The sequence below is a fragment of the Bradyrhizobium sp. S3.12.5 genome, assembly GCF_040548225.1.
In the GTDB taxonomy this organism is placed as follows: Bacteria; Pseudomonadota; Alphaproteobacteria; order Rhizobiales; family Xanthobacteraceae; genus Bradyrhizobium; species Bradyrhizobium cytisi.
The window spans coordinates 280208-336079 of record NZ_JBEPRF010000001.1; the positions used below are offsets into that span (position 1 = coordinate 280208).

Annotated in this window: 54 protein-coding genes and 3 pseudogenes (2 of these 57 only partly in view); 26 read left to right on the top strand and 31 right to left on the bottom strand. The window is 63.7% G+C overall.

Going from position 1 to position 55872, the window contains the following annotated elements:
• The 5 genes from ABIC09_RS01305 to ABIC09_RS01325 all read left to right on the top strand — a co-directional run.
• On the top strand, positions 1–362 hold the 3' portion of the coding sequence (locus tag ABIC09_RS01305; protein WP_354108167.1) for an SRPBCC family protein. 55 nt of this gene lie to the left of the window's left edge; only the last 362 of its 417 coding nucleotides appear in the window; the start codon falls outside the window, past its left edge; it ends in the stop codon at positions 360–362.
• 264 nt (positions 363–626) lie between these two features.
• Positions 627–932 carry a hypothetical protein gene (locus ABIC09_RS01310; protein ID WP_354108168.1) on the top strand — a complete coding sequence of 102 codons (306 nt, stop codon included), beginning with the start codon at positions 627–629 and terminating at the stop codon, positions 930–932.
• Positions 933–964: 32 nt separating this feature from the next.
• A complete protein-coding gene (locus tag ABIC09_RS01315) occupies positions 965–2062 on the top strand; it encodes a tetratricopeptide repeat protein (RefSeq protein ID WP_354036332.1) in 1098 nt (365 codons plus the stop codon).
• Between the two features lie 201 nt (positions 2063–2263).
• The gene (locus tag ABIC09_RS01320; protein ID WP_354108169.1) at positions 2264–2722 is read left to right on the top strand and encodes a hypothetical protein; all 459 of its coding nucleotides are present in this window, start codon (positions 2264–2266) and stop codon (positions 2720–2722) included.
• 217 nt (positions 2723–2939) lie between these two features.
• Complete coding sequence (locus ABIC09_RS01325; RefSeq protein ID WP_354108259.1) at positions 2940–3629, top strand: aspartate/glutamate racemase family protein; 690 nt, start codon at positions 2940–2942, stop codon at positions 3627–3629.
• A 136-nt stretch (positions 3630–3765) separates the two neighbouring features.
• On the opposite strand, the gene ABIC09_RS01330 is transcribed toward ABIC09_RS01325, so the two are convergent.
• Positions 3766–3996, bottom strand: a complete 231-nt coding sequence (locus ABIC09_RS01330; RefSeq protein WP_187434912.1) for a hypothetical protein — start codon at positions 3994–3996, stop codon at positions 3766–3768.
• A 380-nt stretch (positions 3997–4376) separates the two neighbouring features.
• Between ABIC09_RS01330 and ABIC09_RS01335 the strand changes: the two genes are divergently transcribed.
• Entirely contained in the window at positions 4377–4928 is a 552-nt protein-coding gene (locus ABIC09_RS01335) for a hypothetical protein (RefSeq protein WP_354108170.1), read from the top strand.
• On the opposite strand, the gene ABIC09_RS01340 is transcribed toward ABIC09_RS01335, so the two are convergent.
• Both ABIC09_RS01340 and lepA read right to left on the bottom strand, forming a co-directional pair.
• The gene (locus tag ABIC09_RS01340; protein ID WP_354108171.1) at positions 4838–5158 is read right to left on the bottom strand and encodes a hypothetical protein; all 321 of its coding nucleotides are present in this window, start codon (positions 5156–5158) and stop codon (positions 4838–4840) included. The genes ABIC09_RS01335 and ABIC09_RS01340 overlap by 91 nt on opposite strands.
• A gap of 188 nt (positions 5159–5346) precedes the next feature.
• A complete protein-coding gene (lepA, locus tag ABIC09_RS01345) occupies positions 5347–7158 on the bottom strand; it encodes a translation elongation factor 4 (protein WP_354108172.1) in 1812 nt (603 codons plus the stop codon).
• A 113-nt stretch (positions 7159–7271) separates the two neighbouring features.
• Between lepA and ABIC09_RS01350 the strand changes: the two genes are divergently transcribed.
• Entirely contained in the window at positions 7272–8897 is a 1626-nt protein-coding gene (locus ABIC09_RS01350) for a glycosyltransferase family 39 protein (RefSeq protein WP_354108173.1), read from the top strand.
• Between the two features lie 3 nt (positions 8898–8900).
• On the opposite strand, the gene ABIC09_RS01355 is transcribed toward ABIC09_RS01350, so the two are convergent.
• The 5 genes and pseudogenes from ABIC09_RS01355 to ABIC09_RS01375 form a co-directional block, all read right to left on the bottom strand.
• Positions 8901–9218 (bottom strand): HPr family phosphocarrier protein, encoded by a 318-nt coding sequence (locus tag ABIC09_RS01355; protein WP_354036321.1) that lies wholly within the window; start codon positions 9216–9218, stop codon positions 8901–8903.
• Positions 9215–9616 (bottom strand): PTS sugar transporter subunit IIA, encoded by a 402-nt coding sequence (locus ABIC09_RS01360; RefSeq protein ID WP_007597752.1) that lies wholly within the window; start codon positions 9614–9616, stop codon positions 9215–9217. Before ABIC09_RS01360 ends, ABIC09_RS01355 begins: the two co-directional genes overlap by 4 nt.
• Positions 9617–9805: 189 nt before the next feature.
• Positions 9806–10273 (bottom strand): annotated as a pseudogene (locus ABIC09_RS01365) (HPr kinase/phosphorylase).
• Positions 10270–12060: a sensor histidine kinase gene (locus ABIC09_RS01370; RefSeq protein WP_148751616.1), complete on the bottom strand. Its 1791-nt coding sequence runs from the start codon at positions 12058–12060 to the stop codon at positions 10270–10272. Before ABIC09_RS01370 ends, ABIC09_RS01365 begins: the two are co-directional and overlap by 4 nt.
• Before the next feature lie 200 nt (positions 12061–12260).
• A complete protein-coding gene (locus tag ABIC09_RS01375) occupies positions 12261–12962 on the bottom strand; it encodes a response regulator transcription factor (protein ID WP_027535781.1) in 702 nt (233 codons plus the stop codon).
• Between the two features lie 242 nt (positions 12963–13204).
• Here ABIC09_RS01375 and ABIC09_RS01380 point away from each other — a divergent pair, with 242 nt between their 5' ends.
• The 3 genes from ABIC09_RS01380 to ABIC09_RS01390 all read left to right on the top strand — a co-directional run bounded on the left by ABIC09_RS01380 (position 13205) and on the right by ABIC09_RS01390 (position 18508).
• Positions 13205–13939: a HugZ family pyridoxamine 5'-phosphate oxidase gene (locus ABIC09_RS01380; protein ID WP_354108174.1), complete on the top strand. Its 735-nt coding sequence runs from the start codon at positions 13205–13207 to the stop codon at positions 13937–13939.
• Between the two features lie 75 nt (positions 13940–14014).
• Positions 14015–16609, top strand: a complete 2595-nt coding sequence (locus ABIC09_RS01385) for a CHAT domain-containing tetratricopeptide repeat protein (protein WP_354108175.1) — start codon at positions 14015–14017, stop codon at positions 16607–16609.
• Positions 16610–16891: 282 nt separating this feature from the next.
• Positions 16892–18508 carry a phosphoenolpyruvate carboxykinase gene (locus ABIC09_RS01390; RefSeq protein WP_354108176.1) on the top strand — a complete coding sequence of 539 codons (1617 nt, stop codon included), beginning with the start codon at positions 16892–16894 and terminating at the stop codon, positions 18506–18508.
• 160 nt (positions 18509–18668) lie between these two features.
• Here ABIC09_RS01390 and ABIC09_RS01395 read toward each other — a convergent pair whose 3' ends face one another.
• Positions 18669–19484, bottom strand: a complete 816-nt coding sequence (locus tag ABIC09_RS01395; RefSeq protein WP_148751619.1) for an acyl-CoA thioesterase — start codon at positions 19482–19484, stop codon at positions 18669–18671.
• A gap of 95 nt (positions 19485–19579) precedes the next feature.
• Positions 19580–22105 (bottom strand): glycogen/starch/alpha-glucan phosphorylase, encoded by a 2526-nt coding sequence (locus ABIC09_RS01400; protein ID WP_187434887.1) that lies wholly within the window; start codon positions 22103–22105, stop codon positions 19580–19582.
• Positions 22106–22312: 207 nt separating this feature from the next.
• On the opposite strand from ABIC09_RS01400, the gene ABIC09_RS01405 reads away from it, so the two are divergent.
• Positions 22313–22540: a hypothetical protein gene (locus tag ABIC09_RS01405; protein WP_354108177.1), complete on the top strand. Its 228-nt coding sequence runs from the start codon at positions 22313–22315 to the stop codon at positions 22538–22540.
• A 45-nt stretch (positions 22541–22585) separates the two neighbouring features.
• On the opposite strand, the gene ABIC09_RS01410 is transcribed toward ABIC09_RS01405, so the two are convergent.
• Positions 22586–22741 carry an RNA polymerase sigma factor region1.1 domain-containing protein gene (locus ABIC09_RS01410; RefSeq protein ID WP_354108178.1) on the bottom strand — a complete coding sequence of 52 codons (156 nt, stop codon included), beginning with the start codon at positions 22739–22741 and terminating at the stop codon, positions 22586–22588.
• 191 nt (positions 22742–22932) lie between these two features.
• Here ABIC09_RS01410 and ABIC09_RS01415 point away from each other — a divergent pair, with 191 nt between their 5' ends.
• Entirely contained in the window at positions 22933–23364 is a 432-nt protein-coding gene (locus ABIC09_RS01415) for a hypothetical protein (RefSeq protein WP_354108179.1), read from the top strand.
• Positions 23365–23397: 33 nt separating this feature from the next.
• Here ABIC09_RS01415 and ABIC09_RS01420 read toward each other — a convergent pair whose 3' ends face one another.
• The gene (locus tag ABIC09_RS01420; protein ID WP_354108180.1) at positions 23398–24171 is read right to left on the bottom strand and encodes a DUF2865 domain-containing protein; all 774 of its coding nucleotides are present in this window, start codon (positions 24169–24171) and stop codon (positions 23398–23400) included.
• Positions 24172–24324: 153 nt separating this feature from the next.
• On the bottom strand, positions 24325–24888 hold the full coding sequence (pyrE, locus tag ABIC09_RS01425; protein ID WP_148751624.1) for an orotate phosphoribosyltransferase: 564 nt from the start codon (positions 24886–24888) through the stop codon (positions 24325–24327).
• A 185-nt stretch (positions 24889–25073) separates the two neighbouring features.
• Here pyrE and ABIC09_RS01430 point away from each other — a divergent pair, with 185 nt between their 5' ends.
• Positions 25074–25700: a glutathione S-transferase family protein gene (locus tag ABIC09_RS01430; RefSeq protein WP_148751813.1), complete on the top strand. Its 627-nt coding sequence runs from the start codon at positions 25074–25076 to the stop codon at positions 25698–25700.
• Between the two features lie 121 nt (positions 25701–25821).
• On the opposite strand, the pseudogene ABIC09_RS01435 reads toward ABIC09_RS01430, so the two are convergent.
• The 3 genes and pseudogenes from ABIC09_RS01435 to ABIC09_RS01445 form a co-directional block, all read right to left on the bottom strand.
• Positions 25822–26456, bottom strand: a pseudogene (locus tag ABIC09_RS01435) (LysE family translocator).
• A gap of 168 nt (positions 26457–26624) precedes the next feature.
• Positions 26625–29675 (bottom strand): DNA polymerase I, encoded by a 3051-nt coding sequence (gene polA, locus ABIC09_RS01440; protein WP_354108181.1) that lies wholly within the window; start codon positions 29673–29675, stop codon positions 26625–26627.
• Positions 29676–29879: 204 nt separating this feature from the next.
• Positions 29880–30947: an acyltransferase family protein gene (locus ABIC09_RS01445; RefSeq protein ID WP_354108182.1), complete on the bottom strand. Its 1068-nt coding sequence runs from the start codon at positions 30945–30947 to the stop codon at positions 29880–29882.
• A gap of 194 nt (positions 30948–31141) precedes the next feature.
• Here ABIC09_RS01445 and ABIC09_RS01450 point away from each other — a divergent pair, with 194 nt between their 5' ends.
• The 4 genes from ABIC09_RS01450 to ABIC09_RS01465 all read left to right on the top strand — a co-directional run bounded on the left by ABIC09_RS01450 (position 31142) and on the right by ABIC09_RS01465 (position 37396).
• Positions 31142–32458 (top strand): UDP-glucose dehydrogenase family protein, encoded by a 1317-nt coding sequence (locus tag ABIC09_RS01450; protein WP_354108183.1) that lies wholly within the window; start codon positions 31142–31144, stop codon positions 32456–32458.
• Between the two features lie 141 nt (positions 32459–32599).
• Positions 32600–35074 (top strand): ATP-dependent helicase HrpB, encoded by a 2475-nt coding sequence (gene hrpB, locus ABIC09_RS01455; protein ID WP_354108184.1) that lies wholly within the window; start codon positions 32600–32602, stop codon positions 35072–35074.
• A gap of 128 nt (positions 35075–35202) precedes the next feature.
• Complete coding sequence (locus tag ABIC09_RS01460) at positions 35203–35715, top strand: TIGR02281 family clan AA aspartic protease (protein WP_187434889.1); 513 nt, start codon at positions 35203–35205, stop codon at positions 35713–35715.
• Positions 35716–35896: 181 nt separating this feature from the next.
• Entirely contained in the window at positions 35897–37396 is a 1500-nt protein-coding gene (locus ABIC09_RS01465; protein WP_148751630.1) for a phosphomannomutase/phosphoglucomutase, read from the top strand.
• 160 nt (positions 37397–37556) lie between these two features.
• Here the strand turns inward: ABIC09_RS01465 and ABIC09_RS01470 are convergent, their stop codons facing one another.
• The 8 genes from ABIC09_RS01470 to ABIC09_RS01505 all read right to left on the bottom strand — a co-directional run bounded on the left by ABIC09_RS01470 (position 37557) and on the right by ABIC09_RS01505 (position 44165).
• Positions 37557–38066 (bottom strand): Lrp/AsnC family transcriptional regulator, encoded by a 510-nt coding sequence (locus ABIC09_RS01470; protein ID WP_148751631.1) that lies wholly within the window; start codon positions 38064–38066, stop codon positions 37557–37559.
• Positions 38067–38164: 98 nt separating this feature from the next.
• Positions 38165–39085: a sugar kinase gene (locus ABIC09_RS01475; protein ID WP_354108185.1), complete on the bottom strand. Its 921-nt coding sequence runs from the start codon at positions 39083–39085 to the stop codon at positions 38165–38167.
• Positions 39086–39091: 6 nt separating this feature from the next.
• The gene (nudC, locus tag ABIC09_RS01480; RefSeq protein ID WP_354086073.1) at positions 39092–40030 is read right to left on the bottom strand and encodes an NAD(+) diphosphatase; all 939 of its coding nucleotides are present in this window, start codon (positions 40028–40030) and stop codon (positions 39092–39094) included.
• Between the two features lie 11 nt (positions 40031–40041).
• On the bottom strand, positions 40042–40461 hold the full coding sequence (locus ABIC09_RS01485; protein WP_148751635.1) for an HIT domain-containing protein: 420 nt from the start codon (positions 40459–40461) through the stop codon (positions 40042–40044).
• A gap of 312 nt (positions 40462–40773) precedes the next feature.
• Entirely contained in the window at positions 40774–41235 is a 462-nt protein-coding gene (locus tag ABIC09_RS01490) for a DUF3237 domain-containing protein (RefSeq protein ID WP_354108186.1), read from the bottom strand.
• Positions 41236–41245: 10 nt separating this feature from the next.
• Positions 41246–42565 carry a TRAP transporter large permease gene (locus ABIC09_RS01495; RefSeq protein ID WP_354108187.1) on the bottom strand — a complete coding sequence of 440 codons (1320 nt, stop codon included), beginning with the start codon at positions 42563–42565 and terminating at the stop codon, positions 41246–41248.
• A 2-nt stretch (positions 42566–42567) separates the two neighbouring features.
• Positions 42568–43074, bottom strand: coding sequence for a TRAP transporter small permease (locus ABIC09_RS01500; RefSeq protein ID WP_148751638.1), 507 nt, complete (start codon positions 43072–43074; stop codon positions 42568–42570).
• Between the two features lie 74 nt (positions 43075–43148).
• Positions 43149–44165 (bottom strand): TRAP transporter substrate-binding protein, encoded by a 1017-nt coding sequence (locus tag ABIC09_RS01505; RefSeq protein WP_354108188.1) that lies wholly within the window; start codon positions 44163–44165, stop codon positions 43149–43151.
• 258 nt (positions 44166–44423) lie between these two features.
• On the opposite strand from ABIC09_RS01505, the gene pobA reads away from it, so the two are divergent.
• Positions 44424–45593, top strand: coding sequence for a 4-hydroxybenzoate 3-monooxygenase (gene pobA, locus ABIC09_RS01510; protein ID WP_354108189.1), 1170 nt, complete (start codon positions 44424–44426; stop codon positions 45591–45593).
• Positions 45594–45766: 173 nt separating this feature from the next.
• Complete coding sequence (locus ABIC09_RS01515; protein WP_148751642.1) at positions 45767–46186, top strand: PaaI family thioesterase; 420 nt, start codon at positions 45767–45769, stop codon at positions 46184–46186.
• A gap of 3 nt (positions 46187–46189) precedes the next feature.
• On the opposite strand, the gene ABIC09_RS01520 is transcribed toward ABIC09_RS01515, so the two are convergent.
• Entirely contained in the window at positions 46190–47074 is an 885-nt protein-coding gene (locus tag ABIC09_RS01520; protein ID WP_354108190.1) for a LysR family transcriptional regulator, read from the bottom strand.
• 124 nt (positions 47075–47198) lie between these two features.
• On the opposite strand from ABIC09_RS01520, the gene ABIC09_RS01525 reads away from it, so the two are divergent.
• Positions 47199–47828, top strand: coding sequence for a pyridoxamine 5'-phosphate oxidase family protein (locus ABIC09_RS01525; RefSeq protein ID WP_354108191.1), 630 nt, complete (start codon positions 47199–47201; stop codon positions 47826–47828).
• On the opposite strand, the gene ABIC09_RS01530 is transcribed toward ABIC09_RS01525, so the two are convergent.
• Together ABIC09_RS01530 and ABIC09_RS01535 are read right to left on the bottom strand one after the other, a co-directional pair.
• Positions 47825–48910, bottom strand: coding sequence for an AbrB family transcriptional regulator (locus ABIC09_RS01530; protein WP_148751645.1), 1086 nt, complete (start codon positions 48908–48910; stop codon positions 47825–47827). The genes ABIC09_RS01525 and ABIC09_RS01530 overlap by 4 nt on opposite strands.
• Before the next feature lie 100 nt (positions 48911–49010).
• Complete coding sequence (locus ABIC09_RS01535) at positions 49011–49286, bottom strand: PsiF family protein (RefSeq protein WP_354036910.1); 276 nt, start codon at positions 49284–49286, stop codon at positions 49011–49013.
• A 186-nt stretch (positions 49287–49472) separates the two neighbouring features.
• Between ABIC09_RS01535 and ABIC09_RS01540 the strand changes: the two genes are divergently transcribed.
• On the top strand, positions 49473–49970 hold the full coding sequence (locus ABIC09_RS01540; RefSeq protein WP_148751648.1) for a hypothetical protein: 498 nt from the start codon (positions 49473–49475) through the stop codon (positions 49968–49970).
• A 46-nt stretch (positions 49971–50016) separates the two neighbouring features.
• On the opposite strand, the gene ABIC09_RS01545 is transcribed toward ABIC09_RS01540, so the two are convergent.
• Entirely contained in the window at positions 50017–50565 is a 549-nt protein-coding gene (locus ABIC09_RS01545; protein WP_148751649.1) for a TetR/AcrR family transcriptional regulator, read from the bottom strand.
• Positions 50566–50665: 100 nt separating this feature from the next.
• On the opposite strand from ABIC09_RS01545, the pseudogene ABIC09_RS01550 reads away from it, so the two are divergent.
• The 4 genes and pseudogenes from ABIC09_RS01550 to ABIC09_RS01565 all read left to right on the top strand — a co-directional run bounded on the left by ABIC09_RS01550 (position 50666) and on the right by ABIC09_RS01565 (position 53031).
• Positions 50666–51141 (top strand): annotated as a pseudogene (locus tag ABIC09_RS01550) (PaaI family thioesterase).
• Between the two features lie 40 nt (positions 51142–51181).
• Positions 51182–51565 (top strand): CidA/LrgA family protein, encoded by a 384-nt coding sequence (locus ABIC09_RS01555; RefSeq protein ID WP_148751652.1) that lies wholly within the window; start codon positions 51182–51184, stop codon positions 51563–51565.
• Positions 51562–52284: an LrgB family protein gene (locus ABIC09_RS01560; RefSeq protein ID WP_354036914.1), complete on the top strand. Its 723-nt coding sequence runs from the start codon at positions 51562–51564 to the stop codon at positions 52282–52284. The genes ABIC09_RS01555 and ABIC09_RS01560 overlap by 4 nt, the downstream gene beginning before the upstream one ends.
• A gap of 87 nt (positions 52285–52371) precedes the next feature.
• Positions 52372–53031 (top strand): DsbA family protein, encoded by a 660-nt coding sequence (locus ABIC09_RS01565; RefSeq protein ID WP_354108192.1) that lies wholly within the window; start codon positions 52372–52374, stop codon positions 53029–53031.
• Positions 53032–53113: 82 nt separating this feature from the next.
• On the opposite strand, the gene ABIC09_RS01570 is transcribed toward ABIC09_RS01565, so the two are convergent.
• The 3 genes from ABIC09_RS01570 to ABIC09_RS01580 form a co-directional block, all read right to left on the bottom strand.
• Positions 53114–53320, bottom strand: coding sequence for a hypothetical protein (locus ABIC09_RS01570; RefSeq protein WP_148751656.1), 207 nt, complete (start codon positions 53318–53320; stop codon positions 53114–53116).
• Positions 53321–53406: 86 nt separating this feature from the next.
• Positions 53407–54474: a carboxylesterase family protein gene (locus ABIC09_RS01575; RefSeq protein ID WP_148751657.1), complete on the bottom strand. Its 1068-nt coding sequence runs from the start codon at positions 54472–54474 to the stop codon at positions 53407–53409.
• 20 nt (positions 54475–54494) lie between these two features.
• Positions 54495–55466, bottom strand: a complete 972-nt coding sequence (locus ABIC09_RS01580; protein WP_148751658.1) for a S1C family serine protease — start codon at positions 55464–55466, stop codon at positions 54495–54497.
• A 286-nt stretch (positions 55467–55752) separates the two neighbouring features.
• Between ABIC09_RS01580 and ABIC09_RS01585 the strand changes: the two genes are divergently transcribed.
• Positions 55753–55872, top strand: partial view of a M20 family metallopeptidase gene (locus ABIC09_RS01585; protein ID WP_354108193.1) — the 5' portion only. 1299 nt of this gene lie beyond the right edge of the window; 120 of the gene's 1419 nt are visible here — the first part of the coding sequence; it begins with the start codon at positions 55753–55755; the stop codon falls past the right edge of the window.

Consider the following 55872-nt stretch of genomic DNA (forward strand, 5'->3'; position numbering starts at 1 on the left):
CCTATACGACGCCTGCCGACATCGTGAAGTGGAACGCCGCGTCGGACGACTGGCACACGACCAGGGCGACGGTCGACCTGCGCGAAGGCGGCGTGTTCTCGTCCCGCATGGAGGCCAAGGACGGCAGCATGGGTTTTGACTTCGCCGGCACCTACACGACGATCGTCGAGCACAAGCTGATCGAATATGCGTTCGGCGATCGCAAGGCCGAGGTCGAGTTCGTGCCCGGCCCGAAGGGCGTCGTCGTCCGCGTCGTGTTCGATGGCGAAGAGACGCACTCGGTCGAGCAGCAGCAAGGCGGCTGGCAGGCGATCCTCGACAGTTTTGCGCGATACGTCGAGGCGAAGCAGAAGACGTCGTAAGGGTGCGTAAGCCAGGGGATGGAGGCGGGGCCGGATGCAAGTGTTGGCGCAACGGTTCCCCTCCTGCCATCGACCGAGACGGATGGCGCGCGGTCGCGACAGGCGTCAGTGCGCTCGCTCGCGCCGAGCCTTTCATGGTGGCTGAGATCTCGCAAGAAACGGCTAACCATTGCGACGGCTGCAGAGGGGAGGGCATGGAAAGGCCAATCAACCAATGATAGCATGCCGTCTCTGAGGCCAACCAAGGGGACTGTCGTGCCTGGAATGACCAAGCCTCGCTCTTGGTTTCTGCCCGTTGTCGTGTGGATCGCTCTTGTCGGAGTTCTTCTCGCCTGGTTTACGCTCACACCACGCGGTGGTGCGCCGTACTGGTTGGTGAGTCTGATTGTGTCCTGGTCGCCCTTCCTGGCGCTGGTGGGCGTTTGGTTGTGGTTTTCGCGCAGGAATGGGCGCGCGTCATCCGGGGCGAGTTGGGTCGATCTCTTCGAGCAGCAGGTCGCCGAAACCCAACGCACGAACACATTGTTGGAGAGGATCGCGGCGGCCCTTGAAAAGCCGTCTGCCGGTTAGCTCGCACATCGGTGCATCGCGGGGAGAAGTGGATGCGCTCTTGGATTTCCGCGCATGTCTGGCTGGTCGCCCTGGTATTCGCAGCGGTGGCTTTCGTCAGCCGGCCGGCGGCAGCCGACGATCGACAGGAGTGTTTGAACGGATCGAAGGAAACCGCTGCCGCGACCATCGCTGCCTGTACACGCGCGATTGAAAGCGGAGACTACGATGACCGCGACCTGTCCATCCTGTATCATCAGCGCGGCGACTTCTGGTCATGGACAAGCCTTGCCGATTGCGTCGACCGCGCCCTCAAGGACTACACCGACGCGATCCGGCTTGAACCAGAAGCTGTGAGCTCACTGCTCAACCGCTCGCATATCTACAACCAACGGCATGACTACGACCGGGCGATAGCGGACGTTAACCGGGCGTTCGAAGGCGGCCTGTCGGACTATGGAAAGCGGGTCGGATACGACGAGCGCGGCTACGCCTATCAAGCCAAGGGTGACATCGACCGTGCCATCGCGGACTATACCGACAGCATCCAGCTCAATGCCAACAGCTATTTCGCCCTCTCAGCCCGCGGCAGCGCCTACCATGCCAAAGGCGATCTCGATCGCGCCATCGCTGACCTCGATCAGGTGATCGCGCTTTATCCGAAATATGCGCCCCCCTATTACAACCGCTGCCTCGTATACAGGGAAAAGGGTGACTTCGATCGCGCCATCGCCGACTGTAGTCAGGCGATCGCGCTCTATCCGCAATACAGGGACGCCTACTACTACCGTGGCGACGCTTATCAAGCCAAAGGTGACGTCGACCGCGCCATCGCCGACTACGATCAGATCATCTCGCTTGATCCGAATGATAGCGACGCCCATAGCAGTCGCGCCACTGCGTACCTTTCCAGGGGCGATTTCCGCCGTGCCTTCGCGGACCTTGGCCCGGGACAACTGCTGTTATGGCTCGCCACCATTGTCTTGCTGGCCGTGATTGGCTGGCTTTGCAGCCGAACAGGCGTGTATGCGCGCCGATGGTCCGGGCGGACAATGATCGAGGTTTGCGAACAGCAGATTGCCGACATGCAGCACAGGAACGCCGCCCTGGAGAGAATCGCGGCGGCTCTGGAGAAGCATTCGTCGGGTTAGCTCGTAGGATGGGCAGAGCGAAGCGAAACCCATCAAACTTCATTCCCGCTGTACGCTCGTCAGCGCGATGGGTTTCGCAAGAGCTCAACAATCCCACGGGCTGCCTAGCTTGTCGGCTTCGGGGCACAACGGACTCACGCAGCGCATACGATCCGGTTGGTGATACGCTCCCGCCTTGCGAATCAGTATCGAGCGACCACGATGTACGTTCTCAAGCCAGGCGTTAAGGCGGACCCGCATCGGCGGTGGTCACTGCCGGACCGTATCTTCTTCGGGTACGGCGCCTGCCATATCCTTGCTGGAGTTTTCCTGGATCAGCCTCCGCTTCCTGGCTTTTATGCGGAGCGCGTGATCCCGGCCGGAAGTTTCTTAGGATCCCATGTCTACCTAACCAACGGCGTCATTGCGTTCGATTATCACGGCTATTCTATCCGTGACCGGCTCCTGGAGCATCACAAGCGTGTATGGTCTAGTCAATATGACGGTTGGCTCTGCGCAATCCGAAGGGTGGACTTCAACCTCCTCTCTACAGCAGACTTGAACAAGCGACAGATGCGGGGACCAGATCAGTATCTGCATGATCCCATCCCTCGCGCTCGTAGATTTATCGAGCAAAGAGACCACGCCAATGCATCAGCCAAGGCGCTTGCGAGCGCATAGCTCGTAGGATGGGCAGAGCGAAGCGAAACCCATCGAATTTCATTCCCGCTGTACGCTGGTCAGCGCGATGGGTTTCGCAAGAGCTCAACCCATCCTACGAACTGTATCAGACCGATGATGCATTCGCATCGCGGGCCTCGCACCTCAGGACGACGTGATGGCGAGCTTCGACGTCCTCGTTTACAATGCGGTTGAATCACTGTTCGGAGACGCCAAGATGCAAACCATCGGCCTGATTGGGGGTATGAGCTGGGAGAGCACCGCGCTCTACTACAAGCTCATCAACGAGCGCGTCCGCGACCGTATGGGCAAGCTGCATTCGGCCCCGCTGTTGCTGTACTCCTACGATTTCCAGGAGATCAAGGAGATGCAATACGCCGGCCGCTGGGCCGAGGCGGCGACGAGCCTTGCGGAGGTGGCCGCGCGGCTCGAAAGCGCAGGTGCGCGAGCGATCGTGCTGTGCACCAACACGATGCACAAGCTCGCGCCCGATATCGTCTCGAAGCTGACGGTTCCCTTCATTCACATCGGCGACGCAACGGCGCAGCGCATCCGAGCCAAGGGATATCGGCGGGTCGGGTTGCTGGGCACCAAGTTCACGATGGAAGAGGATTTCTATATCGATAGGCTGCGCGCGCATGATCTCGATGTCCTCATTCCCTCAGCCGAAGAGCGGGCCGACGTGAACCGCATCATCTACGACGAGCTGTGCCTTGGGATAGTCGCCGCGCCCTCGCGCCGCCGCTATCAGGACGTGATGGCCGCGCTCGTTAAGCGCGGGGCGGAGTGCATCATCCTCGGCTGCACCGAGATCACGATGCTGGTGGGTGCTGCCGATACATCGGTCGAGACGTTCGACACCACAGCGATCCACGCGGAGGCAGCGGCCGATTTCGCGATTGGGTGAGGGCAATGTCGGCGGAGGTTAAGCGCGCGCCTCTGAAGCCGAGAGTTCGGCCATGTCTGCTTCCGGGCCAGAAGCGGTTATCGACCCGGGTGCGCCACCCGTAAATTTCCCAAGTGCTGGCCCCTAGCCGCAGTCGTTAGTGGTGCAGGTCGCGGGGCCGCACCATGAAGACACCGAAGCCAAAGCAATGGACCGAGCAGGAGATTCGACGGTTGGGCGCGCTGGCCCGGCGGGGCGTTGGAGCATTGAAGATCGCCGCCGAATTGGGCCGCCATGCCGGATCAGTCAGGCGAATGGCGCGAGCGAAAGGAATATTGTTGAAGAAGTAGCGGCCGTGTCGGGGCGCTGCCTGCTCAACGAGGCGCACGGACGGTGTCCTACAGTCCGAAGCCTCTGCTGATGTCCCGCATGAGCCGGAGCGCGGCCTCTGTATTGCGACCGTAGAAGAGCGCGCGATCAAGCTGGGAAAGGAACCCCATTCCGAATAGCGCTATGGCGAAGCCTCTAATCATGGTTGTGGACCGGGTTGAACGATGCTGTGAAAGTTCAAAACGGCCCCAGCCGCAGGATGGGGTAACAGCCGGGGCCGGCATTCCCATTCCAATGTGCCGCGATCGGCGGTGGGCGGCACTCATCAAGTTAGGCACACAGAAGCTAACAAACTATTTGGTTTCGCAGTCACTCCGCGGGTGCCGCGGCCGGCTGTGTAATACTGCGCCTTCCGTGAAGCGGTGGGCAAACCGAGCGATGGTCGAAATGATCGAGGGCTGCATCATTGGCCAAATGTTCCCAATACTCAGCTTCGGCGAGCAGTTTCCAACTTCGATCAGGATGACGCGCGGCTGTCTGACGGCACAACACTGCCATCGCGCGCAGGCGACCCGCAGTATCCATGTACTCCTCCCTTTATTCTTGTTGATTGCAGCCTATTTTCTTTTTTTGCGTCGGAGTCATTACGATTATGAGGCTGAACTAATTTTCATCCCCGAAGAGCGATTCGATTCTGTTGCATCTTCAAATCGCGTTTCGAGCACAACTGGCGCAATCAGCGAGGCTGCCGTCCGGCGCGCTTCCCCGTACATCTACGGGCGTTGGGATTGTTTTTATGACGATCAAATTTTCAGACGAGGGTTCATGGGCGTTCAAGCCATGATGGCGACGATCCTCCAGAACCAATGGAACGGCGCGGCGTGCATTCGCTGCCTTCATCAGATCATGAAGCGATCATTGAGCCGCCAGACGTTCGCCATCGGAGCCAATTCCAGCTTGGCGGATGATTTTTCCAGCAGCCAGACTTGAGCCGTTCGCCGTGGGTCATTCCGATAGTTCTGGAAGTCCGCTTCGGATGCGAAGCTGACGATGTGCATTTCCATCGTGCCATCGGCATTTCGAAGCCGCCGCTCCAGGCGCCCGTTGAACTCGGGCAAGAGCGGCAGCACCGCATCCTCATAGGCTCTGAAGTCCGCGACGCCCTCTGCCGGTATTCGGGCGATGAGCGCAAACGTGATGGGGATGGGTTGATGGGACATCGTCGCCTGCCGGCTGCACCACTGCCATGATGCCAATCCTGCCGGTGTTTTGCCCGACGCGTCAACCGATTTTCGTAAAAATCGAAAAACCACAGCGCCGACAGGGCGTCGGCTACTGTGCATGGGGTTGTTTTCGAGATCTGGGGTGTCCGGCCCCCAGGACATCCCGGGGCGAACGTTGAACAGCCTCAGCTGTCGACCTTCAGCGCGGCAATGAAGGCTTCCTGCGGGATGTCGACCTTGCCGAACTGCCGCATCTTCTTCTTGCCTTCCTTCTGCTTCTCCAGAAGTTTTCGTTTGCGCGTGATGTCGCCGCCATAGCACTTGGCGGTGACGTCCTTGCGCAGCGCGCGCACCGTCTCGCGCGCGATCACCTTGCCGCCGATTGCCGCCTGGATCGGGATCTGGAACATGTGCGGCGGGATCAGGTCCTTCATCTTCTCGACCATGGCGCGGCCGCGCCCCTCCGCGCGGGTGCGATGCACCAGCATCGAGAGCGCGTCGACCGGTTCGTTGTTGACGAGGATCTGCATCTTGACGAGATCGGCCGGCTTGTAGTCGGTGAGATGATAGTCGAACGAGGCGTAGCCCTTGGAGACCGACTTCAGGCGGTCGTAGAAGTCGAACACGACTTCGTTGAGCGGCAGGTCGTATTTCACCATCGCGCGGGAGCCGACGTAAGTCAGCTCCTTCTGCGCGCCGCGGCGGTCCTGGCACAGCTTCAGCACGCTGCCGAGATACTCGTCGGGCGTGAGGATGGTCGCCTCGATCCAGGGCTCCTGGATCTCCGCGATCTTGACCACGTCGGGCATGTCGATCGGATTGTGGATCTCGATTTCGCTGCCGTCGTTGAGCTTCATCTTGTAGATGACGCTCGGCGCGGTCGCGATCAGATTGAGGTCGAATTCGCGCGACAGCCGCTCCTGGATGATCTCGAGGTGCAACAGCCCGAGGAAGCCGCAGCGGAAGCCGAAGCCGAGTGCGGCCGAGGTTTCCATCTCGAAGGAGAAGCTGGCGTCGTTCAGCCGCAGCTTGCCCATCGCGGCGCGCAGCGTCTCGAAGTCGTCGGCGTCGACCGGGAACAGGCCGCAGAACACCACGGGGATCGCCGGCTTGAAGCCCGGCAGCATCTCGGTGACCGGCTTCCTGTCGTCGGTGATCGTGTCGCCGACGCGGGTGTCGGCGACTTCCTTGATCGCGGCGGTGATGAAGCCGATCTCGCCGGGGCCGAGCTCGTCGACCTGCGTCATCTTCGGCGTGAAGAAGCCGACGCGCTCGATGTCGTAGGCCGCACCGGTGCCCATCATGCGGACGCGGCTGCCCTTCTTCATGAAGCCGTCGACGACGCGGATCAGAACAACGACGCCGAGATAGACGTCGTACCAACTGTCGACCAGCAGCGCCTTCAGGGTCGCGTCGCGATCGCCGTTCGGCGGCGGCAGGCGGGTGACGATGGCCTCCAGCACGTCGGGAATGCCGAGGCCGGTCTTGGCCGAGATCATCACGGCGTCGGAGGCGTCGATGCCGATGACGTCCTCGATCTGCTGCTTGACCTTCTCGGGCTCGGCAGCCGGAAGGTCGACCTTGTTCAGGACCGGGACGATCTCGTGATTGTTGTCGAGCGCCTGGTAGACGTTGGCGAGCGTCTGCGCTTCGACGCCCTGGCTGGCGTCGACCACGAGCAGGGAACCCTCGCACGCCGCCAGCGACCGCGAGACCTCGTAGGCGAAGTCGACATGGCCGGGCGTGTCCATCAGGTTGAAGATGTAATCCTTGCCGTCCTTGGCGTGGTAGGCGAGCCGCACCGTCTGCGCCTTGATGGTGATGCCGCGCTCGCGCTCGATGTCCATGGAATCGAGCACCTGCTCCTTGCCGGCCATTTCGCGGTCGGTCAGGCCCCCGGTCATCTGGATCAGGCGGTCGGCCAGCGTCGATTTGCCATGGTCGATATGGGCGACGATGGAGAAATTGCGGATGTTGGAAATGGGGACGGTCGTCATGGGCGCGGGATACCACTCACATCCCCGTGCGGCAACCATATTGCTGTATTTTCAGGGCCTTTCTTCACGCCAAGCTGATTCCAAGCGGAGCCAAAACGCGCTACGCAAAGCCGATGTCAGCGACCTCGATCCCCTCCGCCCGGGCGCGCGCGAAGACCCGCCTCAGCTTTGACCGTTTCCGGGCCTGGCTGGTTGCCTACGCGACCCACCCCTCAGCCCGGCTTTGGCTGGTGATCCAGCTCGCGATCCTGCATGCCGTGATCTGGACCTTCATCCTGATCAATCTCAAGGCGGCGCAGGACGTTCACATGGACGTCGCAGAAGCCTGGGGCTGGGGCCAGAAATTCCTGTGGGGCTACGGCAAGCATCCGCCGTTGTCGGGCTGGATCGCCGGACTCTGGTTCAAGGTGTTCCCGGCGGCGGACTGGGCGACTTATGCGCTGGCGATGGCGACGGTCAGCGTCGGCATGGTGATCTGCTGGCTGGTGGCGCTGCGTGTGGTCGATCCGCGACGCGCGTTCCTGATCGTGGTGATGGTCGCGCTCTATCCGATCTTCAATTTCAAGGGTTTCAAGTACAACCCCGATCTGCTTCAGCTCGTCACCCTGCCGCTCGTCGTGCTCGCTTATCTCAACGCGTTCGAGAAGCGGAGCTGGCAGTCCGGACTCTGGCTCGGGCTTGCCGGCGCGCTGGCGCTGATGACCAAATATTGGGTGCTGACCATGATCGGCGCCATTGGGCTCGCCGCACTGATCCATCCGGAGCGCATGAGATTCCTGCTGTCGCCGGCGCCCTGGGTCGCGATCGCAACGATGGCGGTGGCGATGATCCCGCACATCGTCTGGCTTGCAGATGCGCATTTCGTGCCGCTGACCTATGCCGGCGACACCTACAGCATCGAGGATGCGGGCCAGGTACGGCAGCTCGTGCTCGGCTATGTCCTGCACAACGCCGCGCTGCTGGCTCTTCCCGTGGCGCTCGCCGCATTCGCGATGGCGCTGGTGCCGCCGTGGTTCTCGCTGCTCATGCGCGCTCCCTTGCGCATCGTCACGCGGGCCTGGGCGCGTGGCGCCAATGTGGGCGTTAATGCTTCCCAGACGCTGAACATCTGGATCATCCAGATCATCGTCGCGGCCGGTCCGCCGCTCGGCGCGCTCGTGTTCTCCATCTATATGAAAACCGATTGGGGCATCTCGCTGTTCTTCCTGGTGCCGCTCGCGCTGGTCGCGATTCCGGCGCTGCGGGTCCAGAGCGCCGTGCTGTTCAACATCGTGGCGATCTGGCTCGTGCTCAGCGTCGCGGCGCTCGTCGCTTCACCGTGGATCGCCGCACGCGAGATGGCGGTGAATTCGGACAACACGGCGACCTATGGCGCACGCTCGGAGCTCGCGCGCGAGCTGACGCAAGCCTGGCATTCGCGCTTCGTCTCGCGCTGGGCGATCGTCGCCGGCACGATGGAATCGATCCAGCCGATGGTGTTCTACAGCCCCGATCATCCGGCTGCGTTCACGCCGAACGAGGCGTGGGGGTCCGGGCTGACGACACTCGATGACGTCAAGAAATACGGTTTTGTCGGCGTGTTCGATCCGACCGATGGCCGCCTGCCGGCATTCGAGAAGTGGGTGTCCGAGATCGCGCCGAACGCCGAGCGCATGGTGATGACGACGCGCCGCTTCACCCGCGGCAAGGCCGGCCCGTCGATGACGTGGAACGTCTACATCGCCCCGCCGGAGAAGTGACCTTCAGGTCCCCTCTTCGTTGAACTTGCTCTCGACGAGTTCCGCAATCGCCGCGAGCGCGGCTTCCGCATCGGCGCCGGCGGCGGCGACCCGGATCGTCGTGCCCGGTCCTGCCGCGAGCATCATCAGGCCCATGATCGAGGTGCCGCCGACGGTCTCGCCGCCGCGCGTGACCCACACCTGCGCGTTGAAGCGCTCGACCGCCTGGACGAATTTCGCCGAGGCGCGGGCGTGCAGGCCGCGCTTGTTGATAATCAGGAGCTCTTTGGAGATCGCGCCTGCGGGCACGCCCGTCCCGGCTTGTGGCGCGTCGTCGCTCATTTGCCGGCGAGCACTCGGCTAGCGATGGTGACGTATTTGCGGCCGGCTTCCTGGGCCATCGCGATCGCGTCGGGCAGCGGACGCTCCTCCCGCACCTTGGCAAGCTTCACCAGCATGGGCAGGTTGATGCCCGCGAGCACTTCGACCTTCGGCCGGCTCATGCAGGAAATCGCGAGGTTCGACGGGGTGCCGCCGAACATGTCGGTGAGGATCGCAACGCCGTCGCCGGAATCGACGCGGTTAACCGCCTCGATGATGTCGCTTCGGCACAGATCGGAATCATCTTCGGCACCGATCGTAATCGCTTCGATTTGCTTTTGTGGGCCCATGACATGTTCAAGCGCTGCCTTGAATTCGTCGGCAAGGCGCCCGTGGGTCACAAGTACTAGACCAATCATCGGAAAACTCCCGCGGGCGCTTTTGGTGCACCGCACGAACGCGCCACTTTGACCATCCAGAGCCCCTGCGCAAGAGGGGATGTTGCGTATCTCCCTGAATCTAGACGGATGGATGAGGGGAGCTGCGCCGGTCTATTCGGTCGCGAGTGTGGGGTTCATATGGTTACCATTTCCCTTCAAACAATCGTCTCAAGGGTTAGCCGCACGTTAACTCTTGGTAGTAGTCAAGGCCGCGACAACCAAGGGGAGGGGCGAATAGCCGCGCCTGACCGGGATTCGCGGTATTTCGACACCCAAAATGGTGGTTTTCAGCGATTCCGGCGGCGGCAGGCGTTCGGCATCGTCAGCGTCCAGATCGACCACGAGGCCGACCGTCGCATGCTCCACGAAGTCGCAGCCGCGGATTCCCAGTCCCCGGATCTCGATCAGCCCGGCCAGAATCGGAGCGGGACGGACCACAATTTCCTGGCCGACTGTCGCCAGATGGACACGGTCATCGCCGACCAGGACGGCGCTTTCGACCACGCCCGAGCGTCCAGCCATGATCAAATCGAAGGCAAGGCGCGATTTGCCGGCCCCCGAGGGGCCGCGGATCAGCACCGCCAGGGGGCCGACCTTGACCGCGGAGGCGTGAACGCTCGGCCCGCCGTCGCTCATAGCGCCGGCAGCCTCACCACGAAGCGCGCGCCGGCAATTGTCGGCGCCCCGTCTTCATCAGCGGGGCCGGCGCGATTCTCCGCCCAGATGCGCCCGCCATGGGCGTCGATGATCTGCTTGGAGATCGACAGTCCGAGGCCGGAATTCTGGCCAAATCCCTGATGCGGTCGGTCGGTGTAGAAGCGCTCGAAGATGCGCTCCAGCGCGTCATCGCGGATGCCGGGGCCGTCGTCGTCGACCACGATCTCGATCTCGCCGCGGACACGGCGGCAGGTCAAGCGCACCTTGCTGCCGGCTTCCGAGAAGGACTGCGCGTTGGAGAGCAGGTTGGAGACCACCTGCCCGAGCCGCGAATCATGGCCAGTGACCGCGAAAATGTCGGTCGGGCTGCGGCCCTCGAAGCGTGCCTCGACCGCGACGTCGTGGCCGAGCTTGGTTTCATTGGCGACCGCAACCAGCGTGCCCAGGAGCCGCCTGAGATCGACCGGGATCGCATCCTGCCGCTGCAATTCGGCATCGAGCCGGCTCGCATCGGAGATGTCGGAGATCAGGCGGTCGAGCCGCTTGACGTCGTGCTCGATCACCTCGAGCAGGCGGGCGCGGCTGTTCTCGTTGCGCGCCAGCGGCATCGTCTCGACCGCGGAGCGCAGCGAGGTCAGCGGGTTCTTCAGCTCGTGGGCGACGTCGGCGGCGAACATCTCGATCGCCTCGATCCGCTTGTAGAGCGCGTTGGTCATGTCGCGCAGCGCGCCGGAGAGGTGACCGATCTCGTCGCGGCGGCGGGTGAAGTCGGGAATCTCGACGCGAGTCTTGATGCGGCGGCGGACCCGCTCGGCGCTGTCGGCGAGCCGGCGCACAGGACCTGCGATCGTGCTCGCGAGCAGCAGCGACAGCATGATCATGACCGCGGCGGCAACGCCGCCGACTTTCAGGATCGCCAGGCGCTCGGCCGTGACCATCTGATCGATTTCGTCGCCCTGGGTCGACAGCATCAGCGCGCCATGGATGGCGCGTGAGCGCTGCACGGGGACCGCAACCGAGACAATCACCTCGCCGCGCGAATTGACCCGCACCATCGAGCGCTTCTGACCCTGGAGCGCATCGGCCACCTCGACATAGCCCTTGCCGTTTTCGCGCCCGAGCTCGCGATAGAGCGGCAGGTCGCCGCGATTCAGCCAGGTGCGCACCGCGACCATGCCGCGCTCGACCAGGCCCGGCTTTTCCGACAACGGCGGCAGTGGAATGCCCCGCACGCTATCGAGATCGCGGCTGTCGAGCAGCGCGGATCCATTGGGATCGAAAATCCGCGCGCGGGTCTTGGTCGGCGAGATCAGCGTGCTCAACACCGGCGCCACGCGCTCGGGATTGATCGGAAAATCCAGCGAATCGTCCACTCCGCCGTAGCTCTCACCCAGTTTCAGGTCGAGCAGCCGCTCGGGATCGACGGTGATCGCGTTGGTTTGCACCGTCGCCGAGGCGCCGATGGCGCCGGCGATGATTTCGGCCTGCACCAGCAGGCTTTGCGCGCGCGCGTCGATAAGGCCGGCGCGGAACTGCGACAGATACAGGATGCTCGCGACCAGGGCGACAAGCCCCGCGAGGTTGAGCGAGACGATGCGGCGGGTCAGGCTCGAGAAGGACAGCGCAAAGAAGAACTGGCCGGCTCGCTTGAGCCAGTTCAGCGGCCCCCAGCCTCGCGCGACCAGCTTGTCCTCATGCTCCGAGGCGCCGTGGGCGGTAACGTCCTCGGCGTTCGAACTCCGATCAGGCTGCGTTCGGTCAAGCAATGCTTACGCCCGCGTTAGGACAGCTTGTGCGACGGTTCCCGCATCCTAGAGCATGATCCGGAAAAGTGTGCAGCGGTTTTCCGAAAGATCATGCTCAAACGATAACCTGAAGCGCGATCACATCGCGCTTTAGAGCCATCCCGGTTCCGATGGAATCAGAACCGGGCTTGAACTCTGCACTTTGTGAAGGCGCGTGCGCCTCAGGCTTCCTTGAAGCGGTAGCCGACGCCGTAGAGCGTCTCGATCATCTCGAAATCGTTGTCGACCACCTTGAACTTCTTGCGCAGCCGCTTGATGTGGCTGTCGATGGTGCGGTCGTCGACATAGACCTGGTCGTCATAGGCGGCGTCCATCAGCGCGTTGCGGCTCTTGACCACGCCGGGCCGTGTCGCCAGCGCCTGGAGGATCAGGAACTCGGTGACGGTCAGCGTCACCGGCTCGTTTTTCCAGGTGCAGGTATGCCGTTCCGGATCCATGCGCAGCAGGCCGCGGTCGAGTGCCTTGGCGTCGTTCTCCTTCGGCGCGACGGTCGGATCCTTCGGCGCCGAGCGGCGCAGCACCGCCTTGACGCGTTCGACTAAGAGACGCTGCGAGAACGGTTTGCGGATGAAATCGTCCGCGCCCATCTTGAGGCCGAACAGCTCGTCGATCTCCTCGTCCTTGGAGGTCAGGAAGATCACCGGCAGGTCGGACTTCTGCCTGAGGCGGCGCAGCGTCTCCATGCCGTCCATGCGCGGCATCTTGATGTCGAGGATGGCAAGATCGGGCTGGGTGGTGCGGAAACCGTCCAGCGCGGAGGCGCCGTCGGTGTAAGTCATGATGCGGTAGCCTTCGGCTTCCAGCGCGATCGAGACGGATGTGAGAATGTTGCGGTCGTCGTCGACCAAAGCGATTGTGGGCATGAGCCTCTCTGCTTTCTGCTTTCCGTTTGGGTCGTGGCTTAAACGGCGAGCAATCCAGTGATGCGCCGCATACATGGGTCCCGAACTTGGAATTCGAACTTTGTCACCGAGCAATGCAAGCTGGGCTGAAGTGTGACCAAGTTCCGCGAAACACGGCAGATTCGCCGCATGTCGACCCATACCCCGGCCCTCGTTTACCCGAAAAAAGGCCCTCCTTGCAACCACCTGAGCCGAGAAAGCCGATGCAACCGACCCCCGATTTCGACCCCGGAATGCTCGCCAAATCGCTGCTGAGGCGGTCGCGGCAGGGCGCACTTGCAACGTTGATGGCGGGCAGCGGCGATCCCTATTGTTCCCTGGTCAATCTGGCGAGCCATCCCGACGGTTCCCCGATCCTGCTGATCTCGGGATTGGCCGTGCACACCAGGAATATCATGGCGGATAGCCGGGTCTCGCTGATGCTGGACCAGCGCGCGGCGGGCGATCCGCTGGAAGGCGCCCGGATCATGCTGTCTGGCCGGGCCGAACAGGCCGACGCCGAGAAGGATCTTCTCCAGCGGCGGTATCTCAATGCCCATCCGTCGGCGGAAGTCTTTGTGTCGTTTAAGGATTTTTCGTTCGTCCGGATCCAGCCCACGGCAGCCCATCTGGTCGCCGGCTTTGGCCGGATCGTCGACCTCAAGCCCGGGCAATTCCTTACGGACCTCTCCGGCGCCGAGGAATTGTTGGCGAGCGAGGAAGGCGCGGTCGAGCACATGAATGCCGACCACCGCGACACCATGGGCCTCTACGCCACAAAGCTCCTCGGTGCGGTCGAGGGCGACTGGCGCTGCACCGGCTGCGACCCTGAGGGCCTCGACATGCAGGATGGCCAGACTGCGCTGCGGCTGGACTTTCCGGAGCGGGTCACTGATGGCACAGCGCTGCGCAAGATGCTGGTCCGTTTGGCCGGCGAAGCGCGGGCAAAGACGAAGTAGCCACAAATTGAACGCCGCTGCCCATCGCCGCGACCCAAGACCGTGATGGTCTTTAGTCTCGCAGCGAGAGGGTTCATGACGCGTCGTCGTTTGGTATGGGTTGCGGGTTTGGCGCTCGCGATCACCGCATCGCTGGCAGCGCCTGGCCTCGCCCAGAAGGGCAATCTCGCCGCGGAGAGTGCCAGGATCAACGAACTCACCAAGGCCGGCAGATATTCGGAAGCGCTTCCTTTGGCGCAGGCGATGGTCGCGAGCCTGGAGAAGAGCGACAACGGTCGCGAACTTGCGGCCGCCTTGAACAATCTCGGTCAGGTCTATGCCGGTCAGGGCCGGGACGACCTCGCCGAGCCGCTCTACAAGCGTTCGATCGCATTGATGGAGCAGTCGCTCGGTCTGGACAACGCATTGGTCGCGGCTGAATTGACCAATCTCGCCGCGCTGTATCAGCGGCAGAGCCGCTTTGCAGAGGCCGAGCCGCTGTTCAAGCGCGCGCTGGCGGTCCGGGAGACGAGCCTGTCACGTGAGCATCCCGATGTCGGCCAGGCTCTCAACAATCTGGCCACGCTCTATGTCAGGCAGCAGCGCCAGGCCGAAGCCGAACCGCTGCTTCGGCGCGCGCTCGCGATCTATCAGAAGGCTGCCGGGCCCGAGCATCCTGCGGTCGCCACGGTCCTGAACAACATTGGCCAGGTCGATCGCGATCTCGGCCGCAACGCCGATGCCGAAGCGCCGATCAAGCGTTCGCTCGCGATCCGCGAAAAAGCGCTGGGACCGGATCATCCCGACGTCGCGCGCTCGCTCAACAATCTCGCCGGCCTCTACGAGCACGAGCAGCGCTATGCCGATGCCGAACCGCTGTATCGCCGCGCGCTCGCCATCCGCGAGCGTGCGCTTGGCCCGGATCATCCTGACGTCGCGACCTCCACCAGCAATCTCGCTTATTTCCTCTTTGTGTCCGGGCGGACCGCGGACGCGTTGCCGCTCGCGGAAAAAACGCTTGCGAACAGCCGCGCGCAGCTGCGCGTGGTGCTGCCGATCCTGTTTGCGGCGCGCCAGCAATCGCTGCTGCCGCAAGACAAGGCCCTGGACGAGGCGCTCGCCGCAATCCAGCGCGGCACGCAATCCTCCGCTGCATCGGCCGTGAGCAAGCTCGCGGTGCGGCTCGCCGCCGGCAGCGACCGGCTCGCCGAGCTGGTGCGCAAGGACCAGGATCTCGCAGCCGAATCCGAGGCGCTGGACAAGGCGATCATCGCGGCCGTGTCGAAGCCCTCCGCGCAGCGCGATGTTGCCTCCGAGCAGCGCAGTCGCGCGCGGATCGCAGCCATCACAGGCGAGCGCGCCGGCTTGCAGAAGACGCTCGCCATTGAATTCCCCGACTACGCCTCGCTATCCAACCCGCTGCCGCTGACGGTCAAGGACGTCCAGCCCCTGCTGTCGGCCGATGAGGCGATGGTGCTCTATTCCGCCGTCGACAGCCGCAGCTACGTCATTGCCATCACGCGCGAGGGCGCCGACTGGAAGGAAATTCCGCTTGGCGCAGACGCGCTGGCGCAGAAGGTCACGTCTTTCCGCCGAGGTCTCGATGTCGGCAAGGCGCGCGATGGCTCCGGCAAATCAGGCTTGTTCGACCTCGCGCTCGCCAACGAACTCTATGTGACGCTGCTCGGCCCGGTCGAGGCGCTGACCAGGGACAAGCGCAGCCTGCTCACTGTGCCGTCGGGCGCGCTCACTGCGCTGCCGTTTCATCTGCTCGTCACGGAGCCGCCGCAAGCTGCGATCCCGGAGACGCTCGAAGGCTATCGCAGCGCCGCCTGGCTGCTGCGCCGTCAAGCTGTCTCGGTGCTGCCATCGGTGGCCAGCCTGAAATCGCTGCGCGCTTTTGCGCGCAAGGATCAGGCCGTCAAGCCGATGACCGGCTTTGGCGATCCCGTGTTCAATCCCGCCGAGGGTGGGCTCGGCGATCGTCGCGCTGCAAGCGGCAAGGTTGCCGCGCGCAGCATCGTGACATCAGCCTATACCGATTTCTGGCGCGGCGCCGGTGTCGATCGCGCGCGGCTTGCGCAGGCGCTGCCGCAACTGCCCGATACTGCGGACGAGCTGAGTGCCGTGGCGAAAGATGTCGGTGCGACTGATGCCGACATTCATCTCGGCCGCGATGCCAGCGAAGCGACGCTCAAGCGTGCACCGCTTGCTCAATACAGCATCATTTACTTTGCGACCCACGGCCTCGTCGCCGGCGACATCAAGGGCGTGGGCGAGCCATCGCTTGCGCTCTCGATTCCCGACCAGCCCTCGGAGCTCGACGATGGTCTGCTCACGGCGAGCGAAGTTGCCCAGCTCAAGCTCAATGCCGATTGGGTCGTGCTATCGGCCTGCAACACGATCGCCGGCGACAAGCCGGGCGCCGAGGCCCTGTCGGGACTGGCGCGCGCCTTCTTCTATGCCGGCGCACGCGCGCTCCTGGTTTCGCACTGGGCAGTGGATTCGGAGGCTGCTACCCGCTTGACCATTTCGACCTTCGATCTGCTCAAGAACGAACCAAAAATCGGCAGAGCCGAAGCTCTGCGGCGCGCGATGTTAACGTACGTTGATGACGCCTCGTCGCCCCGCAATGCCTACCCCGCGATGTGGGGGCCGTTCGCGCTGATCGGCGAAGGTGCGGTACGATAGACCGGCGCAGGATTGTGCGTCGCAAAACATCCGACAACGCCGAAACAGGCATTTGGTTGCGCGATCATTTGCGATTCTTTGGCACGGCTGCTCAGGGCTGACATGCGCGACGTTTGGCGCGGTCCTTGAATAAACCAAATCCTGCGGGATCAGCTTGGCAACGTCGGCGTTCATCAGTATTACGTCGTCCAACCGAGGCCGGACGGCCTGTAATTCACGGTGACCGCGATGGCGCCAAGGTTAGGTCGCGCTATGTGTCGCGGGTTCTAGGAGGACTTTTTCGTGCAAGAGACGGGCGTGCGCAACGGTGCTTTTGGCGCCGACAAATTCGGCTTAAAGAATCTCAAGCAGGTTCACTGGAACCTGGGCGCACCACAGCTCTATCAATACTCGCTCTCAGTGGGCGAGGCGGTGCTGTCCGCGGATGGCGCACTCTGCGCCGACACCGGCGAGTTCACGGGCCGCAGCCCGAAGGACAAGTTCACGGTACGTGACGCCACCACCGACAAGAAAATGTGGTGGGCCGGCAACCAGTCGATCACCGCGGAGCAGTTCGAGACGCTGTACCAAGACTTCCTCAAGCACGCCGAAGGCAAGAGCCTGTTTGCGCAGGATCTCTATGGCGGCGCCGATCCGGCCTACCGGATCAAGACCCGCGTCTTCACTGAGCTCGCCTGGCACTCGCTGTTCATCCGCACGCTGCTGATCCGCCCCGAGGCGGTCGAGCTGTCGAGCTTCACGCCCGAGCTCACCATCATCGACATGCCGAGCTTCCGCGCCGATCCGAAGCGCCATGGCTGCAAGTCGGAGAACGTCGTCGCGATCGACTTTGCCCGCAAGATCGTGCTGATCGGCGGCTCCTACTATGCCGGCGAGATGAAGAAGTCGGTCTTCACCACGCTCAACTATTATCTGCCCGAGCGCGGCGTGATGCCGATGCACTGCTCGGCGAACGTCGGCGCCAACGGCGACACCGCGATCTTCTTCGGCCTGTCCGGCACCGGCAAGACCACGCTGTCGGCCGATCCGAACCGTACGCTGATCGGCGACGACGAGCACGGCTGGGGTCCGAATGGCGTCTTCAATTTCGAGGGCGGCTGCTACGCCAAGTGCATCAAGCTCTCGCAGGAAGCCGAGCCCGAGATCTACGCGGCGTCGACCCGCTTCGGTGCGGTGCTAGAGAACTGCGTGCTCGACGTGGACACCCGCGTCGTCGATTTCGACGACGGCTCCAAGACCGAGAACACCCGCTCGGCCTATCCGCTCGACTTCATCCCGAACGCCTCGCGCACCGGCTGTGCGCCGCAGCCGAAGAACGTGGTGATGCTCGCCGCTGATGCCTTCGGCGTGCTGCCGCCGATCGCCAAGCTCTCGCCGGCGCAGGCGATGTACCACTTCCTCTCCGGCTACACCGCCAAGGTCGCCGGTACCGAGCGCGGTTTGGGTAACGAACCTCAGCCGGAATTTTCGACCTGCTTCGGCTCGCCCTTCCTGCCGCTCGACCCCAGCGTGTATGGCAACATGCTGCGTGACCTGATTGCCCAGCACAATGTCGACTGCTGGCTGGTCAACACCGGCTGGACCGGCGGCAAGTACGGCACGGGCTCGCGCATGCCGATCAAGGTGACGCGCGCGCTGCTCACGGCCGCGCTCGACGGCTCGCTTCGCAATGTCGAATTCCGTACCGACAAATATTTCGGCTTCGCGGTCCCGACCGCGCTGCCGGGCGTGCCGAGCGAGATCCTCAACCCGGTCAACACCTGGAAGGACAAGGACGAATTCGACAAGACTGCGCGTGCGCTGGTCGGCATGTTCCAGAAGAACTTTGCCAAGTTCGAGGCCCAGGTCGACGCCGAAGTGCGCGCGGCCGCTCCGGACGTAAAGCTCGCGGCGGAGTAATCTCGCATCGATTGAAACGCAAAAGGGTGGCCGTGAGGCCGCCTTTTTTCGCGAGATATTTCCACCGTCATTGCGAGCGCAGCGAAGCAATCCAGGATCCCTCCGCGGAGACAGTCTGGATTGCTTCGCTGCGCTCGCAATGACGAGTTTGTGGAAGCGCCTACGCCTTGAAATACGCAATTTGCGTCGTGGTCGCGAGCAGCCTGCCGTTCGGCGACCACAGCTCGGCGTTCTGGTCGGCGTAGCTCTTGTGCATGATCTTCGAGTCGGCGGTCGCAAGCACACGTGTGATGCCCTCGGCCGCGAGCTCTTCGCTGTCAGTGTGGAAATAGGTCGTCAGCGACACCGTGCCGAACGGCACGAGCTCGCGCCTTGCGTGGAAGATGCGGCCGAAGAAGGCATCCGACATCGACATCAGCGACAGCATGTCGAGCCTGCGCGGCTCGCGATCGCTGATCCAGATTTTCGAATAGGTGCTGGCGAGCTCCACCTGCGGCGGTCCGATCCGCATCTCGCCCTCGACGAAGCGGAATTCGTACTGGTTGGCCCAGGACGCCGAGATTGTTGGAAACGGCAATGTCTGCTCGAATGGCTTTGCGTCCGGGTACTGTGCCACCTTGTGCTCCCAGGACGGCCGGCGCTCGGCGAACACTGCCGTGGCAAGCGTTGCGACCTCGCCGCCGCCCTGCGACAGTTCGACGCTCCAGTGCTGGCTGGAGCGGTTGGCCTTCACCAGCCGGATGTCGAGATCGAACGGGCCCTTGGCGATCGGCGCGCAGTAATTGACGGTCAGCGCCAGCGGATCGCCGGCGGCTTGCGGATGCTCGATCAGCGCACGCAGGATCGTCGCGGCGGTGGCGCCGCCGAACGGTCCGACGAAGGCCCAGTAGTCGTCACTGGTGTGCCCCTGCCAGCTCGAGTCCCCGGCAGTGATGCGGGTGGCGTCGTCGAAGGGATGCGGGAGCTTGGCGTGCATTGTCATGTCCGGGGTTCAATGACGGACGTCATATCACGTCCGTGGCCGGCTTGTGCAATTACCTCTGGGGTAGCCGATTTCACGGTGCAGACAAATCAGCTCGCCGCGTCACGCAATTCCTCTGCCGTCTGAAACGGCGGCGTGACCGGATTGACCGGCACGTTCCAGATTTCCTCGGCATATTCGCGGATGGTGCGGTCGGAGGAGAACCACGCCATGCGCGCGACGTTGAGGATAGAAGCACGGGTCCAGGCCGGCGCCACCAGCCAGCGCGCGTCGACGCTGCGCTGCGCCTCGTAATAGGAATCGAAATCGGCGCTGACCATGTAGTGGTCGAGATAGCGCAGCGCATGCGCGATGGATTCGAAACGGCCGGGATCGCCGGGCGAGAACTCGCCGGTGCCGATCGCGTTGATGGCGCGCTGGAGCTTTGGCGAATTCCGGATCACGTCGGAGGCGTCCAGCCCCTGCTTGCGCTTGATCATCACGTCGCCGGCCTCCATGCCGAAGATCGCGATGTTCTCCACGCCGACCTGGTCGCGGATCTCGATATTGGCGCCGTCCAGCGTGCCGATGGTGATGGCGCCGTTGAGTGCCAGCTTCATGTTGCCGGTGCCGGAGGCCTCCATGCCGGCGGTCGAGATCTGCTCGGACAGGTCGGCCGCGGGAATGATCACTTCGGCAAGGCTGACATTGTAGTCGGGCAGGAAGACGACCTTCAGCTTGCCGCCGATCGCGGGATCGTTGTTGACGATTTCGGCGACGTCGTTGATCAGCTTGATGATCAGCTTGGCGTAGCGGTAGCTCGCCGCTGCCTTGCCGGCAAAGATCTTCACTCGCGGCACCCAATTGCCGTTGGGATCGTCCTTGATCGACTGATATAGCGCGACCGTCTCGATGACGTTGAGCAGCTGGCGCTTGTATTCGTGGATGCGCTTGATCTGCACGTCGAACAGCGCGTTCGGGTCGACCTTGATGCCGAGCCGCTCGCCGATCAAGCGCGCCAGTGCCGTCTTGTTGTGAAGCTTGACGGCGCGGAATTTCCGCTGGAATTCGACATCGCTGGCGCGCGCCTCGATCAGCGAGAGCTGGGTCGGATCGTCGAGCACGGCCTCGCCGCAGGTCTCGCGCAGGAGATCGGTCAGCTTGGGGTTGGCCAGCATCAGCCAGCGACGGAAGGTGATGCCGTTGGTCTTGTTGGTGATGCGGCCGGGATAGAGATGGTTGAGATCGTGGAACACGGTCTCGCGCATCAGGTCCGAATGCATCGCCGAGACACCGTTGATGCGGTGCGAGCCGACGAAGGCGAGCTGGCCCATGCGCACGCGGCGGCCACTCTTCTCGTCGATCAGCGAGACCGAGGCGCGGAAGTCGATGTCGCCGGGGGCGCGTGCTTCGGCGAGCGCCAGATGCTGCACGTTGATGCGATAGATGATCTCGAGATGGCGCGGCAGCAGCTTCTCGAACAGCTCGACCGGCCAGGTCTCCAGCGCTTCCGGCAGCAGCGTGTGGTTGGTATACGACAGCGTTGCGACAGTGATCTTCCAGGCCTCGTCCCAGCGGAAATTGTGGAGGTCGACGAGGATGCGCATCAGCTCGGTGACGGCGAGGCTCGGATGGGTGTCGTTGAGCTGCACCGCGACCTTGGACGACAGGCTGCGCAGCTGGCCGTCGGATGCGAGATGCCGCTTGATGAGGTCCTGCAGCGACGCCGAGACGAAGAAATATTCCTGCCTCAGGCGCAGCTCGCGCCCCGCCGGGCTCTCGTCGTTCGGATAGAGGAATTTGCAGATCGCTTCCGCGCGCGACTGCTCGGCGCTGGCGCTGACATAGTCGCCTTTGTTGAAGGCGTCGAGCTTGAGCGGATCGGGCGAGCGTGCCGACCACAGCCGCAGTGCATTGACGTGCTGACCGCGCCAGCCGACGATCGGGGTGTCATAGGCGATCGCCTGCACGGTCTCGCCCGAATGCCAGATCGCGCGGTCGCGGCCCTTGTCGTCGACATGCTCGACGCCGCCGCCGAAATTGATGTCGTAGATCACTTCCGGCCGCTGCAGTTCCCAAGGGTTGCCGAAGCCGAGCCATTCGTCCGGATATTCCTGCTGCCAGCCCTGATTGATGATCTGGCGGAACAGGCCGTAATCGTAGCGGATGCCGTAGCCGATCGCGGGGATCGACAGCGTCGCCATGCTCTCCATGAAGCAGGCGGCGAGGCGCCCGAGGCCGCCATTGCCGAGCGCCGCATCCGGCTCGCATTTGCGCAGCTCAGGCAACGACACGCCGAGATCGCCGAGCGCGACCTCGAAGATCTTGAGCAGCCCCATATTGTTGAGCGCATCGGTGAAGAGGCGGCCGATCAGGAATTCGAGCGAGAGATAATAGACGCGCTTGCGGCCCGCGTCGTAGCTGCGCTTCTCGGCCGAGAGCCAGCGATGCACGATGCGGTCGCGCAGTGCGAGCGCTGCGGCCTGGTACCAGTCATGCCTGGTCGCCATGCCCGCATCCTTGCCGATGGCAAGGCGGAGCTTCGCCAGGATCGCGCCCTTGATCTCCGATAACGCGAGTTCGTCGATGGGCTGACCGGGGGCGGCGAAATTTGGCTGGAACGATTGATCTTGCAAGGCCGTCACTTCCTGGTCGCGAGAACACCACTGAACCCTACGCGTCTTGCCCCTGCACCGGAACCATCTCTGGCGCGGCCGTGCACTGCGCTGGCGCAAAATTATGCAAGGAACGGGCCGCTTTGGGAACCCGGAGCAGCACTGAGGAACGCCGATTTGGTGCTACATTGACCACAGATTCAGCCATCAGTGTGGAGGAGACGCCCCATGAGACTGCTGATCGAAATCGCCGCTGCAGCGCTTCTTGTCATCTGCATCGCCACTTCGAGCGCTGCCTTCGCCGCCGGCAAGCGCAGCGCCGACGGTCTCAGCTGCGGCTTTACCGTCCCGCAAAATGCAACTCCCGTCGTGCGTTGCGCCGCCATCAAGCACCAATGCGGTGGGAAGTTTTATGCGAGTGCGTGCGGGGATCGGTTGATGTCGGCGGTGAATTGAGCAGTTGCGGCGAAGCGAGACTGCTTCCACGCGTCCTGGCGCAACTTATGACGGATCACTTTCGACGAGATTTATTCCTTCGTCGCTGAGTGCCTGCATGACCGCTTCGATGTCTTCGGGAGCCATGGTGGCTGATGGCAACAAGTCGTTGAGCTGATCGAATGTGACGACACCTGTCGGGCGGCCTAGCTCGAGTGCCATTCGGATTGCATCCTGTAGTCTCACGTGTCGGTCCTCCAGCAAACCCTTCTACTAAGAGGGAAGACTCTCGACCTTGTCCTGCCGCGCTCTAGAACAAATTAAGAACACTTTAGCAAGTCTTTGATATATCATTGTGATTCGGCGCATTGCCGACACAACATCTAGGGTCTGACAGCCGTCGCGAGGACTACATGTCCACCATTGCCTTCGATCAATTTGCCCTCACCCGGATCGCCGATTTCGCGCGGTCGCTGTCGCGGCTGCACCAGGCGGCGCGGCGCTATGCCGTCGACGACGACCGGTTTGACCGCGAGTTCAACGCGGTGTGCCAGTCGATCTGGGGCTACACCATCGACGACATCAGCGACGATCTGTTCGCGCCCGAGGATCATCATTTCCTCGACACGCTGGACGAATCGCATGCGCGCATCTTCGCGGCCGAGCAGGGCTACGACCTCGTCAGCGAGACGGGTATGCTGACCGACTGGTGGGGCTTTTGCTGGATGATCCTGGCCGAGAAGCGCGGCCTGCTGACGGCCGAAAACCGTGCTGCCGCGCGCGCGGCGATCGAGGAGAAATATCTGGCGGCGCCGAATGTGATCGGGGTGATCATCGGGAGATAGCGCAGCAATGACGGCTTGGTTTGAAGCCGGGCTCTAATCCAATCCCGCCCGCTTCGCCGATTTCGCTGGCGTCTTCGGCACCGTCACATCCGGCAGCGTCTCGCGCACGATCTCGGCTGCCGGCGCATCTGCCGCCACCGTCTCAGCGCGAACCGGCGCCACCTTCATCTCGCCGAGCCGGGCGCGGACCTGCGCGGTGAGGCCGGGATAGGAGGCGACGGGGGTGAACTCGGCGGTCTGGTCAATGCCGAGGCGGACGCCGGTATAGGCGACCAGGCCATCGGTGGTGGCGATGACGTCGCCGGCCTTCAGCGAACTGTCCAGCGTCAAATCGACCGGAGCGAGCCCCGCTGGCTCGCGGCCATTGCAGGTGCAGTCCGCGCGCAACGCCTTGCGGTAGGCGAACGCGTTCTCGCTGTCGGCGTAGCGCTCGCCGGCCTGCGAATAGGCGCCGTCGATCGAGGAGCCGAAGAAGATCTTTGTGGTGCTGGCAGGACAGAAGGCCTGACACATCTGTGCCGGCGAGGCGAGGCCGCGCATCAGCGGAAAATATTTGCCGTCGCAGCTGCGCACGCAGAAGGCCGGGCCGGAGCCCCCGGCCGCCGCCGAGCGGGTTGGCGGCACATATTGCGGCTGAACGGCGGGGTTCTGCTGACTAGCGAAGGGATCGACGTAGGAGTTCGCCTGCGGCACGTCGCGCTGCGGGCGCTGCTGGGCTCCGCCGAAGAAGAAGTCGAACAGGCCTTCGGCCGAAACCGGGGCCGGAGTTGCAAGCAGCGGTGCTGCAAGGGTGGCGGCCACTAGCATCGCGCGACGCCGCCGGCGCGCATGGGACAACTCTGTACGCAACGCTTACTCCACCCGACGCTACCGAACCGGCCAGGACCTCTCAAGTCTCAGCACATGATTCACCATAAGGCGGGATGGTAAATGAGCGGTTGAGGGGGCCGTGGCCTCTCGTCAAGCCTTCAAAAATTCCGACGCTGTGTACAGCGAGCGGAACGGCAGGCCGGCCGCACCAAATGTGTCGGTGGCGCCTTCCTCGCGGTCAACCATGGTCAGAACCAGCACCACTTCGGCGCCGGTCTCGCGCACGGATTCCACAGCCTTCATCGCCGAGCCGCCGGTCGTCGTGACGTCCTCGACGATCACGACGCGCTTGCCGTCGAGCGTCTCGCCCTTCGGCAGGCCTTCGATCGCGAGCTTGGCGCCATGCTCCTTCGGCTTCTTGCGCACGAAGAAGGCCGCGATCGGATGGCCCTTGATCCAGGAGATCTGCGCCAGCGCCCCGGCCAGCGGCACCGCGCCCATCTCGAGCCCGCCGATGAAATCGAGCTGGTCGTCCTTCAGCGTCTCATAGGTGAGCTCGGCGAGCAGCGTCGCGCCCTCGGGGTCGAGCATGGTCGGCTTGAGGTTGAAATAGAAATCGCTCTTGCGGCCCGACGCGAGCGTCACCTCGCCCCGGCCGAAGGAGCGGCGGCGAATGATTTCGAACAGGCGGGCGCGGGAGGCTGATTTCGACACGGCGGTCCCTCGGAAGCGTTTTGAGAGTGGCGGAATCTATCCGCGACGGCTGCGACATTCCAGAGGGAGCGTCCCCAGTCAACAGGGATCGGCCATCCCGGTCCGCCGGTTGTGGAGGTGCAACTTTCTGGAGTAGGTGGATGCTCGAGACCTCGGGCAAGAAGCTGGGCCAAGGAAACAGGCAAATGACCATCGAGCTGCACACCTGGAACACGCCGAACGGCCGAAAAATCTCGGTCGCGCTGGAGGAAATGGGCCTGCCCTACAAAGTGATCCCGGTGAACATCACCAAGGGCGAGCAGATGGCGCCGGGGTTCCTCAAGCTCTCGCCGAACAACAAGATTCCTGCGATCCGCGACCCCGAGGGCCCCGAGGGCAAGCCCGTCAGCATCTTCGAGTCCGGCGCGATCCTGCTCTATCTCGGCGAGAAGACCGGCAAATTCCTGCCGAAATCGCTCGCAGGCCGCATCCCCGTCTACGAATGGCTGATGTGGCAGATGGGCGGTTTCGGGCCGATGCCGGGTCAGGTGCACCATTTCATCGCGCTCGAGAACGAGCAGGACCGCGCCTACGGGTTGAAGCGCTTCATGGCCGAGACCCGCCGGCTCTACGGCGTGCTGGACCGCCGCCTCGACGGCCACGATTTCGTCGCCGGCGATCTCTCGGTCGCCGATTTCGCCATTTTGGGCTGGGCCTGGCGGCATCCGCGCCACAAGGTCGAGCTCGCCGACTTCCCCAACGTCAAGCGCTGGTACGACGCCTTAATGGCGCGCCCGGCGGTGAAGCGGGGCATGGACGCGAAGCTGGATTGAGGTGGAGGCTGTCGTCACCCGCGAAGGCGGGTGACCCAGTATTCCAGAGACGGTTGAGTTAGAGCCGAGAAGCCGCGGCGTACTGGATGCCCCGCCTTCGCGGAGCATGACAGCGTTGCGCTCACACCTTCCGTGCCTCGACCGCCATCCTGACCGCAAGCCCGGCGAGCACCGTGCCCATCAGCCAACGCTGCACCAGCATCCAGCTTGGCCGTTCGCCAGGAATAGCGCGATCGATCCGGCCGCAAGCGCAATGATCGCATTGACGCTGACGCTGAGCGCGATCTGGATCGCGCCCAGCACCACAGACTGCGTCAGCACGCTGCCGGCCGCGGGATCGATGAACTGCGGCAGCAGCGCCAGATACAGCATCGCGATCTTCGGATTGAGCAAATTGGTGACGAGCCCCATCGCAAATAATTTGCGCGGGCTGTCGATTGCGAGCTTCTTCACCTGGAACGGCGAGCGCCCGCCCGGCTTCACGGCCTGCCAGGCGAGCCACAACATGTAGCCGGCGCCGGCGAAGCGCAGCGCGTCATAGGCGAAGGGAATCGCGAGCAGCAGCGCTGTGATGCCGAACGCCGCGCACAGCATGTAGAACACGAAGCCGAGCGCGACGCCGCCGAGCGAGACGATGCCGGCCGCCGGCCCCTGCGTGATCGAGCGCGAGATCAGATAGATCATGTTCGGTCCGGGCGTAAGCACGAGACCGAGGCAGACGAGGGCGAAGCCGAGCAGGGCGGAGGTGTGGGGCATGAGTGAACCGATGCAGGGGATGCACCGGTTCTAATATGCGAAGCGCGGCGGAGCCATCGCGCAATTGTACGGAGGACAATTGAGTGGAAGCGTCTCGCCTCAGCGTCGTCCCGGCCTTCGCCGGAAGACATGGTGCTTGTGGCGCAAACGGGGCGAGGTAAGAAAAGATCAGTGCGCCTCGTCCCAGTTCGTGGCCGCGCGCGCGTCGACATGCAGCGGCACCGACAGCAGCACGGCCGGGAACGGCGCGTCCTGCATGACGTGCTGCACGACGGGGAGCGTCTTTTCGACCTCCGCATCCGGCACCTCGAAGATCAGTTCGTCGTGCACCTGCAAGAGCATCTGCGCCGAGAGCTTCTTCTCGGCCAGTGCGTCCTCCACGCGCGTCATGGCGCGGCGGATGATGTCGGCGGCGGTGCCCTGAAGCCGCGCGTTGATCGCGGCACGTTCGTTGAAGGCGCGCACCGAGGCGTTGGAGGCCTTGATGTCGGGGTAATGGCACTTGCGGCCGAATAGCGTGGTGACGTAGCCGTGGCTCCGGCAGAAATCGCGCGTCTCGTCCATATAGGCGCGGATGCCTGGGAAGCGCTCGAAGTACTTCTTGATGTAGGCTGAGGCTTCCTCGCGCGCGATGCCGAGCTGGTTGGCGAGGCCGAACGCCGAGATACCGTAGATGATGCCGAAATTGATCGCCTTGGCGCGGCGGCGGATCTCGCTTGGCATGCCCTTGATCGGCACCCCGAACATTTCCGACGCGGTCATCGCGTGAATGTCGAGCCCGTCGCGGAACGCCTGCTTGAGCACGGGAATATCGGCGATCTCCGCCAGCAGCCGCAGCTCGATCTGCGAATAGTCGGCGGAGACCAGCTTGTGCCCGGGTGTCGCGATGAAGGCGCGGCGAATCTTGCGGCCGTCCTCGGTACGGACAGGGATGTTCTGCAGGTTCGGCTCGTTCGAGGACAGCCGGCCCGTCGTGGTCGCGGCCAGCGCGTAGGTCGTGTGCACGCGATGGGTCTGCGGATTGACATAGGTCGGCAGTGCGTCGGTGTAGGTCGATTTCAGTTTCGAGACCTGGCGCCACTCCAGAATCTTCTTCGGAAAATCGTGGCCCTGCTCGGCGAGCTCATCCAGCACCTGCGCGGTGGTCGACCAGGCGCCCGTCTTGGTCTTGGTGCCGCCCGGTAGTCCCATCTTGCCGAACAGGATGTCGCCGATCTGCTTGGGGCTGCCGACATTGACCGGCTCGCCCGCGATCTCCTGGATTTCGGCCTCGACGCGCGCGGCGGTCTGGGCGAATTCGCCGGACAGACGCGACAGCACCTGGCGGTCGATCGAGATGCCGCGCCGCTCCATGCGTGCGAGCACGGAGACCAGCTGCCGCTCCAGCGTCTCGTAGACCGTGGTCATGTGCTCGGCGACGAGGCGCGGCTTCAGCACGCGCCAGACGCGCAACGTCATGTCGGCATCTTCCGCAGACAGCGGCGCGGCCTTGTCGATCGGCACCTGGTCGAAGGTGATCTTGCCCTTGCCGCTGCCGAGCAGCTCGCTCTCTTTCAGCATGGCGAGGCCGAACCAGCGCTCGGACAGCTGCTCCAGCGCATGCGAGCCGCGACCGGCATCGAGCACGTAGGAGATCAGTTGGGCATCGTCGATGTTACGCAGCGTGATGCCGTGCTGCGCCAGCATCACGGCAGTGAATTTGACGTCGAAGCCGATCTTGAGAATGCCTGATGATTCCAGCACCGGCCGCAGCGCCTGGATGGCATCGGCGTGCTTGACCTGATCCGGCGCGAGGCCGGCGTCGAACAGGCCGGCGCCGCCGCCGGATTGCTTGTGCGCGAGCGGCACGTAGCAGGCATCGTTCGGCCCCAGCGCGAGCGCGATGCCGCAGAGATCGGCCTGCATCGGATCGATCGAATTTCCTCGGATCTCGATCGCGACATAGCCGGTATCATGGATGCGCGCGATGAAGGCGTTCAATTCCGCGAGCGTCTTGATGGCCCGGTACTTGCTGCGGTCGACCGGAAGCTTGCGCAAAGCCTCTTCGCGCGCGACTGCGAGAGAAATCGGCGCGCCCTTCGGGCTCGCGGCCTTGTCCTCCTTGGTGGCCGATGCGCTGCGCTGGCCCGACGGAACCTGCGCCGGCGTGCCGGCTCCTGGTGCCGGTACGACGTCCGAAGGCGGCAGCGGCGAGAAAACGCTGGCCCCGCTGGCATAGCCGGGATCGGGATCGACGTTGGCCGGATCAATCTGCGAATAGTCGGCGACGCGACGCGTCAGCGTGGAGAACTCCATCGCCTTCAGGAAGGCAACCAGCTTGCGCGCATCCGGCTCGTGGACGGCGAGATCGTCCAGCGGCACCTCCAGCTCGACCCTGTCGTCGAGCAGCACGAGCTGCCGCGAGATCCGGGCCTTCTCGGCATTCTCGATCAGCGCCTCGCGCCGCTTCGGCTGCTTGATCTCGGTAGCGCGGAACAGGAGTTGCTCGAGATTGCCGTATTCCACGATCAGCTGCGCCGCCGTCTTGATGCCGATGCCGGGGACTCCAGGCACGTTGTCGGTGGAATCGCCGGCCAGCGCCTGCACTTCGACCACCTTCTCCGGCGGCACGCCGAATTTCTCGATCACCTCGGGAATGCCGATGCGGCGATCCTTCATGGTGTCGTACATCGTGACGCAGTCGGTCACGAGCTGCATCAGGTCCTTGTCGGAGGACACGATGGTCGCAGTTGCGCCGCGCTCGCATGCCTCTCGCACATAGGTCGCGATCAGGTCGTCGGCCTCGAAGCCGCTCTGTTCCAGGCAGGGCAGGTCGAAAGCGCGCACGGCCTCACGGATCAGCGCGAATTGCGGGATCAGATCGTCCGGCGCCGGCGGCCGGTGCGCCTTGTATTCGGGATAGATCTTGTTGCGGAAGGTGACTTCCGACTTGTCGAAGATGATCGCAAGATGCGTCGGCCGGTTGTCCTCGGGCATCTCGCGGAGCAGCTTCCACAGCATATTGCAGAAGCCGAGAACGGCATTGACCTGCAAGCCGTCGGACTTGCGGTTGAGCGGCGGCAGCGCGTGATAAGCGCGAAAGATGTAGGAGGAACCGTCCACCAGGAAGACGTGGTCGCCCTTTCCTGCCGCCTTCGCCGCGACCGGTTTGGCAGCAGCTGTCGTAGCAGCGGGTTGGGTGTCAGCTTTGGCGGAGGTCTTCGGGGAGGTTTTTGGCATGGCCGCAATGTATGAATTTTTACGGACTTTGACAGCCTTGGGTGGGGGATTTTTGGGCCGTTGGCGCCAATATCCCCCACCGTCATTCTCCACATCCTCACTGTCATTCCCCGCGAAGGCGGGGAATCCAGTACGTGGTGGCCTGTCGGTATACGACTGCTGTCTCTGGAATACTGGATGCCCCGCCTTCGCGGGGCATGACAGTTACTCCGCCGCCTGCAACACCGGTCCCGCCTTCTTCGGCACGATCCAGAACGCATCGGGCCGCTCGAACAGGAAATCGGCGTGCAGCCGCAACGCAACTTGCCAGATCGCGAGCGACCCCAGGACGCCGACGATGGTGACGATCAGCGACACCGTGCCGATGCTGGAGATGATTCCGGTGTGCAGGAGTAACGTGCGCGTCGCAGCCATCGGCAGGAAGAAGGCGAGATAGATCACGATCGAATGCTCGCCGCAGAAGCGCAAGAAGTTGCACCAATGCGCGCGCGCCAGCAGCGTGCCGATCGTAATGACGGCACATGCGCCGGCGAAGCCGAGCATGAGTGACGCGATCTTCCATTCGCTGGCGCCGAGCGCGACGAGGCCGGTATTGACCAGTGCCCAGGTCGCGAGCGCTGCCAGCGCCAGCGCGGGGTGGCTGCGCGCGCGGTCCGACAGCGCGAACACGTAAGGCGCGAACAGATACCCCGAATAGAAATAGATGAAGCGCGCACAGAACTCGTCGATCGCAGTCCAGCCGGTTGTGATGCGCGCCGTCTCCAGCGCGGCGGCAACAAGCCAGATCGCGAGCGGCGGGATTGGTCGTGTCAGTTTTGTGACGACGAAGAAGATCGGCAGCAGGTAGATGAACCAGAGCGTGCCGAACGGTTCGATGAAGGATTCGACATAGAGCAGGCCAGCGTCGCGCCAGCTGGTTTCGGCCGCAAAAGCAGGGGCCTTGAAGCCGAACTGGATTGTCACCCAGACGACATAGAAATAGGCGAAATGCACCACCTTGCGGTCGAGATAGGTCCGCCAGTCCCGATCGATCACCCGCGGCAGGAACAGGCCCGAAATAAGGAAGAAGTCCGGCATCCGGAACGGCTTTGCGAAGGCCACCAGGACATGCATGAAACCGGTCTCGCCGGCGGCGAGCTCGACCCCCAGCACCGAATGCATCATCACGACCATGACGATGCAGATGCCCTTGGCATAGTCGATCCAGTCGACACGCGCGACAGCCGGGCCCGTGGTGCCCTCGCTCGCGTCGATTGTGCCTGCTGGTGCCATGGTGTCCCGTTTCGAGCCGTGCTTTGCCCGGTCCTGTGTGGGCGTGGGGCAGTGTGGGGCCTAGTGGTTTCCGACTTCTTTACCGCTACAAATCGCGTGCCGGTTTCTAAGCGCAGGCTCTTCCTTCCCGACGGGAAAATGCTAAACCGCCCCCGGATTGGGGTTTCGTTAACCAAGCTGGAACAGGGATTCTCATGCGCATCGCGATGATCGGCACGGGGTATGTCGGACTGGTGTCCGGAGCCTGCTTTGCGGATTTCGGTCACGACGTCACCTGCGTCGACAAGGACGAGAAGAAGATCGCGGCGCTTCATCGCGGCGAGATCCCGATCTACGAGCCGGGCCTCGACGAGCTGGTCGCGACCAATGTGAAGGCCAAGCGGCTCGGCTTCACCACCGACCTGTCGAAGCCGGTTGCGGATGCCGACGCCGTGTTCATCGCGGTCGGCACGCCCTCGCGTCGCGGCGACGGCCACGCCGATCTTTCCTACGTCTACGCCGCCGCGAAGGAGATCGCGCAGTCGCTGTCCGGCTTCACCGTGGTGGTGACGAAGTCGACCGTGCCGGTCGGCACCGGCGACGAGGTCGAGCGCATCATCCGCGAGGCCAATCCCAAGGCCGACGTCGTCGTCGCCTCCAATCCGGAGTTCCTGCGCGAGGGCGCCGCGATCCGCGACTTCAAGTTCCCTGATCGCGTTGTGGTCGGCACCTCCGACGAGCGCGGCCGCAAGGTGATGGGCGACATCTACCGTCCGCTGTCGCTGAACCAGGCGCCGCTGATGTTCACCGAACGCCGCACCGCCGAGATGATCAAATACGCCGCCAATGCGTTCCTCGCGACCAAGATCACCTTCATCAACGAGATCGCCGATCTCTCGGAAAAGGTCGGCGCCAACGTTCAGGAGGTCGCACGCGGCATTGGCCTGGACAACCGCATCGGCACAAAATTCTTGCACGCCGGTCCCGGCTTCGGCGGCTCCTGCTTCCCGAAGGACACCAAGGCGCTGATCAAGATCGCGCAGGATTACGACGTGAGCTTGCGCATCGTCGAATCCGTGCTGGCGGTCAACGAGAACCGCAAGCGCGCGATGGCGCGGAAAGTAAGCCAGGCGCTCGGCGGCTCGCTGCGCGGCAAGACCATCGCCGTGCTCGGTCTCACCTTCAAGCCCGACACCGACGACATGCGCGATGCGCCGTCGATCCCGCTCGTGACCGGCCTGATCGACATGGGCGCAAAGGTGAAGGCGTTCGATCCCGTCGGCATGGAGCAGGCGAAGGGCGAGCTGCCCAGCATCACCTATTGCGAGGATGCCTATTCCTGCGCGCAAGGTGCCGATGCGATGGTCATCGTCACCGAATGGGTGCAATTCCGTGGTCTCGATCTCGACCGGCTGAAGAGCGTCATGGCGCAGCCCGTCGTCGTCGACCTCCGCAACATCTTCAGCCCCGAAGACATGGCTGCGGCCGGCTTCACCTATGAGAGCATCGGCCGGCCATCCGTGCAGGGCTGATACTACATATGATTGTCATACCCCGCGAAGGCGGGGTATCCAGTACGGCGAGATCTTCGGAATGGCCGGGATCCGATATGAGTGGATCGTCCGCCCTAGCGCGCAATTGCGCACACGGCGGACGATGACGGACCGAGACTTTTGCCCCGCAGCTTCGACACGCCCCTCCCGATCGATTCCGTGCTCGATGACCTCTCGCGCACGCTGGAGGCGCACAACGCGGCGGTGCTGGTGGCCCCGCCCGGCGCCGGCAAGACCACGCGGGTGCCGCTAGCGCTGCTTGATGCGCCCTGGACCAAGGGCAAGAAGATCATCGTGCTGGAGCCGCGGCGCATTGCGGCCCGCGCAAGCGCCGATCGCATGGCCAAGTCGCTTGGCGAGCGCGCCGGCGAAACGGTCGGCTACCGTGTCCGCTTCGGCTCGAAGATCTCGCGAGCCACACGCATCGAGGTCGTGACCGAAGGCATTTTCACGCGCCAGATACTCGACGATCCCGAGCTGTCGGGCGTTGCCGCCGTCCTTTTCGATGAATTCCACGAACGCTCGCTCGACGCCGACATGGGTCTTGCGCTGGCGCGCGACGCGCAGCTCGGCCTGCGCGAGGATCTGCGTATCCTGGTAATGTCGGCCACGCTCGACGGCGCGCGCGTCGCGAAGCTGCTTGGCGAGGCGCCCGTCGTCGAGAGCGAGGGCCGCGCGTTTCCGGTGGAGACCCGCTATCTCGGCCGCAGGGCCGATGCGCCGATCGAGCGGCAGATGGCGGACGCGATCGCCTCGGCCCTGCGTGCCGACAGCGGCTCGGTGCTCGCCTTCCTGCCGGGCGCCGCCGAAATCCGCCGTACCCAGAATTTCCTCGGTGAGCGCGTGCAGGATGCCAGCATCGAGATCGTGCCGCTGTTCGGCGCGCTCGATGCCGCCGTGCAGGACCGCGCCATCGCGCCGGCGCCGAAGGGCACGCGCAAGGTCGTGCTCGCGACCTCGATCGCCGAGACTTCGCTCACGATCGAAGGCGTGCGCATCGTCGTCGATTCCGGTCTCGCGCGCGTGCCGCGCTACGAGCCCGACATCGGCCTGACCCGGCTCGAGACCGTGCGCGCTGCGCGTGCCGCAGTCGACCAGCGCCGCGGCCGCGCCGGCCGTACCGAGCCCGGCGTGTGCTACAGGCTTTGGGACGAGCAGCAGACGGCCTCGCTTGCGCCCTATACGCAGCCGGAAATCCTCAGCGCCGATCTCTCCTCGCTGGTGCTCGATCTCGCGCAATGGGGCGTCGCCGACCCTGCAGCACTGTCGTTCCTCGACGCACCGCCTACGCCGGCTTGGAAGGAAGCCAAGAGTCTGCTCTCCGAGCTCAATGCGCTCGATGGCGACGGCCGCATCACGGCGGAGGGCAAGAGCCTGCGCGCGCTGGCGCTGCCGCCGCGGCTGGCGCGCATGATCGTGGATTCGCATCGCGCCGGCGCGGGAGAAGAAGCCGCCGAGATCGCGGCCATTCTCACCGAGCGCGGGCTCGGCGGCGACAGCGCCGACCTCGAGCACCGGCGCGACCAGTTCCGCCGCGACCGTTCGCCGCGGGCGGCAAGTGCGCGCGACCTGGCGCGGCGCTGGGCCTCGCAGGTCGCCGCGTCCGAGAAGGCCGGCCCACAGGAGGATCTCTCGACCGGCCTGATGCTCGCCTATGCTTTCCCGGATCGTGTCGCGCGCAACCGCGGCAACGGCAGTTTCGTGCTCGCCAATGGCCGCGGCGCCGCGGTCGAGCAGACGTCCTCGCTCGCCCGCGCGCCCTATATCGCGATCGGCGAGATGACGGGGACGGCTGCGAGCGGCCGCATCCTGCTCGCCGCGCAAATCGCCGAGGACGACATCGAGCGGCATTTCGCCGAGCATATCGACACGGCCGACGAGATCATCTTCGACCGCGGCGCGATGGCGCTGCGCGCACGACGCAAGCGCGTGCTGCATGCGATCACGCTGTCCGAGGCCACGCTTGCCGTGTCGCCCTCGGAAGACACCGCGCGCATCTTTGCCGCCGGGCTGATCGCCGCCGGTCTCGACCGGCTGCCCTGGTCGAAGGCCGCCAAGCAATGGCGCGATCGCGTGATGTTCTTGCGCAAGGCCGAGGGCGAAAGCTGGCCCGATCTCTCCGACGACGGGTTGATCGTGCGGCGTGACGACTGGCTGGTGCCGGCGCTCTACGACAAGATCGCGCTGAAGGACATCTCCGCCGGCGATCTCTCCGATGCGTTGATGGCGCTATTGCCGTGGGAGATGCGCGCGCGGCTCGATCGCGAGGCGCCGACCCATTTCGAGGCGCCCACGGGCAGCGTGCTCGCAATCGACTACGAGGCTGAGCAGGGGCCGACCATCGCGGTGCGCCTCCAGGAATTGTTTGGCCTCAACGCCCATCCGTCGATTGCGGCCGGCAAGGTGCCACTAGTGCTGGAACTGCTGTCGCCGGCGCAGCGCCCGGTGCAGGTGACGCGCGATCTCCCCGGTTTTTGGCGCGGCAGTTACGCCGCAGTTCGCTCCGATCTGCGCGGCCGCTATCCGCGCCATCCCTGGCCCGAAGATCCGGCAAGCGCGCTGCCGACCCGGCGGGTCAAGCCGCGCGGGACGTGAGAAATCACTCCCCGCCATTAACCGTACGCTCATCCTTTTCGTCAAAATGACACCGGCTCTGCCGTGGCTGCGCTCGCGGACGGGCGCGCCGCGTGGTGAACTCGAGCTCTCGGCTCGGAAATGGTGTGATGCGTAACATTATGATCATCGCGGCCATCATGATCGGCCTCGGCACCTTCATGGCGCAGATGGCGGACAGGATGAGCTCGGCGTCCGCCACGTCAACGCCGCATACGACGGTTGCGGTCGCGACCACGGCGCCGGCCGGCGGCCGCAGCCTCAACATTCCCCGCGATGGCCGTGGCCACTTCCAGGCCGACGGCCGCATCGACGGCCAGCGCATCGGCTTCATGGTCGACACCGGCGCCTCCGTGGTGGCGCTGAACGAGACCTCGGCCGCGCGCTTCGGTCTGCGTCCCTCGCGCAGCGACTACAACGCCACCGTCTCCACCGCCAACGGCACCATCAAGGCCGCGCGCACCCGCATCGCCATGCTGGACGTCGGCGGCCTGATCGTACGCGACGTCGATGCCATGGTGCTGCCGGACGAGGCGTTGTCCGAGAACCTGCTCGGCCTCTCCTTCCTGTCCCGCCTGAAGCGCTTTGAGTATGCGAACGGTCAGATGGTGCTGGAGCAGTAGGTCCGGGCGGATGGCTGTCGGACGAATTCAATATTGCCCTGAGCGAGCCTGCTGCAGGTAACGTCTTTCCGTTACCAAACTGCCGCAATTATCGGCCATAAGCCTTCATTCCCGCCTTCCGCTGCGGCCCGGCATTCGCTAAGGCTGCACCAATTCCTGCCTTTTTCATGAGACCGTCTCAATGTTTCCCAAGCCGAAATCCGTCTTGTTGCCCAACACTTACGCCTTCGAATCCGAGCCGATGGTCAAGCCCACCGGTTTTCGCGAGTACGACGCGCGCTGGTTGTTTCAGAAGGAAATCAACCTCATGGGCGTGCAGGCGCTCGGCATGGGGCTGGGCGCGCTGATCGCGGAACTCGGCGTCAAGCAGGAGATCGTGACCGGGCATGATTTCCGCGGCTATTCGGCCTCGATCAAATACGCGTTGATCTCCGGCCTGATGGCGGCCGGGTGCAGAGTGCACGACATCGGCCTTGCGGTGACGCCGATGGCCTATTTCGCGCAGTTCGATCTCGACGTGCCCTGCGTCGCCATGGTCACGGCCTCGCACAACGACAATGGCTGGACCGGCGTGAAGATGGGTGCCAACCGCCCGCTGACTTTCGGCCCCGACGAGATGACGCGGCTGAAGGAGATCGTGCTCAATGCCGATTTCAAGAACAAGGCCGGCGGCTCCTACCAGTTCCACGAGAATTATCCGGCGCGCTACATCGCCGACCTCACCAGCCGGGCGAAGCTCAAGCGCAAGCTCAAGGTCGTCGCAGCCTGCGGCAATGGCACCGCCGGCGCGTTCGCGCCGCAGGTGCTGGACGCTATCGGCTGCGAGGTGATCCCGCTCGACACCGAGCTCGACCATACCTTCCCGAAATACAATCCGAATCCGGAAGACATGGAGATGCTGCACGCGATCCGCGATGCGGTGCTGCATCACAAGGCCGATGTCGGCCTCGGCTTCGACGGCGACGGCGACCGCTGCGGTGTCGTCGACAACACCGGCGAGGAGATCTTTGCCGACAAGGTCGGCGTGATGCTGGCGCGCGACATGTCGGCGATCCACAAGGATGCGCAGTTCATTGTCGACGTGAAGTCGACCGGCCTGTTCATCACCGATCCCGTCTTGCAGAAGCAGGGCGCCAAGACCGCCTACTGGAAGACCGGCCATTCCTACATGAAGCGCCGCACCAACGAGACGGGCGCGCTTGCGGGCTTCGAGAAGTCCGGCCATTTCTTCTTCAACAAGCCGTATGGACGCGGCTATGACGACGGCCTGGTGTCGGCGATCGCGATCTGCGACATGCTCGACCGTGCGCCCGGCAAGTCGATGGCCGATCTGAAGAACGCGCTGCCGAAGACGTGGTCGTCGCCGACCATGTCGCCGCATTGCGCCGACGAGGTGAAGTACGGCGTCATCGACCAGGTGGTGAAGCACTTCGAAGGCTTACAGGCCAAGGGCGCCAAGATCGGTGGCCAGTCGATCCGCGACCTCGTCACCGTCAACGGCGTGCGTGTCACGGTCGAGGACGGCAGCTGGGGCCTGGTGCGGGCGTCCTCCAACAAGCCGGAGCTCGTGGTCGTGGTCGAGAGCCCGGTCTCCGAGCAGCGCATGCACGACATGTTCGAGATGGTGAACAGCGTGCTGCGCACACATCCCGAAGTCGGCGAGTACAATCAGAAGATCTGAGCGGCGGGGCGCGCGTTCGCCGTATCCGACACTGTCATCGCCCGCGAAGCCGGGCGATCCAGTATTCCAGAGACGGTTGCCGTATACGGAGAAGCTGCGGCGTACCTGGATCGCCCGGTCAAGCCGGGCGATGACGACTTCCGTGCGGCGAGAGCAAACTTTAAGCCGCGACCACGGCCGGGATCGGCAGTGCCGTGACCGACTTGATCTTCTCCATCGCGAAGCGCGAGGTGACGTTCTTCAGCGGCACGGCGCTGATCAGCTTCTTGTAGAAGATGTCATAGGCCTGCATGTCCGCGACCACGACGCGCAGCATGTAATCGACGTCGCCGGCCATCCGGTAGAATTCCATCACCTCGGGCATGGCGCTGACCGCTTCGGCGAATTTCTTGAGCCAGGCGTCGGAATGATCGGAGCTCTCCACCGACACGAACACGGAGATGCCGAGCCCGATCTTGTTCTGATCGACCAGCGCCACCCGCTTCAGGATCACGCCGTCGGCCTCCAGGCGCTGGATGCGCTTCCAGCAGGGGGTCGAGGACAGCCCGACGCGGTCGCCGATTTCGGCAACGGACAGGGAGGCATCGTCCTGGAGAACCATCAGAATCTTGCGATCGATGGCGTCGAGGCGGCGGCTGGTCTCGGGGAGTTGGACAGCGAGGTCAGTCATATTGAAGAACTTTGTTCCATTTCAGGGGCTGATTTCACTGATATAGAGAAAATCCTTCCACAGCAAGTCCATATTCTCGGCGCGTCCGTGGAATCGCTCTAGCGCTCGCTTCGCAAAAACTCTTCAACTTCAATGCGTTGCGGGGCAGCGAGGCCACCGCCATGGCGCGTGCATTTCAGCGCGGCGGCCGCCGCGGCGAATCGCAGCGCCTCTCGCACGCCGCCCTCGGCAAGCCGAAGCGTGAAGGCGCCGTGGAAGACGTCGCCGGCGCCCAGCGTATCGACGGCCTCAACCGGGAAGGCCGGCGTCTCCTCCAGCGTGCCCGCCTCGTTCAGCCAGATTGTGCCAAATGGGCCTCGGGTGGCGGCGAGGAAGGCGGACGTCAGCCCGGCCAGCCGCTTCAAGGCCTCGCCGTCGTCAGCGACGCCGGCGGTCTCCTGGACCTGCTCGCTGGAAAACAGCAGATGCGAGGCGGCCGTAAGCAGGCCGTCAGCCGGCGCCATCGCGCGGTCGACGCCGACGATGACCGGAATGCCGCGCCGGCGTGCCTCCGTGCAGAGATCGATGCAGAAGGCGCCGCAGCGGCTTTCGACGAGGACAGCCTGACAACCGGCGAGGAGCTCGTCGGCATCCGATAGCTTCACGGTCCACAGCGCAGGATCGCGATAGATCGTCAGCGTTCGTTCGCCGGTCGCGTCGATGATGATCGCAGAGACGGGCGTGGCCACGCCCGGCATGCGCACGATATGCCTGCTGTCGATACCCTCGGCGGTCATCCGCTCGAGGATGAAGCTGCTCGACGTCTCCCGTGCATCGCCCATCGGCCCGGCAAACGCGACACTGCCGCCGAGCCGCGCCATCGCGATGGCGGCATTGAGCGCATTGCCGCCGCAGATCTCGGCAAGATGCGTGGCGTTGGCCTTGCTGCCGTGCTCCGGCACGGCCTCGACCCGAAAGGTGAGGTCGCGCACGGGAATGCCGATGCAGAGGATGCGCGGCGCGATCCCTGATGCAGCCATCGGCGGTCAGCTCTTGTTGTGTACCCAGCGGCCGAGCAGATGATGCGCGATGGCGAAAGGGTGCGGGCCGGCGAGCCCGTCGGGATGCGTCCGCGTCAGCATCAGCGCCGCCTCCTCGCGCGTGAACCAGCGCGCGTCTTCCAGTTCGGAACGATCGACGACGACGTCCTCGTTCAAGGCCCGCGCGCTGCAACCGATCATCAGGGATGACGGATAGGGCCAGGGCTGGGTCATGTAATATTGCACGTCGGTGCAGCGGATGCCTGATTCCTCGAGGATCTCGCGGCGCACCGCGTCCTCGATGGTCTCGGCGGCCTCGACGAAACCGGCGAGGCAGGAATACATGCCCGGCGGAAACTGCTTCTGACGGCCGAGCAGGCATTTTTCGCCTGACGCCACCAGCATGATCACGACCGGATCGGTGCGCGGAAAATGCTCGGCTTTGCAGGCCGGGCAATCGCGCTTCCAGCCGCCTTCCTTCATCGCGCTGCGGGTGCCGCAATTGGCGCAATAGCCGTGGCGCTGGTGCCAGCCGACCATCGACTTCGCCATCGCGATCGCCGACAGCTCCTCGGGCGGGATCGCGCCCTGCATCGCCATGCCGCGCAGCTCGGTGACGGTAAAGTCTTCGCGGCCGATCAGCTTCTCGGCGGCGGCCTGAGCGAGGCCCATGCCGAAGATCGCGGCGCCATCGCGCAAGCCCAGGAAGATCGTGCCGGGATTGGCGCCGCATTTCAGCGCCTCGTCGATTCCCAGCAGCGCACGCGTCTTGTCGCCGTCGCGCTTCACCAGCAGCGAGTCGCGGTAGACGACATAGGCGCGCGACGACGGCTTCTGCTCCATCGCGAACAGTTTTTCGTCATCGCGGCGCATATGCGCGGCGCGATCGAGGATGTTGGTGACGAAGGCCGGCTGCCCCAGCGGAAACGAGTCGAATGCTGACATTTCTTGTTCTTTCAACCCAACCAGATTTTTCGGCGAAGCGCGCTGATGAAATTCTGTACTTCAGTGGCGTCATGCGCCAGGGGCGGCATCACGCCCCAGACCGGCCGTGGCCAGGCGGCGTCACCGGTGCGGCGTGCAATGATATGAACGTGAAGCTGCGGCACGAGATTGCCGAGCGCTGCGACGTTGAGCTTGTCGCATTTGGTGATCTCCTTCAGCGCGCGCGAGACGCGGGAGATCTCGGTCATCAGCTGTGCCTGCTGGACCTCGTCGAGATCGATGATCTCGACCGCGTCGGCGCGCCGCGGCACCAGCAGCAGCCAGGGATAATGCGCGTCCTTGATAACGAGCACTTTCGACAGCGGCAAATCACCGATGTCGATGGTGTCCTCTTTCAGGCGGGAGTGCAGCGACCAGGCGGGATCTGACATATGCGTTTCCAGAATGCCCGAGGGGAGCGGGCGCGTTTGGTTGGACCATACGATACGGGGTCAGCCGAGGGAAGGTTGGGGCTCCGCAGGTCCCACATGCTCTGTTGTCGTCTCGGCAAAGCAGGCTGTGTGAGAAGTCGCGGTTATTGCGCCGGGTAGGCCGGGGCGGATGCGCGGTAAGAAACCCTGTCCAACGACTGAAGAGCCGTATGCGGGAGAACCGCCCGTAAGGTTCGGAGGGGGACGCCAAAAGCCTTCCTTACCCCTGTCAAGTGGAGCTTGAGGCGGTTTGAACCCTACGCGCTGAAGCTCTTACGCCACCTGATGCACGTCGATCACCACGCGGTCGGCATGTCGCGCTGCTGAGCCGACAAAAATGTGCTCCATCAGCCAGCGATACTTCTCGTGTCCCGTCTCGAACTTCGGGACCGTGCGGAAATAGATCAGCTTGGGATCGACCGGCTCGCCGCGCTTGAGCTTTTGCAGCAGCTCGACCGGGCCGAAGCGCATGCCCTTGTTCTCGACATAGACAACGGCGCCGTCGTCGGTCTCGAAGGCGTATTTGGCTTCGAGATCGATCAGCTCGTTGGGGCGGATGGTCTGGAAGTCGGCGCCGAACGGGAGCACCTTGCCGGTGATCGCACCCTTCACCTCGCCGCCGATGATCGGAATGATGCGGCGGACGCCGATGCCGGTTTCGCCGGCGGTGATGACGTCGCCGATTTCAGCGGTGATGGTGAAGACGTATTTCATCTCGAGCGTCGGTGTGGTCATCGCTTACCCTTCAATGCGCCATCATGCGCGTCGGCAACCAGGTCGCCAGCAACGGGAACGCGATCAAAATCACCAATCGGACCAAGTCGGTCGCCACGAACGGGATCACGCCCTTGAAGATGGTGGAGAAGGAGACGTCCTTCACCACGCTCTTGATGACAAAGACGTTCATGCCGACCGGCGGATGGATCAGGCCGAGCTCGACGGTCATGACGATGATGACGCCGAACCAGATCGGATCGAAGCCGAGATGCGTGATGACCGGGAAGATGATCGGCACGGTCAGGATGATCATCGCCATGGCATCCATCAGGCAGCCGAGCACGAGATACATCACCATGATCAGCGCCAGCACGCCGTAGGGCCCTAAGCCCAGCCCGGTGAGAAATTCCGTCACCTTTTGCGGCGTCTGCGTCACCGTGAGGAAATAGCCGAAGATCAGCGCGCCGATCAGCACGGTGAACACGGCCGCTGCCGTGCGCGTCGCCTGGAGCAGCGAGGCCAGCACCTTCTCACGGTCGAGCCGTCCCGTGACCACGCCGATGATGAAGGCACCCGTGGCCCCGACGCCGCCGGCTTCGGTCGGCGTGAAGCGCGGCAGGAACGGCAGGCCGTAAAGGCCGCCGATCACGAACACGAACAACAGCACCGGCGCCCAGATGTCCTTCAGGCCGGCAAAGCGCTCGCGCCAGGGCAGCACTTTGCCCTTGGGCAGGAAGTCGGGGCGGAAATAGCCGATCAGGAAGATCGTGATCATGTACATGGTCATCGCCAGCAGGCCCGGAATGATGCCGGCGATGAAGAGTTTTCCGATGTCCTGCTCGGTGATGATGCCGTAAACCGCGAGCACGGTGGAGGGCGGCAGCATCGCACCCAGCGTGCCGCCGGCCGCGATCACGCCGGTAGCAAAGGACTGCGGATAGCCGAAGCGGCGCATCTCGGGGTAGGCGACCGCGGAGAACGTCGCGGCGGTTGCGACGGACGAGCCGCAGATCGCGGCAAAGCCGCCGCAGGCGCCGACGGTGGCAATGCCGAGGCCGCCGCGCAAGTGCCCGACAAAGCCGTTGGCGGCGCGGAACAACTCGCGGCTCATGCCGGAATTGCTGACGAAGGAGCCCATCAGCAGAAACATCGGGATGACACCGAAAGTGTAGTCGGTGACCGTGCGCATCGAGGTCTGGCCGACCAGCTTCAGCGCCGGCGTTGCGCCGACCATATAGGAGAAGCCGGAGACGCCGACGAGGCCCATCGCCATGCCGACGGGCACGCGCAGCAGCATCAGCGCGAACAGGGAAACGAAGCCGAGAACGGCGACGGCATCGGTGCTCATGATTACTCCGTCGCCTTCAGCTTGGGGTCGTGCATGTCTTCGGGATGGAAGATCAATCGGTAAGTGCGGATCGCGATCAGCAGCACGGCCGAGACGTCGCCGATCCAGGCGATCGCGAAGAACGGCCATGTCGGCATGTGCATGTCGAAGGTCTGGACGTTGTCCTTGTAGGTGCCGCGGACCTTGTCGAACAATGTCCACGTCTGAACCGTGACCACGAACAGCAGCACCAACGTCGCGAACACGTCGATCCAGCGCTGGTAGCGCGGGCCGACATTGCCCCAGACCAGGTCGACCGTGATGTGCGTGCCGCGATAGGAGGTCGCGGCGATGCCCCAGAAAATGAGGATGCCAAGCAGCATGCGGCCGATGTCGAAACTGTCGGGAATCGAATAGTTCAGTGTGTTGCGCAGCAGCACCGACAGGAAGATGTCGAGCGCGACGATGCCGACGAACGCGGCAGCGATCCATTCGATCGAGTCGATGACGCGATCCATCCAGCGCTTCATGGGTGGAGGGTCCTCAAATTTGCAGTAAAGCGGCAGCGGAAGGATTCCCGCCGCAGCTTCTGTTTCGGTGAAAACTACTCCGCCAGCGCGTTGTATTTCTTCAGCGAGGCCTTCAAATCCGTCAGCGCAGTGTCAGGATCGATGCCGGCCTTCTTGGCGCCATCCCCCCAGGTCTTGACCAGCGGCTCGGCCGCCTTCTTCCAGGCGGCGGTCTGGTCCGGCGTCAGTTTGTAGACCTCGTGACCTTCTTCCGCCTTCACCTTGTCGATGCCGGCATCCTCGAACTTGCCCCAGTGCTCGCCGACAACGCCCGCCATCTCGGTCGAGCAGTTCTTGTCGATCGCGGCCTTCTGCTTGTCGGACATTGCGTCGTACTTGTCCTTGTTCATCACGAACACGAAGGTCGTCGTGTAGAGCGGGGCCTCCATATGGTACTTCGTCACCTTGTCGATGCCGAACAGCACCAGCGAGCCCCAGGGGAACGTCACGCCGTCGGCGACGCCGCGCTCGATGATGTCGCGCACTTCAGGTGCCGACGATTGCACGTTGGTGCCGCCGAGCGCGGTGACGAAGTTCGCCATGGTGGCGTGAGCCGGGCGGATCTTCATGCCCTTCACGTCCTCCGGCATCACGATCTTCTTGGTGCGGGAGTGGAAGGAGGAGGGCGAGTGGACGAAGGCGAGGCAGTATTTGACGTCCTTCATCTCCTTCTCGGCATATTTGCGGTACCAGGCGTCAAGCCCCATCGAGCCGCCCTTGGCGTCCGAGATCAGGAACGGCAATTCGCCGGCACCGACGATCGGAAAGCGGCCGGGCTGGTAGCCGGGATTGACGTAGGTGACGTCGGCAATGCCGTCGCGCGCCATGTCGTAATGGTCAAAAGCCTTGCCGAGCTGCTGGGCCGGAAACACCTTGCCCTTGATGGTGCCGCCTGAGTCCTTCTCGATCGCGGCCGCCCAGTCTTCCAGCGATTTCTGCAGCGGATGCGAGGCCGGCACCCAATGCGAGATCTTCAGGTCGAAGGTCTTGTCCTGCGCGAACGCAGGCGTCACGCTTGCTGCCAGCAGCAAAGCCAGACAGGCTTTCCTCATCGGTCGTGTCTCCCTCTTTTCGACGGCGGGCTGCGCTGGCCCAGCCTCATTAATTAACATGTTATCTAATTGGCTGGCGCGTTCAAGCCGGAACTGCCGCCGCGTCATTTACGTCAGCCATATTGCATGGATTTCTCGCCGTTAGCGGCGACAAGCACTCCCCCTTTTGCCCAACCGTTATGTGATATAATTATCGCGCGTGGACGACCGCGACAAGCGCGCCGCGACCAAAGCCTACAGGATCGGAAGGAGCAAGTATTGCGGACAAAAGTCGCAATCATCGGGGCCGGGCCGGCAGGATTGTTGCTTGGGCAACTTCTGCATCGATACGGCATCGACAATTTCATTCTGGAGCGGCAAAGCCCGGATTACGTGCTCGGCCGCATCCGCGCCGGCCTCCTGGAGGGGGGAACTGTCGGGCTGCTCGACCAGATCGGCGCCGGCGCGCGGGCGCATGCCGAAGGCCTGGTGCATGAAGGCATCGAGCTCGCCTTCGCCGGCCGCCGTCATCGCATCGACATGAAGGGCGCGACCGGCAAGACGGTCATGATCTACGGCCAGACCGAAGTCACGCTCGACCTGATGAATGCGCGGAACGCCGCCGGTCTTACTACCGTCTACGAAGCCAGGGATGTGCAGCCGCACGATTTCGACGGAAGTCACCCGCGCGTAACCTGGGTCAAGGACGGCGTCACCCACACGCTCGATTGCGACTTCATCGCCGGTTGCGACGGCTTTCACGGTGTCAGCCGCGCCAGTGTCCCGGCCTCGGCGATCGAGGAGTTCGAGCGGGTCTATCCGTTCGGCTGGCTCGGCATTTTGTCCGAGACGCCGCCGGTCAGCCACGAGCTGATCTATTCCAACCATGCACGGGGCTTTGCGCTCTGCACCATGCGCTCGATGAAACGCAGCCGGCATTACCTGCAATGTTCGCTCGACGACCATGTCGATCAATGGCCGGACGATCGCTTCTGGGACGAATTGAAGCGCCGGCTCGACCAGGAGGCCGCTGAGAGCCTCGTCACAGGCCCCTCGATCGAGAAGAGCATCGCGCCGCTGCGCAGCTTCGTCGCCGAGCCGATGCGCTTCGGCAGGATGTTCCTGTGCGGCGATGCCGCCCACATCGTGCCACCGACGGGCGCCAAGGGGCTGAACCTGGCGGCAAGCGATGCGCATTATCTGTCGAGCGCGCTCCACGAATTTTACGAGGAGAAATCCAGCGCCGGCATTGATGCTTATTCCGCCAAGGCGCTTGCGCGCGTCTGGAAGGCCGTGCGCTTCTCCTGGTGGATGACCTCGATGCTGCACAAATTCCCCGACACCGGCACCATCGGCGCGCGCATCCAGCTCGCCGAGCTCGATTACGTCACGCAGTCGCAGGCCGCGATGACGTCGCTGTCGGAGAATTATGTGGGATTGCCGTTTTAGGCGGCGGAGACGGTGGGCACGCTTCGCTTTGCCCACCCTACAGGATCTTCGCTCGCGACGACGAGCATCATTTCAAACACCCACGCAAATCTCGTTTAAAACTTTGTAGGCGGTGAAACTGTCATCCACATCGCGTTCAATGGCGGCAATCCACCAACGGACGCGAGACACGCATGACCGACAGCGCCATCCCCGACGGCTTTGAGCCGTTGTCCCGCGAGAGCCCGCTCACAGAACCGTGGAAGCCGCTCTACGCGAAGAAAACCGACAAGGCCGTCATTATCGGCCTTCGTCTGGCAAGGCCGCACACCAACGGCCGTGGCTTGATCCATGGCGGCCTGATTGCCGCGCTCGCCGACAATGCCATGGGCTACAGCTGCGCGCAGGTGACGAACTGGACCACCTCGTTCGTGACGGTCTCGCTGTCGATCGATTTCGTCGGCTCCGCCGAGATCGGCCAATGGTGTTCGATCGAGAGCGATGTCATCAAGACGGGTAAGACGATCTGCTTCGCGCAGTGCCTGATCAAAGCCGACGGCGTCGTGATCGCGCGGGCCAGCGGGACATTCCGGGTGGTGCCGAAGAAGGCCTAAGATCTATCCAAACCTCCACGCCGTCGTCTCCACCACGAGATCGATGAACGCGCGCACCTTGGCCGAGAGGAGGCGCGAGGTCGGGTAGACGATGTGGATCGGCAGCGCCGGCTGCTCGTACTTCGCCAGCACGATTTTCAACCGCCCGCGCTTCAGGCCCTCGGCAGCCTGATAGGCCAGCACACGCGTGATGCCGCCGCCGACCTCGGCATATTGCAGGGCGGCGTCGGCGCTGTTGCTGATGAAGCGGGGGGATGGCGTCACCTCGATGTCGCGGCCGTCATGCGCAAAGCGCCACGCCGTCGTGGGACCGAACCGGATGGTCTGATGCTCGGTCAGCGCCTCCGGCGTTTTCGGCTCGCCATGGCGCTTCAGATAGCCGGGCGTGGCCACGACGATCCGCCGCATCTCGCCGACCTGGCGCGCAACCAGTGAGGAGTCCGCGAGATGGCCGATGCGGACGGCCGCATCGACAGCGTCCTCGACGAGGTTGACGAGATTATCCGAGAGCCTGAGTTCGCAGGCAACCTCGGGATAGCGCTTGAGATAGTCGGTCATGACCGGCGCGACATGCAGCCGGCCGAAGCCGACCGGGGCCGATACCACCAGACGTCCGCTCGGGCGGTTGCGCTCTTGCCGCGCCGAGCCGTCGGCTTCCTCGACATCGGCAAGGATTCGCCGGGCGCGCTCCAGATAGCGAGTGCCGACGTCGGTCAGCGTCACTTGCCGCGTGGTCCGTTGCAGCAACCTTGCGCCAAGATGATCCTCCAGCGCCGCGATCAGCCGCGTCACCGCCGAGGGCGATAGCCGCAGCTTGCGCGCCGCGGGCGCAAAGCCGCGCAGATCGGCAACGGTGACGAAGACATGCATGGCTTCGAGGTGGTCCATGGGCATTATTGCATATATTGCAACGATGAAGTGTCAAGCAGGCTGATTGTTTTGAACGCCGGAGGAGCCATTTTTAGTGTCGGAAAGACGCGGAGATGCGCCGGAATTTTCAGGAGATGTTTCCATGACCGCAGCCCACACCTATGCTAGCGACGTCGCCTTTACCCATGCGGTCAAGGCGATCCAGACGCGCAAGGGCTCCCGCGAGGCCTATGGCCGCGTCGAGCAGCGCGGCTGGCGCACCGAGGTCGATGAAAACCTCGAGGCCTTCCTGGCCGATGCCAACAGCTTCTATTTTGCCACCGCGTCGGCTGACGGCCAGCCCTATATCCAGCACCGCGGCGGCCCGAAGGGGTTTCTCAAGGTGCTGGACAAGCAGACGCTCGCCTTCGCCGATTATGCCGGCAATCAGCAATACCTGACCCAAGGCAATCTCTCCGAGAATGCCAAGGCCTACATCTTCGTGATGGACTACGCCCATCGCCGCCGGGTGAAGATCTGGGGGGAGGCGCGGGTGGTCGAGGATGACGATGCGCTGAGGGACGTGCTGATGCCGAAGGGTTATCGCGCCCGGCCCGAGCAGGTGATCGTGTTCAAGATCGCGGCCTGGGACACCAACTGCCCGCAGCACATTCCGCAGAAGTTCGACGCGGCGGACGTCGCGGCGGCATTGGCTGCGAGAGACCAGCGGATTGCAGAGCTCGAGGCGCAGGTTGCGGCGCTGAAGGGGCGGGCAACGGCAGAGGAGAGCTAATCGTCGACGTCGTCCTGCGTGCGGCCGAACAGGTGCACGATGCCCGGCGTCGCGATCGTCACGAACACGAAGCGCGAGAGGTGATGAGCGCCGACGAAGATCGGGTCGATGTGCAGCGTCAGCGCCAGCGCCAGCATCGCGTCCATCGCGCCGGGCGCAAACGCAACGACGACGTCGGAGAATTTCACCTGCGTGGTGAGTGCGATGATGCCGACGAAGATCGAGGAGACGGCGATCGCCACGGCGAACGAGCCTAGGGCGGCGTTGATGTGGCCGGTGAGGGTCTTGATTCGCATCCGGGCAAAGCGACTGCCGATCAGCGCGCCGATGCCGACCAGCGCGACGCCGCGCACCCAGTTCGGCAGGCCGCCCTCGACCCAGCCCGCACCATGCAGCACGCTGGAGCCGATCATCGCGCCGAACATCCAGCTCGCCGGAAACTTGATCAGCCGCAGCACGAGCGATGCCGCCAGCGAAGCGGCGACCAATTCCAGAAGATCGAGCGGCGAGGCAATCGCCGTCGTCAGCGAGGGTGCCACGGAGGGTGCGACACCGGCGATCGCCAGCACCATCGGCAGTGCTGCGGTGAGGATGATCACGCGCATGGTCTGCACCACTGCGATGCCCGGCAGGTCGGCCCCGCGCTCGACCGCCAATATCGTGATCTGTGACAGCGCGCCCGGGCTGCCGGCGAGGAAGGCAGAGGTGCGGTCCCAGCCATGAATCCGCTGGAGGTAATAGCTCGAGCCGAAGGTCGAGCAGAAGGTCGCGAGCGCCAACAGCCCGATGGTGAGAGGGTAGGCGCTGACCTGCTGGATCAGATGGCGCGAAACCACCGAGCCGAGCGAAATGCCGAGCAGCACCAGCACGGTCTGGGTCAGGAGTGGCGGCACCGAAAGCTGGCGTCCGGCAATCGCAGCGATCCCGACTGCGATCATCGAGCCCGAGATCAACCCGCCCGGAAGGCCCGCGGCCAGGAAGGCCAGACCGCCGGCGGCACCGATGACAAGCGTCTCCGCAGTGCTCAAAACCTTGGCACGGCTCGGCCACTCGAACGACAGGGATGCGGTGATTTGCTTCACGCCGTCTTATGGCAAATCGGCGAGAGGCGCACAATTGCAGGCTCGTCATGCCGCAATGCGTGCGCCTCTCGCCAGGGGCGAAGGGAGGATTGTGATGGATTTACTTCTTGTCGGCGGCTGCCGGCGCGGCCATGCCGCCCTTGGCGGTCTTGATGCAATCGGAGCGGAATTTCTTGCGCTCCTTGCCGTGCAGGCCCTTGGCGTCTGCCTGCTTGGAGCATTCGAGCGATTCGGCCGAATGCTCCTTCGGCGCCTTCTTGTCGGTGGTGGTGGCGGCATCGGTCTTTGCGGCCGGCGCGGCGGTCTGCGCGAAGGCAGTGCCGGTGGCGAACAGGGAGGCGATCGCGACGACGGCGAGACGGGAGGCGAGGGTCATGATGGGCTCTTCTTGCGAGAGTTGCGGAGGAGCGCGAACGTCGGCCCGCCTTGCTGAACGCCACATGAATAACCCTGTACGGCGCGATCACTATATTTTAGCGCCGAGCAGCGTCACTTCCTTGTCGGATGTCCGGAGCACGCTAGGATAGCAGTCCTCGTTTTGCTTTCCTGAGGGAGACCAAGGATGACTATTCAAGCCAAATTGTTGTGTGCGATTGCGGTGTCGGGCGTTGCCGCGCTGATGGTGAGCGCGCCGGCGCAGGCGCTGACGTCGCAAGAGTGCAGCGCGAAATATCAGGCCGCCAAGAAGGACGGCTCGCTCGGCACCATGAAGTGGAATGACTTCCGCAAGGCCCAGTGCGGCGCCGATGCAACGCCCGCGGCCGCGCCGACCGCGGCCGCCCCGGCTGCGCCTCCGCCTGCTGCCGAGCCGAAGCAGGCCAAGAAGGAGGCAGCCCCCGCTGCTGCTCCGGCGCCGACCCTACCGGCCGGCCCTGCGATCTTCCCGAACGCGGTCGATGCAAAATACGCCAAGGAGAGCGCCGGCAAGGCCCGCCTCCATACCTGCGTCGACCAGTACAACGCCAACAAGACCACCAACGGCAATGGCGGCATGAAGTGGATCGAGAAGGGCGGCGGCTACTACAGCGAATGCAACAAGAAGCTGAAGGGCGCCGCCTGAGCTTCGATGTGATGCGATGGCCGGAGCAAAGCTCCGGCCATTTTGCTTAGTCCAACAGTTTCTCGGCCGATTTCGCCACGAGCTGTGACCGCTTGCGCGGGCCACGCTCGACGAACAAGAGGCTTTGGCCGAAGATGAAGCAATAGAACAGGAAAGCCTGCGCCTCGGCCTCCTCGGCCTCGAGGCCGGTCGCGCGATAGAGCTCGGCAACGTGCCTGAGCCGCGCCGCATCCACGCTCGCCACCGCCGCCGCAGCGCTCTCGTCGGAGCGGGCCCACTGCCGGATCGCGAGCTCGACCGCCATGCCCTCCGGATTGAGCCGCTCGGAATAGAGCTGGATCACCGCCCTCAGCCGCTCGCGGGGCTCTTGCCCATCCAGGCTGGTCTGCTGTGCAATTGATGCCGAGCGTCCCTCGCGCCAGTGCATCAGCATGGCCTCGAGCAGCGCCGCGCGGTCGGCGAAGCGGCGGTAGAAGCCGCCTTTGGTAACGCCCAAATTCTTGGCGAGCACTTCGACCCGCACCCCCTCGACACCAGCGCGGGCGAGCTCGGTAAACCCTGCCTCGACCCAGACATCGCTCTTGCCGTCGTTCATGAAGGAAGCCTCACCGGTTCTTGATACGGTGCCGTATTGCTAACGCGTCCCGTGTCTGATCCGCTACCGTATCAACAATCAAAAACGGCTGGGAAATGCCATGGCTGCGTTCGAGCCGAAAAATCCTGGCTATCGTGCGGCGGCGGTCGCGATGTTCGAGGGCAGCCGGCGATGCGCACACTCGGTATCGTGATCGTCCGCTTCGCGCCGGGCGAGGTTGAGCTGGCCATGCTGCATTCGCCTGAATTCACGCAGCAGAACGGTTTTGTCCATGCCGGTATCATCACTGCGGGGCTCGACAACGCCTGTGGCGTCGCCGCCTTCACGCTGATGCCGTCCGAAGCCGATATCCTCACGGTCGAGTTCAAGACCACGCTGCTCGCCCCTGCCCGCGGCGAGCGATTTGTGTTCAAGGCCGAGGTGGTCAAGCCTGGCCGTACCTTGACTTTCTGTGAGGCGAAGGCGTTTGCAGAGCACGAGGGCAAAACCACGCTGATCGCCACCATGACCGGAACGCTGATGGCGATGCTGCCCCGTATTGCAGCTTCGCACGAACCGCGCGCGTCCCGGGCTTAGCGACAATTGACAAGCCGTGCGACGCATTCCTTGATGCGTCATGCTTGCGAGTCTCAGCCTCATTCTGCTCTGCCAATTGATCGGCGAGGCCGTGGTCCGCGGCCTCGCCCTGCCGCTGCCGGGACCCGTGCTTGGCCTGGTGCTGCTTCTCGTGCTGCTGCTCGCACGCGACCGCTTTGCACGGCTCGCGCGCGGACCGCTGCGAAACGACGGCGTGGAGACCGCAAGCAAGGGCCTGCTGGCTCATCTGTCGCTGCTGTTCGTGCCCGCCGGCGTCGGTGTCGTGCAGAAGCTTGATCTGCTCGCCTCCCACGGCATCGCGATCGTCCTGGTGCTCGCGCTCTCGGTGGTCCTCACCTTGCTCGCGACCGTCCTGACCTTCCGCCTGATCAGCCGCCTGTTGAAGCAACAGGACGCCCGATGAAGGACAATCCGTTCTCGCTCTGGGTCTATCTCTCGCAATCTCCGCTGCTCTGGCTGACGGTGACGCTGTTGGTCTATGCGACCACGGATGCGGTGTCGCTGGCGACGCGACGCCATCCGCTTGCCAATCCCGTGCTGCATGCGATGTGGATCATCGGCGCGTTCCTGCTCGCGACCGGTACGTCCTACACCACCTATTTCGCCGGCGCCCAATTCGTACACTTCCTGCTTGGGCCCGCCACCGTCGCACTCGCCGTGCCGCTCTACGAGAACCGCAAGCGGGTGGTTAGCTCCATCGTGCCAATGCTGGTGGCGCTGGTTGCAGGTTCGGTGACGGCCGTGGTGTCGGTCGTGTTGCTGGCCGAATTTGCCGGCCTGCCGCGCGACGTGGTGCTGTCGCTGGCGCCGAAATCGGTCACCGCCGGCGTTGCCATGGGCATCGCCGAATCCCTGCACGCGGATCCTTCGCTGGCGGCGGTTGCGGTCATCCTCACCGGCATCATGGGCGCGATCATTGTTTCGCCGCTCATGAACCGCACCGGCGTGACCGATTTCCGCGCCCGCGGCTTTGCTGCCGGCCTTGCCGCGCACGGCATAGGTACGGCACGCGCGTTCCAGGTCGACGAGATCGCCGGCGTCTTCTCCGGCATCGCCATGAGCCTCAATGCTCTGGTGACCTCGTTCCTGGTCCCCATGGTGGTGACCCTGCTGGTGCGATGACATCGTCCTCGCCACACTCTATATGGGGCGTAACACTTCCCGGTCCGGAGCCGTAATTGCGGTGATGGGACCGAAACGGGACGAGATATGGCTGGATTCAGGACTAAGGGCCTTGGGCTGAGCCGCCGCGCGGCGCTGACGCTGATCGGGGCAGGCACTTTCGCGGCTGGCGGTATGACCTTGGCGCGCGCAGGCACTGGTGATGACGAAGTGCTCACCGAAGCCAAGGTGCTGCGCGATCCGGACGTGCCCGTTGCCGGCAATCCCGATGGCAACATCAGCATCATCGAGTGGTCCGACTACAATTGTCCCTATTGCCGAAAGCTCGAGCCCGAATTGCGCCAGGTCATCCAGGACGACGGCAAGGTCAGGCTGGTCTTGAAAGACTGGCCGATCCTCGGGCCCGTCTCGGTGACGGCTGCCCGGATCGCGCTCGCCGCGAAATTCCAGGACAAATACCACCAGGCCCATGACGCCATAATGGGCGTCAGCTCGCGCCTGACCGAGTCGCGCATCAACGAGTTGCTCGCGGCCGCCGGCGTCGACATGGACCGCCTCAAGCGCGACCTCATCGCGCGCTCCAAGGACATCGACGCGATCCTCAAGCGCAACAACGACCAGGCTGAAGCCTTTGGCTTCCGCGGCACGCCGTCCTTCATTGTCGGCAAGTACCGCGTGCCTGGTGTGCTCAGCATGGCCGAGTTCGAGCAGGTCATCGCCGACGCCCGCAAAGCCAAGATGAACTGACGCGCAAGCGGCCGATCGCAGCCAGCACAAAGGCGCCGCCGCGGATCGCGACGGCGCCTTGTTCATATTCGGTCGATCGAGATTACTTCGACGAGATCCTGACCCAGTCCTTGTGCGCGCGGTCGCGTAGCGCGTCCCAGTCGGCCTTCGCGACATCCCAGTTCACGATGGTGCGATTGGCAGTCGCGACCTCGCCATTGGCGACTGACGACGTCTGCATGGAGTCATAGACATACACGCCGCAGCCGAGCAGCAGCGCACCCAAAATCATTCCGAAAAAAGTCTGCATGGCGAACCTCCGGTGTCGGGCGGATAACGTCGGGCCCGGAGTGATGGTTCCGCGACAGTGCGGCGCGGTTAAGGACGCTTCGTTCATCACCCGTTCAGCCATTGCAGCAGCTCAGCGTTGATCTCGCGCGGATAGGTATGACTGAGGTCGTCGATCTCGCGGTATGTGACATCGGCGCCGGCGGCGGTGAGTGCCGCTTGCGTCTGCCGTGCGGTCTGCACCGGAAACATCCAGTCGAGCTTGCCGTGGGTGATGAAGATCGGCAGGCCCCGTAGTCGCGTGGCGTCGGTGATCTCCGCCATCAGCGGATGGAAGGTCGCCGACACCGGCGCGAGGTGGGTGAATGGCGAAGCACCGTCGAGACCGCTGACATAGCTGAAGGTGCCGCCGTCGCTCATGCCGGTCAGCAGCAGGCGCGAGGCGTCGATGCTCCAGCGACCGCGCACGGTTTCGAGGATGCGCATGAGATTGGGCGTGTCGCCGTCGTCGCCCGTCAGCGCCCAGGTCGAGCCGGTCGCTGTCGGCGCCACCAGGATCGCGCCAAGACTGCGGGCATCGCGCAACCAGCTCCACAGAAAGCCGCGTCCGTTGCCGCTGCCGCCATGCAGCGCCATCACCAGAGGCCAGCTGCGATCGGGCGTGTAATATTCGGGAACATAGACCGAGAAGCCGCCGCGGCTGCCGGGCTCGTTGTGATCGTGAAAGATGCCGGTGTCCTCGCTGGCGCCGACTTCCAGCCGCGCCAGCAGCTCACCATTCTCGCGACTGGCGCTGTTGAGGAAGAAGTTGCTCACTGGCGGAAATTGCAGCGATAGCGGATACAGCGCCTCCTGTGCGCGCGGCACATGGCGCAACGCGCGGAACACCGCGACGAGATCGCCGTTGCCGCGCTCGACATCGCGGATGGCGGCGAAGGCGGCGAGCGTCTCGTTGCAGGCACGATCGAGCCGCTCGCGCAGTCCGGCGAATTGCTCCGGCCACGCGCCGATTGCTGCATGTGCCGACCGAAGCGCATCGTCCGGCGCGCCGATGGCGTTCATCACGGTGGCGAAGGCCGGCGGATGCAGATGCCGCTGGAAGAAGCCGAGCGCCTCCAGCGCGTTGAGCAACGGCGGCAGCATGGCCACGATGTCGTCCACCACGGCCTCGGTCATTGCCGCTTCCCTTGCTCGGATCAGTGCAGCTTCGGCGCTTTCAGAAGCTTGAAGCGGTCGGTCGACGTCACGGTGACGTCGAAGGTGACGCCTTCATGATGCACGGTGAGCGGCACGTCGACGCCGGCGGCGCCGAGACTCCACATCTTCTTGTAGAACGCCGTTTGGCTCGTGACCTTGTCGCCATCCACCGCAAGAATGATGTCGTCGGTCTTGAGTTCCGCGCGCGCGGCGGGACTGTTGGCGGAGATCCCGATCACCACCACGCGGTTGTCGATCTCGGTCGAATAGAGTCCAAGCCAGGGCCGTGCCGGCTTGTTGACGCGGCCGAACTTGCGGAGATCATCGAGGATCGGCTTCAACAGGTCGATCGGTACGATCATGTTGACGTGCTCGGCCTTGCCGTCGCGTTCTCGCTCGAGCTGGAGCGAGCCGATGCCGATCAGCTCGCCGCGCGCGTTGATCAGTCCGGTGCCACCCCAATTCGGATGGGCGGGATAGGTGAACAAGGCCTCGTCGAGCAGATACTCCCAGTAGCCGGCGAATTCCTGCTTGGCGACGATCTGGCTTGCGACCGATCTCGTCCGTCCCCCGGCGCCACCGACCACAACGCGGTCGCCGAGCCGGGTCTCCGCCGACGAGCCGAGCGGCAGCGGCTCGATGTCGAGCCGGCCGAGCGCCTGTACCAGGCCGAAGCCGGTGACGGCATCGAAGCCGAGCACATGTCCCTCCACCACGCGCCCGTCGCCGAGGTGAAGCCAGACGGATTCCGCTTCGGTAATGAGATAGCCGATGGTGAGCACCAGCCCGTCGTCGATGACGACGCCGTTGCCGGCGCGCTCGGTACCGAGCGTTTCGGCGCTGAAGGCATCCGGCGGGATGATGGCGTGCAGGCCAATGACGGAGGCGAGCGCACGGTCGAGATCGAAGCCGTAATCGCTCGCACGCGGTTGATTGGCCGGCGGCACTCTCCATTCGGTCAAGGCGGGCATGGAGTTCTCCTGGCTGAGAGCATCGCTCCGCCGTGGCAGCGGAACGACGCACGAAGCAAGCATAATTTAGGCCGGAGGAGGCCGTCTTGAAAGACTTGACGGCAACTATTCCAGATGCCGCGCCGCCGATTTCCGAAGATGACAGAAATTGTTCGCCCGAATTCGGCCGACAGCCGCCTAATCCGGCATCAGTCGCATGGCTGGTGTCCCGCGGGATGCTAGGCGGAGTTCAATGAAGCTGCTAACCATTGCGGCTTCGTTTGACCAAGAGATCACGGACCAAACCATGGACAATCGCAGCGACATCTGGCGTGGCATCGACACGATCAAGGGACGTTTCATCGACCTCAGCGACAAGGTCTGGGGCATGCCCGAAGTCTGCTACACCGAAGCGCGTTCCGCCGCC

What these genes read in the sequence shown, in the direction of transcription:
- ABIC09_RS01310 (WP_354108168.1), top strand. Translation starts at nt 627, where the DNA reads ATGACCAAGCCTCGCTCTTGGTTTCTGCCCGTTGTCGTGTGGATCGCT.
- ABIC09_RS01315 (WP_354036332.1), top strand. Translation starts at nt 965, where the DNA reads ATGCGCTCTTGGATTTCCGCGCATGTCTGGCTGGTCGCCCTGGTATTC.
- ABIC09_RS01320 (WP_354108169.1), top strand. Translation starts at nt 2,264, where the DNA reads ATGTACGTTCTCAAGCCAGGCGTTAAGGCGGACCCGCATCGGCGGTGG.
- ABIC09_RS01325 (WP_354108259.1), top strand. Translation starts at nt 2,940, where the DNA reads ATGCAAACCATCGGCCTGATTGGGGGTATGAGCTGGGAGAGCACCGCG.
- ABIC09_RS01335 (WP_354108170.1), top strand. Translation starts at nt 4,377, where the DNA reads ATGGTCGAAATGATCGAGGGCTGCATCATTGGCCAAATGTTCCCAATA.
- ABIC09_RS01340 (WP_354108171.1), bottom strand. Translation starts at nt 5,158, where the DNA reads ATGTCCCATCAACCCATCCCCATCACGTTTGCGCTCATCGCCCGAATA.
- lepA (WP_354108172.1), bottom strand. Translation starts at nt 7,158, where the DNA reads ATGACGACCGTCCCCATTTCCAACATCCGCAATTTCTCCATCGTCGCC.
- ABIC09_RS01350 (WP_354108173.1), top strand. Translation starts at nt 7,272, where the DNA reads ATGTCAGCGACCTCGATCCCCTCCGCCCGGGCGCGCGCGAAGACCCGC.
- ABIC09_RS01355 (WP_354036321.1), bottom strand. Translation starts at nt 9,218, where the DNA reads ATGAGCGACGACGCGCCACAAGCCGGGACGGGCGTGCCCGCAGGCGCG.
- ABIC09_RS01360 (WP_007597752.1), bottom strand. Translation starts at nt 9,616, where the DNA reads ATGATTGGTCTAGTACTTGTGACCCACGGGCGCCTTGCCGACGAATTC.
- ABIC09_RS01375 (WP_027535781.1), bottom strand. Translation starts at nt 12,962, where the DNA reads ATGCCCACAATCGCTTTGGTCGACGACGACCGCAACATTCTCACATCC.
- ABIC09_RS01380 (WP_354108174.1), top strand. Translation starts at nt 13,205, where the DNA reads ATGCAACCGACCCCCGATTTCGACCCCGGAATGCTCGCCAAATCGCTG.
- ABIC09_RS01385 (WP_354108175.1), top strand. Translation starts at nt 14,015, where the DNA reads ATGACGCGTCGTCGTTTGGTATGGGTTGCGGGTTTGGCGCTCGCGATC.
- ABIC09_RS01395 (WP_148751619.1), bottom strand. Translation starts at nt 19,484, where the DNA reads ATGCACGCCAAGCTCCCGCATCCCTTCGACGACGCCACCCGCATCACT.
- ABIC09_RS01405 (WP_354108177.1), top strand. Translation starts at nt 22,313, where the DNA reads ATGAGACTGCTGATCGAAATCGCCGCTGCAGCGCTTCTTGTCATCTGC.
- ABIC09_RS01410 (WP_354108178.1), bottom strand. Translation starts at nt 22,741, where the DNA reads ATGGCACTCGAGCTAGGCCGCCCGACAGGTGTCGTCACATTCGATCAG.
- ABIC09_RS01415 (WP_354108179.1), top strand. Translation starts at nt 22,933, where the DNA reads ATGTCCACCATTGCCTTCGATCAATTTGCCCTCACCCGGATCGCCGAT.
- ABIC09_RS01420 (WP_354108180.1), bottom strand. Translation starts at nt 24,171, where the DNA reads ATGCTAGTGGCCGCCACCCTTGCAGCACCGCTGCTTGCAACTCCGGCC.
- ABIC09_RS01430 (WP_148751813.1), top strand. Translation starts at nt 25,074, where the DNA reads ATGACCATCGAGCTGCACACCTGGAACACGCCGAACGGCCGAAAAATC.
- polA (WP_354108181.1), bottom strand. Translation starts at nt 29,675, where the DNA reads ATGCCAAAAACCTCCCCGAAGACCTCCGCCAAAGCTGACACCCAACCC.
- ABIC09_RS01445 (WP_354108182.1), bottom strand. Translation starts at nt 30,947, where the DNA reads ATGGCACCAGCAGGCACAATCGACGCGAGCGAGGGCACCACGGGCCCG.
- ABIC09_RS01450 (WP_354108183.1), top strand. Translation starts at nt 31,142, where the DNA reads ATGCGCATCGCGATGATCGGCACGGGGTATGTCGGACTGGTGTCCGGA.
- ABIC09_RS01460 (WP_187434889.1), top strand. Translation starts at nt 35,203, where the DNA reads ATGCGTAACATTATGATCATCGCGGCCATCATGATCGGCCTCGGCACC.
- ABIC09_RS01465 (WP_148751630.1), top strand. Translation starts at nt 35,897, where the DNA reads ATGTTTCCCAAGCCGAAATCCGTCTTGTTGCCCAACACTTACGCCTTC.
- ABIC09_RS01470 (WP_148751631.1), bottom strand. Translation starts at nt 38,066, where the DNA reads ATGACTGACCTCGCTGTCCAACTCCCCGAGACCAGCCGCCGCCTCGAC.
- ABIC09_RS01475 (WP_354108185.1), bottom strand. Translation starts at nt 39,085, where the DNA reads ATGGCTGCATCAGGGATCGCGCCGCGCATCCTCTGCATCGGCATTCCC.
- nudC (WP_354086073.1), bottom strand. Translation starts at nt 40,030, where the DNA reads ATGTCAGCATTCGACTCGTTTCCGCTGGGGCAGCCGGCCTTCGTCACC.
- ABIC09_RS01485 (WP_148751635.1), bottom strand. Translation starts at nt 40,461, where the DNA reads ATGTCAGATCCCGCCTGGTCGCTGCACTCCCGCCTGAAAGAGGACACC.
- ABIC09_RS01490 (WP_354108186.1), bottom strand. Translation starts at nt 41,235, where the DNA reads ATGACCACACCGACGCTCGAGATGAAATACGTCTTCACCATCACCGCT.
- ABIC09_RS01495 (WP_354108187.1), bottom strand. Translation starts at nt 42,565, where the DNA reads ATGAGCACCGATGCCGTCGCCGTTCTCGGCTTCGTTTCCCTGTTCGCG.
- ABIC09_RS01500 (WP_148751638.1), bottom strand. Translation starts at nt 43,074, where the DNA reads ATGAAGCGCTGGATGGATCGCGTCATCGACTCGATCGAATGGATCGCT.
- ABIC09_RS01505 (WP_354108188.1), bottom strand. Translation starts at nt 44,165, where the DNA reads ATGAGGAAAGCCTGTCTGGCTTTGCTGCTGGCAGCAAGCGTGACGCCT.
- ABIC09_RS01515 (WP_148751642.1), top strand. Translation starts at nt 45,767, where the DNA reads ATGACCGACAGCGCCATCCCCGACGGCTTTGAGCCGTTGTCCCGCGAG.
- ABIC09_RS01520 (WP_354108190.1), bottom strand. Translation starts at nt 47,074, where the DNA reads ATGGACCACCTCGAAGCCATGCATGTCTTCGTCACCGTTGCCGATCTG.
- ABIC09_RS01525 (WP_354108191.1), top strand. Translation starts at nt 47,199, where the DNA reads ATGACCGCAGCCCACACCTATGCTAGCGACGTCGCCTTTACCCATGCG.
- ABIC09_RS01535 (WP_354036910.1), bottom strand. Translation starts at nt 49,286, where the DNA reads ATGACCCTCGCCTCCCGTCTCGCCGTCGTCGCGATCGCCTCCCTGTTC.
- ABIC09_RS01540 (WP_148751648.1), top strand. Translation starts at nt 49,473, where the DNA reads ATGACTATTCAAGCCAAATTGTTGTGTGCGATTGCGGTGTCGGGCGTT.
- ABIC09_RS01545 (WP_148751649.1), bottom strand. Translation starts at nt 50,565, where the DNA reads ATGAACGACGGCAAGAGCGATGTCTGGGTCGAGGCAGGGTTTACCGAG.
- ABIC09_RS01555 (WP_148751652.1), top strand. Translation starts at nt 51,182, where the DNA reads ATGCTTGCGAGTCTCAGCCTCATTCTGCTCTGCCAATTGATCGGCGAG.
- ABIC09_RS01560 (WP_354036914.1), top strand. Translation starts at nt 51,562, where the DNA reads ATGAAGGACAATCCGTTCTCGCTCTGGGTCTATCTCTCGCAATCTCCG.
- ABIC09_RS01565 (WP_354108192.1), top strand. Translation starts at nt 52,372, where the DNA reads ATGGCTGGATTCAGGACTAAGGGCCTTGGGCTGAGCCGCCGCGCGGCG.
- ABIC09_RS01570 (WP_148751656.1), bottom strand. Translation starts at nt 53,320, where the DNA reads ATGCAGACTTTTTTCGGAATGATTTTGGGTGCGCTGCTGCTCGGCTGC.
- ABIC09_RS01575 (WP_148751657.1), bottom strand. Translation starts at nt 54,474, where the DNA reads ATGACCGAGGCCGTGGTGGACGACATCGTGGCCATGCTGCCGCCGTTG.
- ABIC09_RS01580 (WP_148751658.1), bottom strand. Translation starts at nt 55,466, where the DNA reads ATGCCCGCCTTGACCGAATGGAGAGTGCCGCCGGCCAATCAACCGCGT.